General features: G+C 65.7%; 56 protein-coding genes, 6 tRNA genes and 1 pseudogene (2 of these 63 cut by a window edge). 46 read left to right on the top strand and 17 right to left on the bottom strand.

The window, feature by feature from the left end; translation table 11 throughout:
• The 23 genes from AC5P7I_RS18640 to AC5P7I_RS18530 form a co-directional block, all read left to right on the top strand.
• Window positions 1–454 carry the 3' portion of a deoxynucleotide monophosphate kinase family protein gene (locus AC5P7I_RS18640; RefSeq protein WP_004154581.1) on the top strand. 83 nt of this gene lie to the left of the window's left edge, so only the last 454 of its 537 coding nucleotides appear in the window; the start codon falls outside the window, past its left edge; the stop codon is at window positions 452–454.
• A 64-nt stretch (window positions 455–518) separates the two neighbouring features.
• Window positions 519–698 (top strand): hypothetical protein, encoded by a 180-nt coding sequence (locus AC5P7I_RS18635; RefSeq protein ID WP_005412407.1) that lies wholly within the window; start codon window positions 519–521, stop codon window positions 696–698.
• Window positions 699–718: 20 nt separating this feature from the next.
• Window positions 719–871 carry a hypothetical protein gene (locus tag AC5P7I_RS18630; RefSeq protein WP_005412406.1) on the top strand — a complete coding sequence of 51 codons (153 nt, stop codon included), beginning with the start codon at window positions 719–721 and terminating at the stop codon, window positions 869–871.
• Window positions 864–2,420 (top strand): portal protein, encoded by a 1,557-nt coding sequence (locus AC5P7I_RS18625; RefSeq protein WP_005412405.1) that lies wholly within the window; start codon window positions 864–866, stop codon window positions 2,418–2,420. The genes AC5P7I_RS18630 and AC5P7I_RS18625 overlap by 8 nt, the downstream gene beginning before the upstream one ends.
• A gap of 16 nt (window positions 2,421–2,436) precedes the next feature.
• On the top strand, window positions 2,437–2,580 hold the full coding sequence (locus AC5P7I_RS18620) for a hypothetical protein (RefSeq protein ID WP_004154577.1): 144 nt from the start codon (window positions 2,437–2,439) through the stop codon (window positions 2,578–2,580).
• A complete protein-coding gene (locus AC5P7I_RS18615; RefSeq protein WP_005412404.1) occupies window positions 2,580–3,365 on the top strand; it encodes a capsid assembly protein in 786 nt (261 codons plus the stop codon). Before AC5P7I_RS18620 ends, AC5P7I_RS18615 begins: the two co-directional genes overlap by 1 nt.
• A 26-nt stretch (window positions 3,366–3,391) precedes the next feature.
• Window positions 3,392–4,345 (top strand): major capsid protein, encoded by a 954-nt coding sequence (locus AC5P7I_RS18610; RefSeq protein WP_005412403.1) that lies wholly within the window; start codon window positions 3,392–3,394, stop codon window positions 4,343–4,345.
• A 99-nt stretch (window positions 4,346–4,444) separates the two neighbouring features.
• Window positions 4,445–5,035 (top strand): phage tail tubular protein A, encoded by a 591-nt coding sequence (locus AC5P7I_RS18605; RefSeq protein WP_005412402.1) that lies wholly within the window; start codon window positions 4,445–4,447, stop codon window positions 5,033–5,035.
• Window positions 5,023–7,167, top strand: a complete 2,145-nt coding sequence (locus tag AC5P7I_RS18600; RefSeq protein ID WP_143565846.1) for a phage nozzle protein — start codon at window positions 5,023–5,025, stop codon at window positions 7,165–7,167. The genes AC5P7I_RS18605 and AC5P7I_RS18600 overlap by 13 nt, the downstream gene beginning before the upstream one ends.
• Window positions 7,164–7,637 carry a hypothetical protein gene (locus AC5P7I_RS18595; RefSeq protein WP_005412400.1) on the top strand — a complete coding sequence of 158 codons (474 nt, stop codon included), beginning with the start codon at window positions 7,164–7,166 and terminating at the stop codon, window positions 7,635–7,637. Before AC5P7I_RS18600 ends, AC5P7I_RS18595 begins: the two co-directional genes overlap by 4 nt.
• 32 nt (window positions 7,638–7,669) lie before the next feature.
• On the top strand, window positions 7,670–8,068 hold the full coding sequence (locus AC5P7I_RS18590) for a virion core protein, T7 gp14 family (RefSeq protein ID WP_032961812.1): 399 nt from the start codon (window positions 7,670–7,672) through the stop codon (window positions 8,066–8,068).
• A gap of 3 nt (window positions 8,069–8,071) precedes the next feature.
• Window positions 8,072–10,246 (top strand): hypothetical protein, encoded by a 2,175-nt coding sequence (locus tag AC5P7I_RS18585; RefSeq protein ID WP_032961810.1) that lies wholly within the window; start codon window positions 8,072–8,074, stop codon window positions 10,244–10,246.
• 6 nt (window positions 10,247–10,252) lie between these two features.
• The gene (locus tag AC5P7I_RS18580; protein ID WP_262219413.1) at window positions 10,253–13,417 is read left to right on the top strand and encodes a hypothetical protein; all 3,165 of its coding nucleotides are present in this window, start codon (window positions 10,253–10,255) and stop codon (window positions 13,415–13,417) included.
• A gap of 39 nt (window positions 13,418–13,456) precedes the next feature.
• On the top strand, window positions 13,457–15,994 hold the full coding sequence (locus tag AC5P7I_RS18575; protein WP_005412396.1) for a phage tail fiber domain-containing protein: 2,538 nt from the start codon (window positions 13,457–13,459) through the stop codon (window positions 15,992–15,994).
• A 25-nt stretch (window positions 15,995–16,019) separates the two neighbouring features.
• Entirely contained in the window at window positions 16,020–18,824 is a 2,805-nt protein-coding gene (locus AC5P7I_RS18570) for a tail fiber domain-containing protein (RefSeq protein ID WP_049427184.1), read from the top strand.
• A complete protein-coding gene (locus AC5P7I_RS18565) occupies window positions 18,824–19,309 on the top strand; it encodes a hypothetical protein (RefSeq protein WP_126411773.1) in 486 nt (161 codons plus the stop codon). Before AC5P7I_RS18570 ends, AC5P7I_RS18565 begins: the two co-directional genes overlap by 1 nt.
• Window positions 19,310–19,335: 26 nt before the next feature.
• Window positions 19,336–19,605 carry a phage holin family protein gene (locus AC5P7I_RS18560; RefSeq protein WP_005412393.1) on the top strand — a complete coding sequence of 90 codons (270 nt, stop codon included), beginning with the start codon at window positions 19,336–19,338 and terminating at the stop codon, window positions 19,603–19,605.
• Window positions 19,602–19,847: a DNA packaging protein gene (locus tag AC5P7I_RS18555; protein WP_032961803.1), complete on the top strand. Its 246-nt coding sequence runs from the start codon at window positions 19,602–19,604 to the stop codon at window positions 19,845–19,847. The genes AC5P7I_RS18560 and AC5P7I_RS18555 overlap by 4 nt, the downstream gene beginning before the upstream one ends.
• Before the next feature lie 8 nt (window positions 19,848–19,855).
• Window positions 19,856–21,520, top strand: coding sequence for a phage terminase large subunit (gene terL, locus AC5P7I_RS18550; RefSeq protein ID WP_495222173.1), 1,665 nt, complete (start codon window positions 19,856–19,858; stop codon window positions 21,518–21,520).
• 8 nt (window positions 21,521–21,528) lie between these two features.
• A complete protein-coding gene (locus AC5P7I_RS18545; protein ID WP_005412390.1) occupies window positions 21,529–21,720 on the top strand; it encodes an LPXTG cell wall anchor domain-containing protein in 192 nt (63 codons plus the stop codon).
• Window positions 21,717–22,214, top strand: coding sequence for a hypothetical protein (locus AC5P7I_RS18540; RefSeq protein ID WP_065426719.1), 498 nt, complete (start codon window positions 21,717–21,719; stop codon window positions 22,212–22,214). Before AC5P7I_RS18545 ends, AC5P7I_RS18540 begins: the two co-directional genes overlap by 4 nt.
• Before the next feature lie 9 nt (window positions 22,215–22,223).
• Complete coding sequence (locus AC5P7I_RS18535; protein ID WP_005412388.1) at window positions 22,224–22,532, top strand: hypothetical protein; 309 nt, start codon at window positions 22,224–22,226, stop codon at window positions 22,530–22,532.
• Window positions 22,529–22,981 (top strand): hypothetical protein, encoded by a 453-nt coding sequence (locus AC5P7I_RS18530; protein WP_005412387.1) that lies wholly within the window; start codon window positions 22,529–22,531, stop codon window positions 22,979–22,981. The genes AC5P7I_RS18535 and AC5P7I_RS18530 overlap by 4 nt, the downstream gene beginning before the upstream one ends.
• 21 nt (window positions 22,982–23,002) lie before the next feature.
• On the opposite strand, the gene AC5P7I_RS18525 is transcribed toward AC5P7I_RS18530, so the two are convergent.
• The 3 genes from AC5P7I_RS18525 to AC5P7I_RS18515 form a co-directional block, all read right to left on the bottom strand.
• Window positions 23,003–23,404 carry a response regulator gene (locus tag AC5P7I_RS18525; RefSeq protein WP_125899042.1) on the bottom strand — a complete coding sequence of 134 codons (402 nt, stop codon included), beginning with the start codon at window positions 23,402–23,404 and terminating at the stop codon, window positions 23,003–23,005.
• Window positions 23,405–23,492: 88 nt separating this feature from the next.
• Entirely contained in the window at window positions 23,493–23,825 is a 333-nt protein-coding gene (locus AC5P7I_RS18520; protein ID WP_043033726.1) for a hypothetical protein, read from the bottom strand.
• A 215-nt stretch (window positions 23,826–24,040) separates the two neighbouring features.
• A complete protein-coding gene (locus AC5P7I_RS18515; protein WP_032961796.1) occupies window positions 24,041–24,370 on the bottom strand; it encodes a hypothetical protein in 330 nt (109 codons plus the stop codon).
• A gap of 1,075 nt (window positions 24,371–25,445) precedes the next feature.
• Here AC5P7I_RS18515 and AC5P7I_RS18510 point away from each other — a divergent pair.
• The 11 genes from AC5P7I_RS18510 (at window position 25,446) to AC5P7I_RS18460 (ending at window position 31,253) form a co-directional block, all read left to right on the top strand.
• Entirely contained in the window at window positions 25,446–25,607 is a 162-nt protein-coding gene (locus tag AC5P7I_RS18510) for a hypothetical protein (RefSeq protein WP_154267699.1), read from the top strand.
• Window positions 25,608–25,675: 68 nt separating this feature from the next.
• Entirely contained in the window at window positions 25,676–25,846 is a 171-nt protein-coding gene (locus AC5P7I_RS18505; RefSeq protein WP_004154558.1) for a hypothetical protein, read from the top strand.
• 64 nt (window positions 25,847–25,910) lie between these two features.
• On the top strand, window positions 25,911–26,510 hold the full coding sequence (locus tag AC5P7I_RS18500) for a DNA polymerase III subunit beta family protein (protein ID WP_005412385.1): 600 nt from the start codon (window positions 25,911–25,913) through the stop codon (window positions 26,508–26,510).
• Window positions 26,511–26,562: 52 nt separating this feature from the next.
• Window positions 26,563–26,886 (top strand): hypothetical protein, encoded by a 324-nt coding sequence (locus AC5P7I_RS18495; protein ID WP_005412384.1) that lies wholly within the window; start codon window positions 26,563–26,565, stop codon window positions 26,884–26,886.
• Window positions 26,886–27,326: a hypothetical protein gene (locus AC5P7I_RS18490; protein ID WP_005412383.1), complete on the top strand. Its 441-nt coding sequence runs from the start codon at window positions 26,886–26,888 to the stop codon at window positions 27,324–27,326. Before AC5P7I_RS18495 ends, AC5P7I_RS18490 begins: the two co-directional genes overlap by 1 nt.
• Entirely contained in the window at window positions 27,323–27,505 is a 183-nt protein-coding gene (locus AC5P7I_RS18485; RefSeq protein ID WP_032961794.1) for a hypothetical protein, read from the top strand. Before AC5P7I_RS18490 ends, AC5P7I_RS18485 begins: the two co-directional genes overlap by 4 nt.
• Window positions 27,502–27,762, top strand: coding sequence for a hypothetical protein (locus AC5P7I_RS18480; protein ID WP_032961791.1), 261 nt, complete (start codon window positions 27,502–27,504; stop codon window positions 27,760–27,762). Before AC5P7I_RS18485 ends, AC5P7I_RS18480 begins: the two co-directional genes overlap by 4 nt.
• A 63-nt stretch (window positions 27,763–27,825) precedes the next feature.
• Entirely contained in the window at window positions 27,826–28,446 is a 621-nt protein-coding gene (locus AC5P7I_RS18475) for an antirestriction protein ArdA (RefSeq protein WP_032961789.1), read from the top strand.
• Window positions 28,447–28,687: 241 nt separating this feature from the next.
• On the top strand, window positions 28,688–28,828 hold the full coding sequence (locus tag AC5P7I_RS18470; protein ID WP_005412379.1) for a hypothetical protein: 141 nt from the start codon (window positions 28,688–28,690) through the stop codon (window positions 28,826–28,828).
• A 739-nt stretch (window positions 28,829–29,567) separates the two neighbouring features.
• Complete coding sequence (locus tag AC5P7I_RS18465) at window positions 29,568–29,942, top strand: winged helix DNA-binding protein (protein ID WP_005412378.1); 375 nt, start codon at window positions 29,568–29,570, stop codon at window positions 29,940–29,942.
• A gap of 66 nt (window positions 29,943–30,008) precedes the next feature.
• Window positions 30,009–31,253, top strand: coding sequence for a tyrosine-type recombinase/integrase (locus tag AC5P7I_RS18460; protein ID WP_049417433.1), 1,245 nt, complete (start codon window positions 30,009–30,011; stop codon window positions 31,251–31,253).
• Between the two features lie 59 nt (window positions 31,254–31,312).
• Here the strand turns inward: AC5P7I_RS18460 and AC5P7I_RS18455 are convergent.
• From AC5P7I_RS18455 to AC5P7I_RS18425, 7 genes are all read right to left on the bottom strand, one after another.
• Window positions 31,313–31,399, bottom strand: a tRNA-Leu gene (locus AC5P7I_RS18455).
• A 139-nt stretch (window positions 31,400–31,538) separates the two neighbouring features.
• Window positions 31,539–31,907: a hypothetical protein gene (locus tag AC5P7I_RS18450; RefSeq protein WP_111205354.1), complete on the bottom strand. Its 369-nt coding sequence runs from the start codon at window positions 31,905–31,907 to the stop codon at window positions 31,539–31,541.
• A gap of 219 nt (window positions 31,908–32,126) precedes the next feature.
• A tRNA-Lys gene (locus AC5P7I_RS18445) sits at window positions 32,127–32,202 on the bottom strand.
• A gap of 196 nt (window positions 32,203–32,398) precedes the next feature.
• Window positions 32,399–32,474, bottom strand: a tRNA-Lys gene (locus AC5P7I_RS18440).
• A gap of 79 nt (window positions 32,475–32,553) precedes the next feature.
• Window positions 32,554–32,630 (bottom strand) — tRNA-His (locus tag AC5P7I_RS18435).
• Window positions 32,631–32,804: 174 nt separating this feature from the next.
• Window positions 32,805–32,881: transfer RNA gene (locus tag AC5P7I_RS18430), tRNA-Arg, on the bottom strand.
• 39 nt (window positions 32,882–32,920) lie between these two features.
• Window positions 32,921–32,997: transfer RNA gene (locus AC5P7I_RS18425), tRNA-Pro, on the bottom strand.
• Between the two features lie 180 nt (window positions 32,998–33,177).
• Between AC5P7I_RS18425 and AC5P7I_RS18420 the strand changes: the two genes are divergently transcribed.
• Both AC5P7I_RS18420 and AC5P7I_RS18415 read left to right on the top strand, forming a co-directional pair.
• Window positions 33,178–33,936, top strand: coding sequence for a Bax inhibitor-1/YccA family protein (locus AC5P7I_RS18420; protein WP_014646095.1), 759 nt, complete (start codon window positions 33,178–33,180; stop codon window positions 33,934–33,936).
• Between the two features lie 89 nt (window positions 33,937–34,025).
• Window positions 34,026–34,646: a flavin reductase family protein gene (locus AC5P7I_RS18415; RefSeq protein WP_014646094.1), complete on the top strand. Its 621-nt coding sequence runs from the start codon at window positions 34,026–34,028 to the stop codon at window positions 34,644–34,646.
• Between the two features lie 11 nt (window positions 34,647–34,657).
• Here the strand turns inward: AC5P7I_RS18415 and AC5P7I_RS18410 are convergent, their stop codons facing one another.
• The 6 genes from AC5P7I_RS18410 to grxC all read right to left on the bottom strand — a co-directional run bounded on the left by AC5P7I_RS18410 (window position 34,658) and on the right by grxC (window position 39,396).
• Window positions 34,658–35,410, bottom strand: a complete 753-nt coding sequence (locus AC5P7I_RS18410) for a sulfite exporter TauE/SafE family protein (protein WP_134808550.1) — start codon at window positions 35,408–35,410, stop codon at window positions 34,658–34,660.
• A gap of 25 nt (window positions 35,411–35,435) precedes the next feature.
• Window positions 35,436–36,344: a LysR family transcriptional regulator gene (locus AC5P7I_RS18405; RefSeq protein WP_032961780.1), complete on the bottom strand. Its 909-nt coding sequence runs from the start codon at window positions 36,342–36,344 to the stop codon at window positions 35,436–35,438.
• A 53-nt stretch (window positions 36,345–36,397) separates the two neighbouring features.
• Entirely contained in the window at window positions 36,398–37,141 is a 744-nt protein-coding gene (locus tag AC5P7I_RS18400; protein WP_134808549.1) for a cysteine hydrolase family protein, read from the bottom strand.
• A gap of 248 nt (window positions 37,142–37,389) precedes the next feature.
• Window positions 37,390–38,394, bottom strand: a complete 1,005-nt coding sequence (locus tag AC5P7I_RS18395) for an isocitrate dehydrogenase (protein ID WP_014036138.1) — start codon at window positions 38,392–38,394, stop codon at window positions 37,390–37,392.
• A 322-nt stretch (window positions 38,395–38,716) separates the two neighbouring features.
• Complete coding sequence (locus tag AC5P7I_RS18390; protein ID WP_004154542.1) at window positions 38,717–39,109, bottom strand: carboxymuconolactone decarboxylase family protein; 393 nt, start codon at window positions 39,107–39,109, stop codon at window positions 38,717–38,719.
• On the bottom strand, window positions 39,106–39,396 hold the full coding sequence (gene grxC, locus AC5P7I_RS18385; RefSeq protein ID WP_004154541.1) for a glutaredoxin 3: 291 nt from the start codon (window positions 39,394–39,396) through the stop codon (window positions 39,106–39,108). Before grxC ends, AC5P7I_RS18390 begins: the two co-directional genes overlap by 4 nt.
• 142 nt (window positions 39,397–39,538) lie before the next feature.
• Here grxC and AC5P7I_RS18380 point away from each other — a divergent pair, with 142 nt between their 5' ends.
• The 9 genes from AC5P7I_RS18380 (at window position 39,539) to lpxH (ending at window position 53,140) form a co-directional block, all read left to right on the top strand.
• A complete protein-coding gene (locus tag AC5P7I_RS18380) occupies window positions 39,539–41,185 on the top strand; it encodes a M48 family metalloprotease (RefSeq protein WP_014646090.1) in 1,647 nt (548 codons plus the stop codon).
• A gap of 116 nt (window positions 41,186–41,301) precedes the next feature.
• A complete protein-coding gene (gene phoB / locus AC5P7I_RS18375) occupies window positions 41,302–41,991 on the top strand; it encodes a phosphate regulon transcriptional regulator PhoB (protein ID WP_005408258.1) in 690 nt (229 codons plus the stop codon).
• A 106-nt stretch (window positions 41,992–42,097) separates the two neighbouring features.
• Complete coding sequence (gene phoR / locus AC5P7I_RS18370; protein ID WP_005415460.1) at window positions 42,098–43,429, top strand: phosphate regulon sensor histidine kinase PhoR; 1,332 nt, start codon at window positions 42,098–42,100, stop codon at window positions 43,427–43,429.
• A gap of 4 nt (window positions 43,430–43,433) precedes the next feature.
• On the top strand, window positions 43,434–45,521 hold the full coding sequence (ppk1, locus tag AC5P7I_RS18365; RefSeq protein WP_262088316.1) for a polyphosphate kinase 1: 2,088 nt from the start codon (window positions 43,434–43,436) through the stop codon (window positions 45,519–45,521).
• A 175-nt stretch (window positions 45,522–45,696) separates the two neighbouring features.
• Window positions 45,697–47,223, top strand: a complete 1,527-nt coding sequence (gene ppx, locus AC5P7I_RS18360; protein WP_032955928.1) for an exopolyphosphatase — start codon at window positions 45,697–45,699, stop codon at window positions 47,221–47,223.
• 317 nt (window positions 47,224–47,540) lie between these two features.
• A complete protein-coding gene (locus tag AC5P7I_RS18355) occupies window positions 47,541–50,465 on the top strand; it encodes a TonB-dependent receptor domain-containing protein (RefSeq protein WP_032955931.1) in 2,925 nt (974 codons plus the stop codon).
• Window positions 50,466–50,634: 169 nt separating this feature from the next.
• Window positions 50,635–51,780 carry a glycosyltransferase family 4 protein gene (locus AC5P7I_RS18350; protein ID WP_049407510.1) on the top strand — a complete coding sequence of 382 codons (1,146 nt, stop codon included), beginning with the start codon at window positions 50,635–50,637 and terminating at the stop codon, window positions 51,778–51,780.
• Window positions 51,761–52,300: a phosphatase PAP2 family protein gene (locus AC5P7I_RS18345; RefSeq protein WP_032955935.1), complete on the top strand. Its 540-nt coding sequence runs from the start codon at window positions 51,761–51,763 to the stop codon at window positions 52,298–52,300. Before AC5P7I_RS18350 ends, AC5P7I_RS18345 begins: the two co-directional genes overlap by 20 nt.
• Before the next feature lie 93 nt (window positions 52,301–52,393).
• The gene (lpxH, locus tag AC5P7I_RS18340) at window positions 52,394–53,140 is read left to right on the top strand and encodes a UDP-2,3-diacylglucosamine diphosphatase (RefSeq protein WP_032955937.1); all 747 of its coding nucleotides are present in this window, start codon (window positions 52,394–52,396) and stop codon (window positions 53,138–53,140) included.
• Between the two features lie 91 nt (window positions 53,141–53,231).
• Here the strand turns inward: lpxH and AC5P7I_RS18335 are convergent, their stop codons facing one another.
• Entirely contained in the window at window positions 53,232–54,485 is a 1,254-nt protein-coding gene (locus AC5P7I_RS18335; protein WP_262088317.1) for a zinc-dependent metalloprotease, read from the bottom strand.
• 225 nt (window positions 54,486–54,710) lie between these two features.
• On the opposite strand from AC5P7I_RS18335, the pseudogene AC5P7I_RS18330 reads away from it, so the two are divergent.
• Window positions 54,711–54,974, top strand: a pseudogene (locus AC5P7I_RS18330) (T6SS phospholipase effector Tle1-like catalytic domain-containing protein) (it continues 1,193 nt past the right edge of the window).

Below are 54,974 nucleotides of genomic sequence, written 5' to 3'. Positions count from 1 at the left end.
GAAGCTGTCCTTCGCGGCCCCGATCCGCGCCTTCGTGGCGGACATCACCGGCCTGCCGGTGTCCGCGATGGAGGACGGCCCGCTCAAGGAGGAGCCGCTCGACTGGCTCAACGGGCAGACCCCGCGCCGCCTGATGCAGACCGTGGGCACCGAGTGGGGCCGTGAAATGATCGACCGCGACCTGTGGGTCAAGGTGGTCGCGCAGAAGATCCGTCAGGCCCGCCGCGACGGCGCTGCTGGCGTCGTGGTGTCGGACGTTCGCTTCGACAACGAGGCGCAGTTCATCCGTGAGTGGGGCGGCCAGGTGGTCCAGGTGCTCCGCGACAGCGCGGCCCCGGTCTCGGCGCATGCCTCCGAGGCAGGCGTCCACGGCGACCTGATCGACACCGTGATCGACAACAACGGCCCGATCCACCGCCTGCGGATGGTCGCGGAATCGCTGGCCCGACTCTAAGGGTTTAGTGGTCATCATCGGGGGAAACGACAGTTTCCCCACCTATTCATAACCCAGGAGTTCTATGCAAATCCCTCTGCACTCCTACGACCTGATCGACCTCCTGGACGAACTGCACCCCGAAGTGATCTACGACCCCGCCAAGCCGAAGGAGGAGTTCCTGCTCCGGCAGGGCGAGCGCCGCCTGATCCTCCGGCTAAAGGCGCTGCGGAAGGTCGAGCAGATGGAGCACCGCGCCCGCTAATCATGTGCAGCAAGCCCAACATGCCGGACCAGCAGGAGAAAGACCCGATCCTGCTGACCCGCCAGGACACCCAGCCGACCGGCCACGCGGCCGATCAGCGGCGTAAGTCCAAGGTCCGACTGGACCTGAACAACGCAACGCAGTACCAAGGACTGACCATTCCGAATGGCTGACGCCAAGCAGACCTCGGCCGAGAAGCAGACGGCCGCGAAGCGCTACGGCGATCTCAAGTCCAACCGCAAAGAAGCCGAGACGCGCGCCAAGCGCTGCGCCAAGGTTACCCTGCCCCGCCTGTGGGTGGACGAGGGCGCGAAATCGCGTACCCCCGGTTCCGCCTACATCGACACCGGCCCGAAGTGCGTCAACGCCCTGGCCTCGAAGATCGTGCTGGCCTGGCTCCCGCCGAACGCCTCGGTGTTCAAGCTCGCGCCTGACCAGGCAGTCGCCGAGAACATCGCCGAGCAGGCTGGCGTGGAGACCTCCGAACTGGAGGCCGCGCTGGTGGACGTGGAGCGGGTCATCGTCAACGACCTGGAGACCAGCGGCGTCCGCCCGGTCCTCAGCGAGGCGGCCAAGCACGCCATCGTCCTCGGCAATTTCCTGCTCTACGACCCCGACGAGGGCAAGCCTAAGCTGTATCCGCTGACCTCCTACGTGACCGACCGCGACGGCCTGGGCAACGTGCTGGAGATCATCACGCTCGACAAGATCGCCCCGGCCATGCTGCCGGACTCGATCCGCGCGGCGGTGATGCAGAAGCTCGCCCAGGAACGCGACGAAAAGACCAAGAACGACGACGTGAACCTCTACACCTGGGTGCGTCGCTCGGAAGATGGCAAGGAGTGGGAAGTGGTCCAGGAGGTCGAGGGCGTCGAAGTCCCCGAGACCGTGGGCACCTACCCCATCGACGCCTGCCCGTGGATTCCCCTGTGCGCGCCGCCGTCCCTCGTGGACGACTACGGCGAGGGCTTGGTCTACGACTACGTGGGCGCGTTCGAGTCGCTGGAGGCGCTGCGCAAGGCGATCCGTAAGGGTGCCGCCGCGCTGGCGAAGATCATCATGTTCCTCAAGCCGACCTCGACGATCCGCGAGCGCCAGCTCACCGAGGCCGAGTCCGGCGCGGTGCTGCGTGGCGAGGCCAGCGACGTGACCACGCTCCAGCTCCAGAAAGCCTACGACCTGAACTTCGTGCGTCAGGAGGCCGAAGGGCTGGCGAACTCGCTGGAGCTGATCTTCGGCGTGAAGTCCGCCGTGCAGCGCCCCGGCGAGCGCGTGACCGCCTACGAAATCCGGGTGCTCACCCAGGAACTCGACGACGCCCTCAGCGGCTTCATGGCGATGTCGGGCGAGCAGCTCTTGCTGCCGCTGATCCGCCGCCGCCTGCACAAGCTCCAGAAGCAGGGTCGCCTGCCCGAGCTGCCGCAGGAACTCATCAAGCCGCGCATCACCGTTGGCATCGCCGCCCTCGGCCGCGGCCACGACCTGAACAAGCTGATCGAGTTCGGTCAGGCAGTGGATGCGCTTGTCGGCGCAGAGGAGAAGGCGCGCCGCCTCAACAGTGGCGAGGCGATCTCCCGACTGGCCGCCGCTTCCGACATTTCCACCAAGGGCCTGATCCGCTCCGACGACGAGCTTGCTGCCGAGCAGCAGGACGCCTCGGCGCAGGAGGCGATGGTCCGTGCCGCTCCGAATATCGCCTCAGCGATGACCCAAACCCCGTAACCCCGAGAAGGACGCAATGTCGAACGAAACCACCGAGAAGCCCGCCAAGCCGACCAAGGAAGCCCCGAAGGCTCCGAGCGTCGAGCGTAAGGGCAAGGCCGAGATCACCCGCAAGACGAACGGCCTGGTCATCGTCAACTACAAGCCCGAGGACAAGTAATGTCGCAGCCGGGCAAGTCCGAAGTGACCGTCAGCCTTGACGGCATCAACGGCCAGCCGACCCCAGGTCAGCAGCCGCCGCAGAACTCCCAGGACACCCAGCAGCCCGCACCGGGCGCGCAGGGTGGCACCGATGGCGAGCGCCTGTTCGGCGGCAAGTACAAGACCGTGGAGGAGCTGGAAGCCGCCTACGCACAACTGAGCACGCCAGCCGACGACAAGGGTGGCAAGGGCGGCCCCGCGACCATCGACGACGCCACCGCGGATGACGCGCGTGACGCCTTGGCGCGGGCTGGCCTGAACCTGGACGACTTCGCCACCGAGTTCAACTCGAACGGCTCGCTGTCCGAGGAGAGCTACAAGAAGCTCCAGGACGCGGGCTATCCGAAGGAGCTGGTGGACGTGTACGTCGATGGCCTGCGCGCTCGCGTGCAGACCTACGAGAACGCCGTCTACTCGCCCGCAGGTGGCAAGGCCGGTTACGACGGCCTGGTCCAGTGGGCTAAGACCAACCTGAGCGCCGAGCAGAAGCGGGCGTTCAACGAAGCGGTGCAGTCCGGCGACGCCGGCCGCGCAGCGCTGGCAGTCCAGGGCCTCGTCGCCCTCCGTGGCGGCAACGGCCGCCTTCTGAATGGCAAGACCGCATCGAACGCCGATGCAGGCCCCAAGCCGTTCCAGTCGCAGGCGCAGGTCGTCGAAGCGATGCGCGATGTGCGCTACCACCGTGATCCGGCTTACCGCGCGGAAGTCTCCGCCCGCCTGGCCGTGTCGCCGCTGTTCAAGTAATCCACTCAACCTCAAGCAAGGACTAAATGTCGGACGCAATCCCCTCCCGCCTGGGTCAAGCCCAGGCCAACGGCGACGCCTGGGCGCTGTTCAAGCAGAACTACACTGCTGAAACCATCACCAGCTTCGTCGAGAACTACAAGCTGGACGGCCGCGTGTCGGTGCGCAACATCGAGAGCGGCAAGTCCGCCTCGTTCCCGAACGTCGGCACCATCGGCTCCGAGTACCATGTGCCGGGCACCGAGATCAAGGGCCTGGTGGTCGAGCACAACGAGACCATCATCACCCTCGATCCGATGCTGATCTCGCACGCCTTCATCGCCAACATCGACGAGGCGATGAACCACTACGACGTGCGTTCCGAGTACACCCGTCAGCAGGGTGCGGAGCTGGCGCTCAAGCGCATGCAGAACGAGCTGCGCTGCGCGATCCTGGCCGCTCGTACCACCGAAGGCAAGGTCGAAGGCCAGCCGGGTGGTGCCATCATCAAGGCCGCCACGATGGCCTCCGATCCGACCGTGCTGGCCGATGCGTTCCGCAACGCCCGCATGCTGTTCGACGAGAAGCTGCTGCCGGACAACCCGCAGGAGTTCACTGGCGCACTGGCCCCGGCTCAGTGGTATCTGCTGACCGAGAACAAGGACTTGATCGACCGCGACATCAACGCGGAATCGAACGGCTCCTACGGCCAGGCGATCATTTCCTCGGTCGCCCGCATCCCGCTGGTGAAGATCAACGCGATGCCGCGTGTCGATGAGTCGGCCCTGGCCTCGATCCCGGCCAAGTACCGCGGCAACTTCGCGGACACCGTGGGCGTGATCTTCCACCGCTCGGCGGTCGGCACCCTCAAGCTGCTGGACCTGTCCCTGGAGGACGTGTACCAGGGCGAGAAGCAGGGCACCCTGATGCTGGCGAAGTACGCGCTGGGTCACGGCATCCTGGCTCCGCGCGGTGCCATCGAGCTGTCGAAGGCCCCGTAAGCAATACCGCGCCGTTGGGCAAATCCCGCGGCGCTTCAATCTCTCTCCATCTACGGGGGACATCCACATGGGTGTCCCCCGTTTTTTTGCCCCGAATCCATGAACCTCGAACTCACTCCGACCACGGAACTCGAAGCCGTCAATGTGCTGCTCGGTGCTATCGGCGAAGCGCCGATCAGCGACCTCGAAGCGCTCGGCAACCTGTACGCCTCGCAGGCGCGCGACACCCTCCGCGCGGTGAGCCGCGAGGTCCAAACCGCTGGCTGGTGGTTCAACACCAGCGAGTCGTTCACCTTCACGCTCAACGCGGAAGGCAAGGTGCTGCCGCCGCAGTCGATCCTCAAGCTCGTCCCCGCACGCGGAAGCGAGCCGCTGGTGATCCGAGGCACGCGCCTCATCAACCCGCTCACCCTCGCCGACACGTTCTCGTCGGCCCCCACCGCCGACTTCGTGACCTGGTTCCTCGCCTACGAGGAGCTGCCCGAGTCGGCCCGCCGCTACATCGCCGTGCGCGCTGCGCGTCTGTTCCAGACGAGCGTGCTGGGTAGCGACCAGCTCTACGTGTTCACCGAGAAGCACGAGGAGGAGGCATACCTCATCTTCGCGCAGGAGCACGCCGACTTCACCTACGCCCGCGGCCACAACTTCCTCAGTGGCTCGACGGACGTGTCTGATATTTGGGACCGCTGATGCCGCTAATCACGGGGGACTATCCCTCGTTCCTGGGAGGCGAGTCGCAGCAGGACGATACCGTCCGCTCGCCGAACCAGCTCACCAAGGCGATCAACGCCTGGCTGCATGCCGCAATGGGCGCTGGCAAGCGCCCGCCCGCCGAGTTCGTTGCTGGCCTTGGCGTCACCCTCGATCACGACTGTGCCTTCCACTCCATCGTCCGCGATGAGAACGAGCGCTACATCGTCGCCGTGGGTCACCGCAGCATCCGCGTGTTCGACCACGAGACCGGCAAGGAATACACCGTCAACGCCACGGGCGACGCGCTCAACTACCTGGACACCCAGGGACAGCGTGCGTGGTCGTGCTTCGCGCTGGCGACGTTCTCCGACACCACCTTCATCGTCAACCGGCTGGTAGACGTGAAGCAGAGCGATGAGCTGTCGCCCGGTTCGCTGTACGGATCGGCGCAAACGATGTCCGACCTGCCGAAGCCCGGCGACAAAGGCTCGGCCGTTGTGCCGACCGGCGCGATCTACAACATCATCGGCTCGTCCGAATCGCAATTCGACGACTACTACGTCCAGAAGCAGTCCTCCTCGGTCTACCTGGAGGTCGCCCGGCCGGGCATCAAGCACCGCTTCGATGCCAAGACGATGCCGCACATCCTCAAGCGCATCCCCGATCCAGTGCATGCGGACGGCTTTTGGTTCTCCTTCGGTGGACCGGAGTGGACCGCGCGCCTCGCGGGTGACGAGCAAAGCAACCCGTTCCCGTCCATCGACGGCCAGCGCATCCGCGAGGTGTTCAAGCACCGGGACCGCCTAGGCTTCCTGGCCGGGGAGAACGTGCTGATGTCCGAGGTCTCCGATCCGTTCAACCTCTGGCGCACTTCGGTGACCCAGGTGCTCGACGCCGACCCCATCGACGTGAGCGTCAGCGGGTCTAACGGCGTCACCACGCTCTACCACGCAGTCCCGTTCCAGTCGGCCCTGTTCCTTGCCGCTGCGGGCGGCCAGTTCCTCCTGACCGCCGAGCCGTACCTGGCCGCCAAGAACGTCAAGAGCGATCCGGTCAACAGCTACAGCAGCTCGCCGTACATCCGGCCGAAGCTGATGGGCGAGTCGCTGTACTTCACCGAGGACAGCGGCGCATACGCCAGCGTGCGCGAATACTTCATCGACGACCTGTCGGTGACCGGCGACGCCGCCGACGTGACGGCGCATGTGCCCAAGCTGATGCCGGGCCGCATGCGAGCGATGGCGAGCGCAAGTGGTGCCGACTGCGTGTTCTTCGCTCCTGACGAGCCGACCGACGCGCAGCTCTACGTCTACTTCGTCCGCTGGATCGGCGACGAGAAGCAGCAGTCCGCATGGACGCGCTGGTCAATCTCCGGCGTCGGTCGCATCGTCCACATGCACGCCATCAACGACGTGCTGTACGCCGTCGCGGAAGCCCCAGGCGGCGGCTGCGAGCTGCTCAAGTTCCGCATGGTGCTCAACCAGCACGACACGGATGCCACGGGCGACTACAACTTCCTGCTCGACCGCATGCTGGTGGTGCAGCCCACCTATCAGCAGTTCGGCAACGAGACCTGGATCGACCTGCCCTACATCGTGCCCGATGGCATGACGGTCACCGTCCTCAAGACGGACGACTGGCAAGACCCCGGCGCGTACCTGGACATCACCAAGGCGCGCTGGGACAACGCCCGCACCCGCCTTGCGCTCCCCGGTAACCACACCGAGGGCCGCGTGGTCGTCGGCATGGACTACGAGCACCGCCTCACCCTGACCAAGCCCATCGTTCGCGGTGGGCAGAACCAGGCCGTGCTGGTGGGCCGCACGCAGGTGCGTGACATCGAGGTCGCCTACAAGGATGGCGCGTACTTCGAGCTGGAGGTCGAGCAGCACGGCAATGGCCGCGTCGAGACCTACGTGGCGTCGCACTCCGGTGCGTACACCGCGCGCGTCCTCAACGACTCGGTGTTCCGCACCAGCGCCCCGACGTTCCACTCCGGCTCTCGCCGGTTCCCCGTGCTGGGCGACGCCAACAGCGTCCGCATGCACCTCGTCAACCGCCTGCCGTTCCAGTGCTGGTTCCAGTCAGCACAGTGGCGCGGCATGTTCGTCTCCCGCAGCCGAGTATGACCCTGACCTATCGAAGCCCCACCGCCAGCGACATCCTCCACGTCGCCGAGAACATGCGGCAGGAGGACATCCTGGAGGTGGCGGCTTCGCATGGTCACACCCCGCTCCAGGCGCTCGCATTTGCAGTGACCGCGAGCGACCGCAGTTTCGCCGCGATGCACGACGGTTCCCCCGTGTGCATCTTCGGCTTCAGCCAGCACGCCGAGGGTATCGCCTCGGTTTGGCTGCTGGGCACCGACGCCCTGGTGGCTCCCACGTTCTGCCGCACGTTCCTCCGAGAAGCTCGGCGGATCAGCGACGAGTGGTCGGCCACCTTCGGCACCATCTTCAACTTCGTCGATGTCCACGCCGTCACCACGCGGCGATGGCTCGGCTGGCTTGGCTTCCGCGAGAGCGGCGTCGAGTCCGCCTACGGCTTCGCCAAGACACCCTTCGTCCGAGTAACCAAGACCCCATGTGCAACCCCGTAGCAGTCCAGGTCGGTATCGCCGCAGTCAGCGCGATGGCGACCATGTACGGCCAGGATCAGAACAACAAGGCCATCGAGGAAGCCGCGGAGCGTCAGCAGGAGCAGATCAACGACCAGGCCGCCGAGCGCACCCAACAGCGCATGGAGGAGGCCCGCGCACTGCGATCCGCGATGCGCGCCTCCGCAGCAGAAGCGGCAGTGTCCGGCAACTCGGTCGAGCTGCTGGCGAACGACATCATGGCCCAGGCTGGCCGTGACGTGGCCCTCATCGAGAAGAACCGCAGGAACGGAGTCGTCGAAAGCGGCTCCGAAGCACGCGCTCGTATCCGCACCGGCAATGCCGAGGCGCTGGGCGGCGTGATGCAGTCAGGCGCGAATGCCTACAGCAACATCCAAACCTACAAGCGCTATTCCATTCCCGGAGACGAGTAACCCGTGGCTCGCACGAAACCCCAAGAGATCATCCGCCGCGCGCAGGTGCCGCAGCGTCTCGCCGAGCGCCCCGTTCTGGCGGTGCAGGCTGACCAAGCGTCCTCCGCTGGTGCCGGTGTCCTCTCTCGCACCGCCGCTGCGGTGCTGACGCGCGTCTCGGATTCCGTCAACTCGCAGATGATCTCAAACAGCCGCGAGCAGTACAGCGCCGCGGCGACCCAACGTATGCAGGAGGACGCCGAGGGTACGCCCCGGCAGGCCGAGGACTTCGTTGCCCAGCAGTCGGAGTCATGGCGTCGCGGCTACCTCAAGGCAGACGGCATCATCCGCGTCCGCGACTGGCAGATCGAAGCGGCCAAAGAGATCGCCAAGGCCGAACCCGGCACCGACATCGAGCCGCTCATCAAGGAGCGGATGGCTGCGCTGACGCAGAACCCCGAGTTCCAAGACCCGCAGGTCCGCAAGGCCCTGATGCCGGTCGCCATGCGCGCCGCGCAGCAGGTCCGCCAGCAGTGGCAGGCCGACTCGATGCGGGAAATGCTGGTCCGGCAGAAGGAGTCGCTGACCGCGATCATCCGCGACGGCATCAAGGGCGGCACGTTCCTCACTTCCGAGGGCATGAACGGCCTGTACGCGATGCTGGACCAGGAGGAGTACGCCTATCTCAACAAGCGCGACGTGGACGAACTCTACGTCGAGGCCGCCAAGGAGGAGCTGGCCGCAGGCAACCGCGATCCTCAGTCGATCCTGGCGTTCCTGGAGCAGGACCGCGGCGACGGCCAGCCCGGCTTGATGAACACCGAGCACGGCGACGAGCTGCGCGCGGCGGCTGCCGCTGGTGCCCGCGTGATCGCACACCGCGAGGACGAGGCACGCAAGCAGGCGATGGCCGAGGCAGAGTGGACGCTCCAGGGCCTCGCGGATCGCGGCCAGCTCACCCACAAGACCATCGACACCTGGGCCAGTAAATTCGGCCTGAGCGGTGGCGACCTCCAGTCCTTCAAGCGATACTGGAACAACCAGCAGGAGCAGACGCTTCGCCGCTGGGAGCAGGAAGCGAAGGAGCGCGCCCGAGAGGAGCGCATCCGCAAGCTGGTAGCCGGGGGCAATCCCTACGAGATCAGCGACGCCGACCTCAAGAAGCAGGCCGGTAAGGAGTGGGAGGAAACCCCGCAGGCCGCACGCGGCCAGGTGCTCCAGAAGTGGGCACGGCAGGGCATCGTCATCCCCCAGCTCGAACGCATCCTCAAGCGCGCTGACCCGGCGTTCCAGGAGAACTTCCAGAACGCCGCGACGCTGTACGAACAGCTCCGCAAGGTCTCGCCCAAGTACGCCGATACGGTCGCTGGCGGCGAGGCTGCCGCAATGCTGGACCAGTACCTCTACGACACCCGGCGCAGCGGTCAGTCTCACCAGGAGGCCGCTCGCGTCCTGACGCAACCGAAGCGGGAAGTCGAGGAGGCCCGCTCGGTCATCAACGACACCTGGAAGTCCGGCATCAAGGACTACCTGGAGATCGACGGCAAGCCGCGTGACCCGCGTGAGCTGCACCGCATCCGCCAGGAAGCCGAGCGCATCGCCTCGCGTGGCGGAGTGTCCGGCGAAGCTGCCATCCGTGCAGCGGTCGGTCAGATCGACGCCCAGCGCACGACCGTCAACGGCCGCCGCGTGCCAAACATCGGCATGCCGCAGGGTGCCGAGCCAGCGGTAGACGAGCTGATCCAGACGGTCGCGCGCAAGCTCGGCCGCGACCCGGATGAGCTGTCGGCCCTGCCCAATCCCCGCAATCCGGGGCAGTGGCAGATCGTCGGCCCCGACAACTGGCTGATCCCTGACCCGGACACCGGCCGCGCCATCGGTTTCGACCCGCGTGCCATCGCGGCACAGCACCAGCGCTGGAAGGGAGACCTTGCGGAATCCCAGGCGCGTCGTCGGGTCGAGCAGCGCACCACCTGGGCGGACCAGTCCCGGAACATCCGCGACCTGCGCTCGCAGTCGGCGACCACGGAAGTCCCTGCGGCCATCGCCAAGCGCGACGCCAGCGCCGCCGAGGCTCCCGCCTTCGAGCTGCCCAAGTTCGACCTCACCAAGCCGCTGGTTCCCAACGCGGGCACCAAGCAAACCACCACCACCCCGGCAGTCCCCGAGGACTTCCTGGAGTACCTGACGAGGAAGTAAGACCGCATGTTTGAATCCCTACCCGGCGCAGACGAGAACATCGTCAAGCCGGCAACCCAGCAGCCCATCGTGCAAGCCGTGCGCGAGCGCAAGGAGCAGCGAGAGGCCGCGGAGCGCCGGAAGGATCAGACGACCGTATGGGACGGATGGGGCGCTGCCCAGGCAAAGGGCGGCATCGGCTTCATCGACCGCTTCATCACCGAGCTGGGCTACGAGCCGCAGCAGGGCTATCGCATTCCCGCAGACGCGCGCAAGCGCTGGGAGTCGATGGGCCTGCGCCCGGAGCAGTGGGAGCTGTTCGGCCGGGCCACGTCCGACGAGCACCTCTCCTATCTGGAATCCGTGGCCTTTATGAATCAGATGGCGGACGACGACCTGGCGCAGTTCGGCCTGGGCGGACAGATCGCCCTCGGCTTCACCGACCCGGTGGCAACCGGCCTCGATCTCGCCACGGGCGGCCTGGGGTACGCAGCCAAGGCCGGACGCCTCGCCAACGCGGTGCGTTCCGGTCTACAGGCTGCGGGCACCTCCGCGCTGATGTCGGCCGCAACCTCCACCTACGACCCCGAGCAGACGCTCGCGGATGGCGTGCAGAGCGCCGCCCTGTCGTTCGCGTTCGGTGGTGCCCTCGGCGCTCGCCGGGGTGCCCTGTTCGACGGCGAGGTGAAGCCTGACGTGGTGAAGCGGCTGGCCGGTGACGACTCGCTGTCCGCCGCCCGCGTGGCAGGCACCGCCGCCAACGACCTCACGCCAGGCGTCCTCCCGCTGCGCAACGAGAGCGCATTCGAGCAGGAGTTCACCGACAAGGCGCTGGTCAACGCGCACATCACGCCCCACTTCGCCACCGTCCGCCGCGACCTTGCTGCCCGCATGGGTAGCGCCAAGTCGCCGCTGGTGCGCGAGGCGGGCCGCCTGCTGTTCCGCGATGGCGTCGGCTACACCGATCGCTCCGTCGCGGTCCAGGAGTCCACCAGCGAGTTCGCCAAGCGCCACCTGGCCGTCATGGAGACGGAATGGCGGAGCGGAGTGAACGCCGCATGGGACGCCTACAAGCAACGGACAGGCACCCATTGGTGGAACTTCTCCGAGCGCGCAAAGTTCAACGAGGAGGTCGGCCGTGCCGTGCGCGGTGCGCCTGACGTATCACCGGAAGCCGCCAAGGCGGCCGGCAGCGTCGCCAAGGCGATGCGCGATGCGCTCAAGCTGGCGCAGGACAGCAACCTCGACGGCTTCGCCAACGTGGCGCAGAACGGCAGCTACCTGCCGCGCTACTGGAGTGGCAAGGGCTTCAAGCGCCTGTTCGGCGAGATGCAGCTTCACCAGGACGAGGTGATCGAGCAGCTCATCAAGCCCGCCATGCGTCGCGCCTGGGAGGCCACCACCGACGAAGGCGACGAGATCGACGACGAGCTGCTCGGGGCGGTTGCACGCTCCTACCTCAAGCGCGCCCAAGCGAACTTCGAGGGCGACGGGATGGACCTGCTGGTCCGCCCGCTGGACAGCGATTCGGTCGAGGAGATCGGCAACATGCTGACCGAGGCGGGCGTCTCGCCCGTGCGGTCGCAAGAGCTACTGTCCAAGCTGGAGCGCAAGACCTACGAGTCGGGCAAGCTCGACCGCGCGAAGAAGCGCATCGACCTCGACGAGACCTACTCCACCACCATCCGCAACGAGGCTGGCGAGGACGTGCAGGTCTCGATGGCCGACCTGTTCGACAACGACGTGGACTCGGTGATGACCCGCTACATGCGCGAGATCACCGGCTGGTCGGCGCTGTCGTCGAAGGCTGGCATCAAGAACCGCGCACAGCTCGACCGCTTCGTGTCGAAGCTCAAGAGCGACGCCCGCAAGTCCGGCGACGACGTGAAGGACATCGAGCGCCTGATCGACATCGGCCTCAAGTCCACCTTCGGCCGCAGCACCGAACTCGATCCCGCCAGCCGAGGCGCACGCTACGCGCGGTTCCTGCGCAACTGGAACTTCGCCCGCGTGATGAACCAGGTCGGCTTCTCGCTGTTCGCCGAGCTTGGCCCGACCATCGCGCATGCCGGTCTCCGCAACTTCTGGAACTCCGTGGGTGCCGCCCGCGACTTCCTGGTGCGCGGCGCTGACGGCAAGCTGTCCTCGCAGGAGGCGCGCGTCATGGAGCGGCTGTTCGCACCCGGCACCGACTGGCTGCGCAACCCGCCGTTCCTGCGCCTGGACGAGGATGCGCTAGTGCCGCAGACGTTCAACGTCAAGCACGGCGAGAAGATCGACAACGCGATGAACATGGCGACGCACGTCACCTCGGTCGCATCCGGCATGGCCCCGATCAACACGATGCTCCAACGCATCGCCGGTCGCGCCACGCTGCTGCGGCTGCTGGACATGGCGAACGCCAAGAAGCTGTCGGACGCCGAAGTGGCCCGCCTGCGCACCTGGGGCCTCGACGAGAAGGCCCAGGCCGACGTGTTCGGCTACCTCAAAGGCAAGCGGCAGATCGAGCAGATCGACCCGGACAAGCTGCCGTTCCAGACGCGCGAGCGCATGGCGGCCTTCCTGTTCCGCGTGACGCGACACCAGGTTCTCGAAGGTGACGCCTCGGACAGCATCGAGCTGATGCACTCCACCACCGGCCGCATCGTCACGCAGTTCCGCAGCTTCATGGTCAACAGCTACACCCGCCACTTCCTGAACTCCGTCCACCACTACGACGACTGGCGCACCTACGCGATGGTCGTGCTGTCCACTTCGGCAGCAGGCATGGGCTGGGCGGCTCGCACGTACATCAACACTGCGGGCAACCCCGAACAGCGGAAGAAGCAGCTGACGCAGGAGAACTTCTACAAGAACGCTGTCGCGCAATCGAGCTGGTCGAACGTGATCCCCGCGGTCACCGACGCCGTGTGGGCGGACGCCTTGGGTAACGACCCGGTGTTCGCCAACAACCGCTCGACCGGCCTGGAGAACGGCGTGATGGGCATCCCGTCCATCGACCTGTTCAACAAGGTCTACGGCAGCACGCGGATGATCGGTTCGGCCATCCGCGACGATGAGGAGATCACCGAGAAGCAGATGCGCGACTTCTGGAAGATTTGGTGGTTCAACAACATGACGGGCGTCCGCAACATCGCGGATCAAGCCCTACAGCAGTTCCCTGACCGCAAGGACGGGACTGATCGACCGTAACCAGGAGGCCCTTCGGGGCCTCCACCTTTTTGAGGACGCATGATCGAACTATCGCGCGGCCTTTCCTTCGTGCTCTACACCTACGAGGGAGGCCCTACGCGGTTCACCGTGCCGTTCCCGTACATCGCCCGCGAACACATCCGGGCGTTCGTCGGTGAACCGGACGCGGCCCGCGCTGTCTCCGTGTCGTGGGTGGACGCCAGCACCATCGAGATTCCGTCGCAGGATGGCGTGCTCGACGCACCCTACACTGTGACCATCCGGCGATTCACGCCGATTGACGCCCTCCTGGTCAACTACAAGGAAGGCGCAAACCTCCCGGCGCGCGACTTGTCCAAGTCGTTCCGCCAACTGCTGTACGCACACCAGGAACTCGCCGAGTTCGGTGGTGGCAGCGGCCTCCCCGGTGGCGGCCCCGGTAACCCCGGTGGCGACCCGGACCTCAACGCAATCATCGAGCAGCTCCTCCGCTCGCCAGCACTGCAAGACCTGCTGACCCGCATCGACCTTATCGACGTGAACGCCGAGGCGATCCTGGAGGAAATCATGCGCTCGCACGAGTTCTTCGACGTGCAGCGCGACTATGGCGACAAGATCAGCACGGCCACCCACGAGATCGGACTGCTGACCGAAGGCAACAAGGTCATCGCGCAGCAGATCATCGACCTGTTCGCGCGGGTGGACTACGGCGAGCAAAGTAGCCAGGCACGATTCCTGGAGGTCAATCGCGCCATCGCTGACGAGCGCTCCGCGCGCGTCGAGGCGATCACCGAGCTGCAAGGCCAGGTGGTCGAGAACGGCAAGACGATCTCCGCAGCGCTCAACCAGCGCATCGACGAGGTGGAGAGCACCACCGAAGCGGCGCGTGCGGCCACCGAGCAGCGCCTCGGCGCAGAGATCGAGGACAGCGCGGCGCAGGTCCGCACCGCGGTCATGGCCGAGGTTGACGCAACCAAGGCCCGCGTGTCCGACGTTGAGACGGCAGTAGTCCGCCACGGCGAGAACATCGCTGGCCTGGCCGAGACCACCGAAGCCCTGACGGACGCCGAGGGTGCCAACACGGCATTCCGACAGCAGATGGCGGCCAGCTACGGCGCGAACGTGCCGCAGGGGATTGCCAATGAGATCGACGGCCAGGTGTCGGCGGTTTCGGCCGCCTTCGAGCAGCGCATCGACACCGAAGCGTCCGCGCGCGAAGCCCTGGCTTCCCAGGTATCCACGCTGGAGACCAGCACCGCGCCGACGATCTTCTCGGACGCGCAGCCCTCCCCGCCCGCTGGCGGCTTCAAGGTTCCGACCTTTTGGGTCAAGACCGTGCAGACCGGCGCGTACCTGACGCAGATTTGGGATGGCACCGGCTGGCGCAAGGCCGACCTGGATGTCACCTCTCCGACCGGCGCGCTGGTGCAGCAGCTCAACACCACCAAGATCACCGCCGAGCAGGCACAGGCCATCGCGGCCACGCAGGTCCAGGCGTTCAAGGACGGCGACTTCGCCACCATCCGGCAGGAGTTCAACGTGGTCGCCGGGCAGCACTCCGGCATGTACGGTCAGTGGCAGGCCAACTACTCGGTCAAGATCAACGCGGGCACCATCAACGGCGTCCCCGTGGTCGCCGGTATCGCCCTCTCCGCCAACCCGCAGACCGGCAGCGACTTCATCGTCACCGCGGATCGCTTCGCCTTCGTCCACCCGCAGTACACCTCGGGCGGCACCTTGGCGAGCATCAAGTATCCGTTCGTGATCGGCACTGTCGGCGGCCAGTCCACCGTGGGCATCCAGGGTGCGCTGGTGGTGGACGGGACGATCACTGCGGACAAGATCAGGGTGAACTCCCTGGCCGCGCTCACGGCAAACGCAGGCACGATCAACGGCGGCACGTTCAAGACCCACACCCTCGACGGCAACGGCAACATCGTCAACGCTGCCGAGTTCCGCGTGGAAATCTCCAACCTCGGCGACTGGCCCCTGTGGGTCGGCTCCGGCGCGAAGAACGCCAACAACGCGGTGTTCTACGTGGACCGCAACGGCGGCGCGTTCTTCCGAGGCCGCGTCAATGCTCCCAACATCGTTGGGCAGTTCCAGTCGGCGACCGGCGTGTGGTGGACCGGGGCAACGAGCCTCTGCTACCAGGCGGGCAACAACTTCATCCCGCTCGGCGATTGGGTGGCGATCCACGAGTTCTGGCTCGGCGCTCCGGTGCTGGCTGGCGAGGGTCATACGCCCTCCGTGTCGGTGACCGTCACCGCGAACACGCGCGTCTACGGGCTGCACGTCATCTTGGAGGAGCTGCGCGACTCTGTGTGGGTCGTCATCGCCTCGCACGAGCCGCCGATGTACCGCGCGTTGATTCAGCAGATGGGCGGCGACGGCAACACCTTCACCGCGTCCAACTTCTACACCTACGAGCAGTCGGTGACGCTCTCGGCGTCCGGCGCATGGACAGGCGGTGCCCGCGCATTCCGCGTGCGGTGCCGCGCATCCAGCCCGCCTCCGCAGGTCCACGGCTACGACGCCCCGGCCTACCCGAACTACCTCATCACGTCGATTGGCGGCTTCGCCTTCGGCATCCGATAACCCTCAGAGAGAACCCAAGCACCGCATGAGCACTACCCCCGGCTACGTCTCCAACGCCGAGCTGGCCTCGCGCCTCTCGACGCTGGTAGACCGCTGGAACCGGCGCGAGAATCAGATGATCGCGCTGCTGACTCAGGAGGAAGGCACCGTCGTCGTGACGGACGGCCTGGGCAACAACCACACCCTCCTCTCGTTCCCGCAGCTCCAGAAGGACGTGGCCGGGCTGACCGACGAGCTGACCGGCTCGGTCGTGCAGGTGCGCGACCTGGTGTCCGTGGCAACCGGCATGGCGAACGCCGCGCAGGCGTCCGCAGATGACGCCTCTGGCTTCGCCGACGCTGCCGAAGCATCCGCCGTGCGCGCTGCGGAATCCGCCGCGAGCATCGACGACGACGTGCAGGCCACCGCCGACGCGGCGACCTTCGCTGCTGCCAAGGCGGCCGAGGCTTCCGACAGCGCGACCGAGGCGGCAAGCTCCGCAGTGGACGCCGCCGCTTCGGCGACGGCCTCGGCCACCTCGGCGCTGGCTTCGGCTGGCTCCGCAAGCCAGGCGGGCACGTCGGCCACCGCAGCGGGTCAGGCGCGTTCCGACGCGCAAGCAGCGGCGACTGCTGCCGCCACGTCACGGGATCAGGCGCAGACCATCCTGGGCTATGCGACCGACGCGGCCGACCGCGCGGAAGCTGACGCCACCGCTGCCGCAGCATCGGCTGCCGCAGCCGCCGACAGCGCGACCGCCGCAGCGACCTCGGTCACTCAGGCGACCACCCAGGCCAACCGGGCGGAAGCCCAGGCGTCCGCCGCGGCGACCAAGGCTGGCGAGGCTGCTGGCTCGGCGACCACCGCAGCCGGTCATGCCTCCGCTGCGTCCGGCTCGGCGTCTGCCGCCTCGATCTCGGCGCAGACCGCATCGTCGGCCAAGGCCGCTGCCGAGGCTGCCCGCGACAAGGCTGGCCTGTACGCGAACGCGCCGCAGGGCACCGAGGTCTCGCCGGGCGAGTTCTCGGCGAAGCATTGGGCCGCCCAGGCGCAGGCTGCCGTCACTGGCTCGCTGGTCTACATGGGATCGTGGGATGCCGGCACTGGTGCGTTCCCGGCCAACCCGGTGAAGGGTCACTTCTACAAGGTGGTCGGCGAAGGCACTGTGGGCGACATCCACTGGCGAGTCGGCGACCAGGCGCTCTACGGCGCTACCTGGGAGAAGATCGACAACACCGATCAGGTCACCAGCGTCGCCGGTAAGCAGGGCGACGTGACCCTCGTGGCTGGCGACATCGGCGGCCTGGGCGCGCTGGCGACCCGCGACGACGTGGACTTCAACACCCACGTCACCGGGAAGCCGACGACCTACCCGCCGAGCACCCACACGCACACCAAGGCGCAGGTCGGCCTCGACAAGGTGGACAATACCGCCGACCTCGACAAGCCGATCAGCACCGCGACGCAGACGGCGCTCGACGGCAAGGCGGCGGCGACGCACACGCACACCATCGCCAACGTGACCGGCCTCCAGTCCGCGCTCGACGGCAAAGCGGCGGCGTCCCACTCGCACACCATCGCAAACGTAACCGGGCTGCAAGCGGCGCTCGACGGGAAGTCGGCAATCGGCCACACGCATACCGCCGCCGAGATCGCCAACGTCGTCAACGTGACCGACGATCAGTCCATCGGTGGCGTCAAGACGTTCGCCTCCGGGCAGATTCGTGTGCAGGGATTTGGCGGCGAGGCCACGTCCGGCGTCATGTACCTGGGGTCGCTGGATCGCTATGTGTACGTGCCGCCAGCTGCGAACTCGCTGGAGTTCCGATTCGGCGATGGCACGGGTGGCGTCGCGTCCCTCAACGCTGGCGGCACCGTCTGGACCTCGGCGAACTTCAACCCGGCAGGAAAGGCCGACGCCGGTCACACGCACACCATCGCAAACGTCAGCGGCCTCCAGTCCGCACTGGACGGCAAGGCGAGCCTGGGTGGCGCAACCTTCACCGGGCAGGTCACTCTGGCCTATGGCGCGCCGCTGCGGTTGACCGGCATGGGTGCAGCGGGAACCGCGTACATCCACGGAACGAACGGCGCTGGCGATGACGTTTGCTCGATCACCCGCGTGAACACGAACAGCTGGTACAACCTGTACTGGAACGGTGCTGCGAACATTGCGGGCCGCCTGACGGTCGGCGATCAGATTTACCTCAACGCTGGCTGGTTCCGCTCCCAGCAGTCCGGCACCGGCTGGTACTCGGAAGCGCACGGCGGCGGCATCTGGATGCAGGACAGCACCTGGGTTCGCACCTACGGCGGCAAGGGATTCCTTATCGCTGGCCCAGGCGGTAGCGGTGGCGACCTCCGTTTGGAGAGCTACTCGCCAACCATCACCTGTTACGACTCCGACAACGGGACCACGCACTGGCTCCATTGCAACGACAACAACCACGGCTTCCTCGCCAGCAACGCCTTCTCGTGGTGCGCCTACCGCGACGGCAGCAACAATTGGGTCGCCACGGGCAACATCGTCGCCTATGCGTCCGATGCGCGTCTAAAGAAGAACATCGTGGACGCCTCGGCCTCCAAGGTGGCCGACTTCTTCGACCGCTTCCGTGTACGCGAGTTCGATTGGGATGCCAAGGCAATCGCCGAGCTGAATCCCACGTTCCACCCGAGCGCGGATCACGAGGTCGGCGGCATCGCGCAGGAGGCCGAGGAGGTCTACTCGTTGATGGTCGCCACGCACGCAAACGGCATCAAGACGATCCAGTGGGAGAAGGCTATTCCCTTCCTTATCGCTGAGGTGCAGGCGCTGCGTAAGCGCGTCGCGGACCTTGGGGGAGGTGCCTGATGGCCCTCCCCGGCTCCGGCCCTATCTCCTGGGAAATGATCCGCGCCGAGTTTGGCGGCGGCTACCCGATCTACGCGGACCAGTATTACCGAGGACGTGGATTGGTGCCCGACGTTCCGGCCAACTACGGCGTCCCCACGAGCGGCCCGATCTACGCCTCGCAGTTCTACAACGCGGTCAAGGCGACGCCGTTCCAAGCATCGCTGTCGCCGAGCTACCTGATGGGTAACTGGCCTCAGTCCACCAACGGCACGGTCAGCGAGTCGTTCAGCGTTTATTGCTCGGGCGGCACCGGCAACTACTCCGTGGTCTCCCGCTCCGTCACAGGCGGCGCGTCGATCTCCGGCAGCGGCCTCGGTGGCACTGTGACCGCCTCTGGGCGGAACACCTCCCGCATGGGGCAGTTCACAGTCGTCGTCACCGATGGCGTCACGCAGATCACCCTGACCGGCAACTACGAGTACAGCTTCGGTCGTCCGCTCTAACGCATCCACCACCTACAAGAGACCTAATGCACGATGAAGTGAAGCTGGTCGGCGCTCTCGCGGGCGTCGGCCTCATCGTGGGCATCGCAAAGATGCTCACGTCGAACGATCCGATCACCTGGAAGCAGGCGCTCGGCCGCGCAATCCTCTCTGGCGCTACCGGCCTTGCCGCTGGTGCCATCGTCATTTTCATCCCCGGCGTCTCCTTCGTCGCCCAGGTCGCGCTCGCGTGCATCCTGGCGTCGCTCGGCACGTCCGCGCTGGAGACCGTACTGAACCGCGTCGTCAACAAGTGACCGCCCCCAAGGATGCCTTGGAGCGACTGCACGCCGCAGTCGCTGACAAGCTCGCCGACACCATCGACTCGATGGAGTCGGACGCGAAGGGCCTGGCCTCGATCCTCAACGTGGCCCGGCAGTTTCTCAAGGACAACGGCATCGACGTTGCGGCCACGCCGCCCGGCTCACCGCTGGGCAAGCTGGCCGACAAGGTGTCCGAGTTCCCGTTCGATCCCGCTGAGGATGGGCGGCTGAACTGATGGAGGGCATGACGAGCCTCCACGTTCGTCACCCTTTCGAGGACTTCCGCAACTTCGCCTGGTACGTCTGGAAGGAGCTGGGGCTACCAAGCCCCACTCCGATCCAGTACGACATCTGCGAGTTCCTGAAAACCGGCCCGCGCCGTCGCGTCATCATGGCGTACCGCGGCGTCGGCAAGTCCTGGGTGACGGCCGCCTACGTCTGCTGGCTCCTCTGGAAAGACCCCCAGCACAAGATCATGGTGGTCTCGGCATCGAAGGAACGCGCCGATGCGTTCTCGGTGTTCGTCAAGCGCCTGATCGAAACCCTGCCTGAGCTGCAACACCTGCGCCCGCGTCCCGACCAGCGCAACTCGAACCTGGCGTTCGATGTCGGTCCCGCGCAGCCCGATCAGTCGCCCTCGGTGAAGTCGGTCGGCATCAACGGCCAGCTCACCGGCTCCCGCGCCGACACCATCATCGCGGACGACATCGAAGTCCCAAAGAACTCCATGACCGTCGTGCAGCGCGAGAAGCTCGCCGAGCTGGTCAAGGAGTTCGACGCGGTGCTCAAGCCTGGCGGCGAGATCATCTACCTCGGCACTCCGCAGACCGAGGAGTCGCTCTACAACAAGCTGCCCGAGCGCGGCTACGTCATCCGCATCTGGCCTGCGCGCTACCCGAAGGACACCAAGCACCGTCAGGTGTACGGCGACCGCCTCGCGCCGATGATCGCCGATGCGTTCGACGCGAACCCCAAGCTCGCCTGGAAGAACTGCGAGAGCGTCCGCTTCTCCGATGAGGACTTGATGGAGCGCGAGGCGTCCTACGGACGCTCCGGCTTCATGCTCCAGTTCATGCTCGATGCGTCGCTGTCCGACGCCGAGAAGTACCCGCTCAAGCTGTCCGACCTGATCGTGATGGACGTGGACCGCGAGGTCGCTCCGATCCGCGTGGTCTACAGCAGCGGCCCGGAGTACATCGTCAGCGACATCCCGTCCGTGGGCTTCACTGGCGACCGCCTGTACCGGCCCATGTACCTCGCCTCGGAAATGGAGGAGTTCACCGGCAAGGTACTCGCCATCGACACCTCGGGCCGAGGTGGCGACGAAACCGGCTACGCGGTCGTCGGCATGCTTCGCGGCATGCTCTACGCGCGCCGCGCTGGTGCGACCAAGGGCGGCTACGACGACGACACGCTGGAGACCCTGGCGCACATCGCGCGCGCCGAGAAGGTCTCCGCAGTCCTCATTGAGGCGAACTTCGGTGACGGCATGTTCGCCAAGATGCTCTCCGGCGTCCTGGCGCGCGTGTACCCGTGCTCCATCGAGGAGGTGAAGCACTACGGCACCTCGAAGGAGAACCGAATCATCGACGTGCTGGAGCCGGTGCTGAACCAGCACCGCCTGGTGGTCGATGCCTCGATCATCCGCGCCGATCAGAAGTCCGAACAGAAGTACCAGCTGTGCTACCAGCTGACGCGCATCACGCGCGACCGCGGCGCACTGCGCCACGACGACCGCCTCGAAGCGCTGGCGATGGCCGTGAAGTATTGGGCCGACCAGCTCTCCCGAGACGTGTCCAAGGAGGAGCAGCGCTACCTGGAGGAGCTGCTCGACCGCGAGTACGCCTCCTTCATCCAGTCCGTGACCGGCCGCATGCCGTCACCCGACAACTACCTCGACATCCTGTAGGAGACCCAATGTCCAACACGCTCGCTGCGTGGCTGATGGCGCTCGCCGCCGCTGGCCTGCTGTACCTGTTCCTGCGCCGCAAGAACGACGACGACAACGACGGCCCGAGCGCACCCGCGCCGGTAACGCCGTGCGACTGCAACCACGCTCCCTGCTGCCACACCCAGGGCGGCCAGTCGAACCCCTACGCGCCGGTATGACCGACGCAAAGCTGCCGAGCCTCGTGGAGGTCAGGGACAACCTGATCCCCGCGGCGGCCCGGCTGCTCCCCGGCGTGGCCTTCACTCCCGAAGCGAAGGTCATGCTGCTCGCCATTGGTCTCCAGGAATCTCGCTTCGAGCACCGCAGGCAGATCAAAGGCCCCGCACGCGGCTTCTGGCAGTTCGAGGCGGGCGGCGGCACCGCAGGTGTACTCCGTCACCCGGCGACCTCCGCACGCGCCTCACAGCTCGTCTCCGCGCGTCTGGAGCGTCCCTCGACCGCTGCGGTCAACGAGGCGCTCGCCTCCGACGACGTGCTCGCCTGTGCGTTCGCTCGCCTGCTGCTGTTCACCGATCCGCGTCCGCTGCCCGCCCTGGGTAACCCCCAGGCCGCATGGGACTACTACGTCCGCAACTGGCGGCCGGGCAAGCCGCACCGTGACACCTGGGACGCGCTCTACGCGAAGGCCCTGGCAACCATCCGCAACACCTAACCGGAACCCATGAACTTCAAGACCATCTACAACCGCGCCAGCGAGCGCCTGGTGCGCGCCTACGAGCGCGCTAAGGGGTACGTAGCGCTACGCATTGCCCTCGCCTCGCAGTGGCTCCTGGAGCGCCTGCGCGAGACCTCCCGTCGCACCTACACCGGCTGGCTGTTCGTCGTCGTGTTCCTGGCGCTGCCCTACGTCGTCCTCGGCGGCCTGTGGGAGCACCTGCGGAATGCCGCGGAGCGCCTGTGGGATGACGTGAACGACATCGAGTGGGCTGCGTTCACCCCGAGCTACTGGCGGGAGCACATCAAGCAGTGACCACGCTGGCCTTTGACGGCCGGCTCGTTGCTATCGACTCGCAGGTCACCGCTGGTGATCTGCGGTACGAGGAGGAGAAGTTCTACCGCACCACCGACACCACCGGGCGCGACCTGGTGGTGTTCGGCGCGGGCACCACTTCCCACATCCAGCGAGCCGTGCGCGAGCTGTCGGAGGGATTCGACGAACTGACCAAGGGCGAGTACACGATCCTCGTGGTCGGCCTGCGGGACAACCCGGTGGCCTTCTACCACGACGGTCTCCCTCTCGACCTCCGGCGCGACTTCCTCGTCGCCGGTAGTGGTGGTGCGATTGCCCTGGCCGCCATGAAGGCAGGCCACAACGCGACCGAAGCAGTCCTCATGGCCTGCTCGACGGACCTCTACAGCGGTCCTCCGGTGCAGACCTACGACACGGTTACAAAGCGTTTCCTAAAACGCCGGACCTGAACTACTGGCGCATGGACGCGCCTAAACAGGAATGCCGATTTGGCGAGTCCTATCAAGGGCGCTCATGAGTTCTTTGATGCGGTACGGCTTCGGGAGAAAGGTCGCCCACTGGTGAGCGTCAGGGAGCTGCGGGTTCGGCACCCCGGACGCGAACATGTAGGGAATTCGGTGCGACAGCAGGTAATCGGCGACGGACATTGATGCTCCGTCCTGCGTCTGGATGTCTAAGATCGCCGCGTGAAATGCTTTCGCCTCTATGCGGTCGAATGCATCGGCAGCGGAGGCGACCACATCGACCTCGTAACCCTGCATCGCCAGGATTTCCTTCAACATCCCTGAGAGGTCAGGATCATCTTCCATGACCAACAACGAGCCGAGCCGACCCTGGCTGTATGCATCCGTAGCCATCGCGCGTTCTCCCACGCCTACGTTCCCCAAACGGTTCGTACCGTACACGACGGCCAGTTAAAAGACAGGAAACGACTCTACCTGAAAGTGAACAGTTCAGCTATCACGCCAATTCTTCATCCTTGAACCACCACATTACAGCCAAGACGACAAACCAAACGATCAGCGGGACGCCAATCGTGAATTCCACGAGTAGGCCTCTCATGTGCTCGTGCTGCGCGGCCTCAGTCAGTGCAGAATCCAGAATTGGCACCGCATCGGCCACCACGCTGTACGAGGTCGTGTCATCGTTTATGACCTCGCGGGTACGTTCGACCAGCTCCCGTGCTGCTCGAAGCTTCGCGTGCTGATATGCGGCGGGCACTCCAGCACAGACCAGCGAGAGGACAGTGACCAGCGCCGCCAAGCGAATGAGGAGGGTATTGAGCGATGCCATAGATGCTCGTTGTAATGTCTATGCCAACCGCTAAGTTTATTCGACCACGGAGCACTGGGAGGGCTTGACAAGGGTGCTATCATAGTAAGACCTAAGTATTACTCTAGCAGGACTATAGAGTTCTATTCATTGGTATTCACCATCAAGTAGAGCTACAGTTCTCCTATGCACTCCTGGGGTGTTCCTCTGTCCTCCTTGGGTGCCACTGCGGCGGACTAGACCTCCGTCCCATCCTTGATGACCCATAGCACCACGCCCGCACCAATCCAAGCGAGCGCCGGGATGCCCAAAGCGAGCTGGAGAAACAGGTTGCGGGAATTGCGGTTGCTGATGAGGTCATTCGTCGCGGCGTCAAACGTCCGCACCGCCTCATCAACCAACACCTGCGGCGAGGCGTCGTTCTCGATGATCTGCTCGTTCCAGGAACGCAACTCCTCAGCGCTCCTTACGCCGGTCTGAAAGTACGCGGCAGGGAGTCCTGCGAGCACTAAGGCCAGGACGGTGATCGCGGTAGCGGTTCTTATCGTGTATCGGCGGGCGTACATAACGTCTCCTCGAAGTGACAGAGGTGGTCGAAAGGTTTGCGGCAAATTTCCGAAGGAGTATCCAACTACTTGGAACGGCGCGATCACCCCCCGTAGGGGGTCGCCCCCTGTAGCGTAAGGCACGATGCGCCCCCTTCGCGTCACCTGCGGCGTCACCACCTCGGCTAACCTACTGATTCCAAAGGTGAACCACCGGATTAGGTATCCAGTGCCTAGGCAATCCCATGCGATACCTGGGCAACCTGCGGACATCCGCGCTCAAACGTTCGCGCCCCTGTCTGTCCCTATCTGTCTTTTTGCCCTGACCGCCACGCGCCCACCTCGGCACCACCTCGGCACACCTGCCGACCACCTCGGCACACCCTGCCCGGCCTATGCCCACCTGCCGCCCACCACGGCCAGCCAATGCGCCACCACGGCCCACGCAAGGCCCGCCACGGGCACCCCTACCGCCCCGCCTATAGAAGCTCCCCACGCGCGCGCTAGGCGCTCCCTGCGACCATCCAAAATCGTTGCCATCGGGGTATTGACAGCCATGCGGGGATTGATCTAATCTATACCCGTCGCCAGCAACACGGCGGCAGCGGAAAAGGCGGCGACAGACGTGCGACCGATGGATCGACAGCACCTAGAGCTTATCCCGCCAGCACTGAGGACTAGCCCCAAAGGCCCCTAAGCGCACCGCAGGTAACGTCCGGCTCAACCATCCCCCTACCGGGAGTGATTGACAAACCGGGAGCAAAAGGGCATAATGCCCACCATCGAACAACGGCCGCAGGGTGCGGTCGGGACAGTAGGAAAGGGGCAGGCAGGAGCGCCGCCCACGGCAGAACGCGGGGAGCTGGGAACACTAGCCGCGCCGGGAAGTGTAAGGGCCGATGAAGGCCGCCACGGATACCGGGTCACCGCCAGAAAGAGCGGGGCCATCTGTACGGGATTCCTAGGCGAGCTGGAGGCGCTCCCGGAAGCTGGCGACGGTCAGATTCCATGCCTTACGAGCATGAGTCTGACCGCCAAAGCGCCCCTACCGTTGTGATGGGGCGTTTTGGTGGTCCGATTCACTGGAGAGCAACCCATGACGATGATCCCGTTTGATATGACCGCCCGCGACTACTACGTGGCCGGTTGCATCCGCCGCGGCATCCGCGAGCACCGCGCCCGACTCAACGAGCGGGAGCGCCAGGCACACAAGAACCGCACCCAAGTTGCGCCTTGTCCATCCCCCGTTGTCATCTGATCCCCTTTCGTCAACCCGGTTTTCCACACCCCGCCGACGTGTGACGGCGGGTCTTTTTTGGAGCTACCATGAGCACCAATGGACCACTGGAGGACTTGCAAGTGCGCAAGCTCACCGCTGAGATTCGCAAGATCAACCGCGAGAGCGACAAGCTGATGATGGAGACCCGGTGGTATCCGCTGGTGGTCGCCACGGCCTTTGTGGCTGGCATCGTCACGCTGACCAAGCTGTTCCTCTAACAGCGCCCTACCCCAATCCCCCGAAGCCGCCGCAAGGCGGCTTTTTTGTTGCCCGGAGAAAGCTATGAACAAAATTCCTTCCGCCCTGATCGCCGCCGCTCTGCATGTGGCCCCCAAGAATGACGTTCGCTTCTACTTGAATGGCGTGCTGATTGAGTCGCACGCCGATGGTGCGATCATCGTTGCTACAGACGGCCACCGCATGCTTGTGGTGCGTACCAGCCTGCCGTGGGACATTGGCAAGATCATCGTGCCGCGCAATGCGTGCGAGCTGGTCGCCAAGATGAAGGGCGATGTCTATTTCAGCGCCGTGGGCGATGCCAGCCGGTTCAAGGCGGAGCGCGGAGGCCAGGCCATTGAGTTTGCTGCCGTTGATGGAACCTACCCGGACTGGCGTGCTGCGGTGTCCAAGCCGAACGAACTCAAGCTGTCCGGATTCGCGCCTGCCGTCCTCGAAGGCGTAGTGAAGGCGGCCGGTGTAATTTGCAAGGCATTCGGCGGCAAGGCCACTTCACTGATTCCGGTGACTGGCGGCGACGTGGCGGCCATGTTCGGTATTGGCGGCATCACCGATCCGAGCATCAGGTGCGCGTCTTTGATCGTCATGCCAATGCGCGACTCGTCATACCCGGAAGCCCTGTGCAGCGACGCGCTCCGCGCTTAACCCGAACCCATCAGCCGCCGCAAGGCGGCTTTTTTGTTGCCCGGAGAAAGCCATGAACCTCGACAACTACGCCCCCGAGAGCGCGAAGCGCATAGCCGTGGCGCTGGTGGATGCCGCCCTCGCCGCTGGTTACTCGCTCGGCGTCTACGACGGCGAAGAAACCACGGTGCGGCACAGCCGCGACCGGCAAGAAGTGTTGGAGGCCCTCGCCTCTACCGACCACGATCACCTGCGGTTCTACCGCCCGGACGCAACAAAGGCGGGGTTTGTGCTCCTGATTTGGGAGAACGGGGACGACGCCGCGAGCGACTGGAGCGACAACGACGAGACCAACGCGCTGGTGATGCCGGTGCTGCGCGGGCTGGGGGTGCTGTGATGGAACTGCGCACCTACGGAACCCGCAACGTGTTCCTGGCACAGCCGGGGCGCTATCACGAACAACTGGCGGCGACCGCGATGACGCCGCAGCAAGCCGAGGAGTTCGCCACCGTGGTCAACCGCGCAATCAGGGATACCGACTTCGACCCCATCGACCTCGCGCAGCTGGCGAGCGGGTGGACGTGGCCCGAGCCGATGAGCACCGCGCCGCTGGGCATTGAGGACTCCGAATTTCTTGTCGAGGTGGCGCGCATGCTGCACCGCCTCTGGCAGGAGGTCGGCGAGCAGTGGAGCGGCGTTTGGGCCTACGACATCGCCGACCCGCTGGGCGGGTGGCTGTCGAGGAACGGCATCAACCACGAGACCGCCGATGGCGTGGCCCGCGCCGAGCAGCAGGCCCGCGCATGGATCGCCGAGGGCATGGGAGCCGCGCGATGAGCTACCGCGAGGAGGACATCTTGTTCGAGACCGAAAAGGCATGGGTGCTGCGCAAGGGGCCGAACCATTTTGAGGTCTACAAAATCGGCCTCACCCACTCGACACGCCACGGCATTTTTCACAACATCCCCGGCGCACTGGATCGCGCCATCGAACACGCAAAGGGCCTGTCGCAATGAGCAATGACAACGAGCTGGCTGTACCTGCCGGTGACAAGCTGGTCACCCTGGGCGACCGATCGGTCTCCTACGGTCCCCGCCAAGAGTTCGACGGGAGCGTCGAGCCTTGCGCACCGATGGCCGCGCAGTTTTGGGGCGTCTACCGCTGGGCCGGTAAGGACCGCTGGTGGTGGATTGCCGACGTGGCCGACGAGGACACCGCCCGCGCAGTGGCCGCCGCCTACCTGCTGAACGTCAAGCCCGATTGGGCGCACTGACCGATAACCACCCCTGATCCCGAGGCCCGCCTAGTGCGGGCCTTCGCATTTCTGGAGCACACCATGCAAATCTACGTTGCCTGCCTTGCCTCATATAACGCTGGCGTCCTGCACGGCGAGTGGATCGACTTGGAGGGACGCGACGCCGACGACGTGCGCGATGAGATTGCCCGCATCCTGCGCGAGTCGCCGCACCCGAACGTGACCGTTGATTGCCCGGATTGCGGCGGTACTGGAACCACATACGTCCCCCGAGTATTCGGCGGGGCGGAATGCACGGCGTGTGGCGGAAGCGGCAAGGTCGCCAGCGCCGAGGAGTGGGCCGTCCACGACTACGACGACGTGTTCGGGGATACCTGGGGCGAGCACCCCGACCTGGACAAGCTGTGCGCATTGCAAGAGCGGCTGGACGAGTTGCACAACGACACCGAACGCGCTGCCTACACGGCCTTCTGCGACCACGAGGGCCTCGACGATGTGACCGTGGAGCAGTTCCACGAAGCCTACGTGGGCCAGTTCGATAGCTGGGCCGACTTTGCCGAGAACTATGTGGACGAATCGGGGCTTCTCCACGGCGTGCCCGACGCCCTCTCCCGCTACTTCGACTACGAGAGCTATGGCCGCGACATTCGGCTCAACGGTGACGCGTTTGAGGTGAGCGGCTTCTACTTCTGGAGCCGCTAACGCCGCTTCCGCAAGACCCTGCGCCAATACAGGTATGTGCGATGCGCCGGCACCGAGCTAGTCCACACCCATACGACTAGGTGAAGGGCCGTAATGGCGACTTCTACGCGGGGGTCAATCATCGAACGGTCCTTGGGGTCGGGAGTGGCGATCACGCCCTTCAGCCCTAATCATAAGGCCAATCTCGATATTTGGCACTCATTGTTCCATTTGTAGCACTTGCATAACAGGAGACTTACATATGCGTAACGCAGATTTCACCGCAAACTCGACCCTGGTGATCGTCAACGTGGCCCTCCGCGTCCACCAGTTCGGCCCGTTCTTGGTATTCGAGCGGGAGGTTTTGGTCCTGCATGAACGGACCTACGAGGTGCCCGAATGATTCGGACCATCAATTTCGACCATAACGAGAAGCGCGGCGCTCTCCGCGCGATGCTCGGCCTACTCAACGAGCGCGTCCAGTTCTCGGTCGTCCCCGAGGACTGTGGCTGGCGGGTGTCGTATCCGGTCCCACCCGCGGCCCCAACGGAGACCCCGCGGCCATGACTTCACTGCACCAGTCGGGATCAATCTCTCCCGTGGTACTTGATTCCTACGGACGCGCCATCATTGTGGCCTGTAGTCTGCCCGACGGCAGCGTCATGCTGTCGGGCTGCGCATCCGCAGACGACCAGGGGGGCGTTCTCAGTCTATGAGTACGGTGAGACGGACAATAGCCAGCGCGGTAGTCCGCGTAGGGCAAGGACTGTTTTTTGCATCCGTGGTCGGGGCCATTGTGACCCTGGCGGCGATGCTGGCACTACCGTTCTTAAAACACTGAAACGTAAGACCTTTTTGTGGAGCGCAGCCGGGGGTGGCGGCGCATTACAACGCCGTGAGCAGGGGACAGGACGGCCCCTTCGCAGGGCAGAAGTACCTGGACCTGTTCGTGAAAGCCTTTGGATATGAGATCGGAATCGACCCCTCCCCCACGCCTTGGCAGCGTGGTTTCTGGATGGACAAAATTGGCAAGAATGCCATCAACATTGGCTTGGGCCTTGTAATCCTTACATTGCGGCTCCAAGATAGACCCTGATGGTTTCCCAAGGGGGAACCATCCCCTTACGGAAAATGAGCGCACCATGAATCTCTCGCAGAAAGAACTGACGGCCATTCTCACAACCGCACTGTCAGCCTTCCGGGAAGAGATCGACGAGGACATCACCGCCACCCGCATCCTCACCCTACTCGCCGTTGTGGACGAGCCGGGCATTCAGCAGGTGGACCTTGAGCGCGTCCTCGGCGGACTCTCTCCCTCCGCAGTGAGCCGCAATGTGCTCGACCTGTCGTCTATCAAGCGTAACCGCGAGCCGGGGCCTGACTTCCTAGAGCAGCGCCCTGATCCCGCCTACCGCAAGCGCAACCTGATCTTCCCGACGACCAAGGCGCTGCACTGGCTGGCTTCGCTCGCAGAACGTGTCAACCGCAAGGTGACGGCGCGCGTCGCAGCCGCCTAACCCCCAACACCCCGTTGTGCCCCGAGGCCCGCCTAGTGCGGGCCTTTTTCATTTCTGGAGATACACATGGCCCTTCGCCTCAAAGGGACCGCGCCCAAGCCGGGTGCGCCCGATAAGCGCTACTACATGCTCGACGTGCAGGAGGGATACCGGCGCGTGCGCTTGTCCACCGGCACCCGCGACCGCGTGGCAGCCGAGCGCAAGGAGCAGGCGGTCCTCGACGCCCTGCGCGACGACCCCGAGATTGCAGAGGACGCGCTGCGGGAGCTGATTCGGGGCAAGTCCCGGTCGGTGCAGATGGCCGTGGCGAAGGCCAAGGTCCGCCAGCGCACCCTCAAGGACGCGATGGACGACGCGCTGGACGACCGCAACTTTTGGGGCAAGCTCCGGTCCATCGACACCGTGCGTACCAACTGCAAGGTGGTCCAGAGCTACCTGGGCGAGGAAACGCCCATCAACGACATCACGCAGGCCGCGGTCAACGACATGGCGCAGCGCATGCTCGCCGACAAGGCGGCTCCCGCCACCGTGAACCGCAAGATGCAGTGCCTCCTTGCCCTACTGAAACGCGAGAGGAAGGCCGGCCGGTTCTTGGGAGAGCTGCCCGAGTACAGCTTGGCCGACGAGAGGGACAACGCACGCACGTTCGTCCTGAACGTTGAGGACGAGGAATTGATCCTGGCGCGGCTGCTGGAGTGGGACACGCTCCCGAACGGCCCTGCCGGAGGGCACCCACGGGTGCGCGACGGGGCGGACTACCGCGACCTGTTCGTGTGCCTCGCCGACCTGGGCTGCCGCATGAGCCAGGCCATCGGCATCCGGTGGTCCGAAGTAGTCGATCAGGGCGGAAGGCTCCACGTCCGCTTCTGGCGGCACGCTACGCTCAAGAAGGGGCGTCCCCGCACCCTACCCTGCACCGCCCGTGTCGCCGAGGTTCTACAGCGGCGCAAGGACGCCCTGGCGGCCACATCGGACGGCCCCTTCACGATGCTCAATCGCACGCGCGCCGACCGGCTGTGGCAATGGGCCATCAAGGGGACACATCTCGCTTCCGAGAAGGAGTGCGTACCGCATGCGCTCCGCCATACGTGCGCCACTCGGCTGCTGCTGGCGACCGGCAACATCAAGCTCGTGCAGGAGTGGCTCGGACACCGCGACATCCAGACCACCTCAGCGGTCTACGCGAAGGTACTGGCCGAGCAATCGCTCCAAGGCATGTCTGCACTGGAGCAGTTCCGCCTCCCAGCCGCCTCGAACGGAACAGGTGACGTTCCGAGACAGGGATCAATTGCCAAAGCGGGAATCCAATAGGACAACTGACCGTCGCCAGCTTATTTTTCAATCACTTAGGCAATCTGTGCTCGGCCAGATGGTGCGAAAGGCGGGACTCGAACCCGCACGAGGTCACCCTCACTGGAACCTAAATCCAGGGCGTCTACCAATTCCGCCACTTTCGCGTGGCCGGCACAGGTGTTCATTGTCGCAGGCGGCGACTGGAATCGGAAGGCCTGCACAAAGCTGAATCCACTACGCTCCGCGCCATCGCTGCATCGCGGCCAGCCTGGCGGGTGCGCGACCCGCCGGGCTGGCCGCAGCCTACTGCTGCGGTACCGTGCGGGCCGGCGCCGCGCCTGAGCCCGGGTCGACGGCCGCATCCACCTTCCGGACCTCCACGCCCCCATCGTCGGTGCGACGCAGGGCCACCGACGCCGGCGCAGCCCTGCGCACATCCACCGAACCGTCCGCATTGCGCTGTACGTCCACCGCGCCGGGCAGGACCTCCCCCTCCGCGGGCCGGGCCGGCCGCAACTGCATGGCGTCGTCGATCTGGCGCGCCGGAATGCGCTCTGCGCCCGGATCACGCTCGACAGCCTGCGCGGGATCATTGCCCGGCGTGCAGGCCGCCAGTGCCATCAACGCGAAGGGAATCCACACCGTGCCGTGCAATCGAGTGATCTCAGCCATCAACATCTTCCTTCCTGCATGCGCCATCGGCGCGGAAGATCTATTGGGTGCGATGCAGGGCGCCATGCGGTGAGAAGCAGTGCACAGCATTGAAAGCACTGATGACGCGTATGCCCCTGATTTCAGCACTGCTTCAGTGGATCCACGCCATGCGTGGATGAAGCGCAACCGGCGTGCGGGCAAGAAAAAAGCCACCTGGATGACCAAGTGGCTTTCGTCTGGTGGGCTGTCAAGGATTCGAACCTTGGACCTATTGATTAAGAGTCAACTGCTCTACCAACTGAGCTAACAGCCCGAAATCGGGGCGCGAATTATGACCCGATCCGCTCGGTGGGTGCAAGCACTTTCTTCAACATCGTTGAAACCAGCACTGCGATCCCGATGCGTTGCAGATCCACGCCAGGTGGGGCCCTGCAACGTGTGGCCCATTGAAACGAAAGGGTCACACCTATAAGAAAAAAGCCACCTGGCGTACCAGGTGGCTTCCGTCTTGGTGGGCCGTCAAGGATTCGAACCTTGGACCTATTGATTAAGAGTCAACTGCTCTACCAACTGAGCTAACGGCCCGTGAAACTCAGACGCACATTGTAACGTGCTTTCTGTTTATTGCAATACCGTTTCGGCTGCGCCGATGCGGTTGAATCAGTGGGGTGGCTGAGGGGATTCGAACCCCCGACCACCGGAATCACAATCCGGTACTCTAACCAACTGAGCTACAGCCACCACTGAAACTTTCGCTCCACCGCCGATACCGCCAGCACTGGAACCTTGAAACCTTGCCTGGAGACTGTCACCGAAGTTCCGGTCCGCCGAAGCGAGTCCGATATTCTGGTGGAGTCTTTACGCTTTTGCAAGCACTTCTTCACATCCGCCGATGCGATCCCGCTGTCCCGCCAATGGCGCGCCCGACAGGAATCGAACCTGTAACCGCCGGCTTAGAAGGCCGGTGCTCTATCCAGTTGAGCTACGGGCGCCCGAACCGGAACGGTGTCCAATCCGACGTGACGTGGGATTGGTCGGGGTAGAGGGATTCGAACCCCCGACATCCTGCTCCCAAAGCAGGCGCGCTACCAGACTGCGCTATACCCCGGTCTTGCAATCCCCTCGGGTCAGGCCCGGGGAGTTGGTCATTGTCGCCAAGCGCGTTGGGAACTGTCAACGAAGGATGCGCAGTTCCACGGCCTGCCACAACGCCGAAAGCAGTCATCGGCTATGCTCACGCCCATCGGCCGGATGGCCGTCCTGACCCTCATTCGCACGGAGAACACGCATGCGCAGCGGCAACCCGGCTCTTTCCGAGTCGACCTTCCTCGACCTCGCCAGCGGTTCGGTGGTGACCAGCCCCGACCAGGCAATGACCCTCAACGGCACCGTCAACAAGACCGGTTTCCTGCTGCTGTTGACCGTGCTGACGGCCGCTTTCGCCTGGAACCAGACCATCGACGACTACGGCCAGGTCATGGCCGGAGCCAGGTTGTATGCCATGGGCGGCGCCATCGGCGGCCTGGTGCTGGCGCTGATCACCATCTTCAAGAAGGAATGGTCGCCGGTCACCGCGCCGATGTATGCGCTGGTGGAAGGCGTGTTCCTCGGCGCCATCTCGGCCCTGTTCAACGCCAAGTTCCCGGGCATCGTGTTCCAGGCCGTGCTGCTGACCTTCGGCACCCTGTTTGCGCTGCTGTTCGCGTACCGCAGCGGCGTGATCAAGGCCACCGAGAACTTCAAGTTGGGCGTGGTCGCCGCCACCGGCGGCATCGCCCTGCTCTACCTGGCCTCGTTCGTGCTGGGCTTCTTCAACATCAACGTGCCGGTGATCCACGACTCCAGCTGGCTGGGCATCGCCTTCAGCCTGTTCGTGGTGGTCGTGGCGGCGCTGAACCTGGTGCTGGACTTCGACTTCATCGAAACCGGCGTGGCCCAGCGCGCGCCGAAGTACATGGAGTGGTATGGCGCATTCGGCCTGATGGTGACCCTGGTCTGGCTGTATGTGGAGTTCCTGCGCCTGCTGTCGAAGATCCAGCAGCGCTGAGTCCAGCCACGCCGAGAGAGACAAGCCGCGATCCGCAAGGGTCGCGGCTTTTTTGTAGAGTCGAGCAAGCCCACACGTCCCCTGCCCCCATGCCCGACACCTTCCACAGCTACCGCCCGGCAGAGGGCCACCGTCTGCCGCATGACCCGTTCAACGCCATCATCGGCCCGCGCCCGATCGGCTGGATTTCCAGCCGCGACGCACAGGGCACGTTGAACCTGGCGCCCTACAGCTTCTTCAACGCCTTCAACTACACCCCGCCGATCATCGGCTTCTCCAGCCAGGGCCGCAAAGACTCGCTGCGCAACATTGAAGCCACCGGTGAATTCGTGTGGAACCTGGCCACCTTCGACCTGGCCGAGGCGATGAACGAAAGCTGCCGTGCGGTCGCGCCGGATGTCGACGAGTTCGTCCTTGCCGGCCTGACGCCACTGGCCTCAACGCAGGTCACACCGCCCCGCGTGGCACAGAGCCCGGTAAGCATGGAATGCCGCTGCACGCAGATCGTCCGCCTGCGCGATGCCGCCGGCCAGGACACCAACGGCTGGCTGGTGCTGGGCGAAGTGGTGACGGTGCATATCGATGAACGGCTGCTGGTCGATGGCATCTACGACACCGCTGCGGCGGCCCCGATCCTGCGCGGCGGCGGGCCTGCCGACTACTTCCGCATCGGCGCCGGACAGCGCTTCCGCATGTTCCGCCCGACCTGACGTTCAACCGGTTACGGCCGCGCCAGCAGCACCGGCATCGACGACGCCAGCAATGCGATGCCCGACGCGGTCAACAGGCTCAGTACGATCTGCCGGAAGCGCGCCTCGCTGATGCCGATGTAGACGCGCGCACCCAGCAGGGTCGGCACCAGCATCGCCGGCGCCACGATGGCGAAGTACGGCAGCATCTGCCGGCTCACCAGGCCGCTGCCGACATAGGTGGCCATGGTCACTGCCAGCATCGCCAGGTTGAAGTTCTGGATGACCGCGCGCTGCTCGTCCCTGCCGAAGCCACGCAGCGTGCTCCACAGCGTCGGCACCGGTCCGGCGAAACCGCCGATGCCGCTGAGCACCCCACCTGCCATGCCGGCGATCGCGTCACCGATACGACCACCCACGCGGATCGGCGGCAATGATCGCGCCATCAGCATCACCGGGCACCACAGCGCAAGGAAGCCGCCCAGCAGCGCCTTGAACCAGTCCATGTCCAGGTGTGGCAGTACCATCACGCCGAGCGGAATGCCCGCCAGGCCGCCCAGCACGAACGGCAGCAGCAGGCGCAGGTTGAAGCCACGCCGCACGGTGAACACGGCCACCAGCTGACCGACCAGCGCGCCGAACACCGACAGCGCAGCGGCCAGTCGCGGCTCCAGCCCCCATGCCCAGAACAACATCGCTACCATCCCGAAGGCGAAACCGGACAGGCCCTGTACGAATCCGGCGACGATCGCGCCAAGCGCGACCAGCAGATACACCGACTCCATCATCACCCCGGCTGCAACCGCGCGACTACCCTGCCGCGCTCACCTGTGCAGCGTAGTGCGCCGCGAGATGCTCGACCAGCGCACGCACCTTGGGCGCCAGTGCACGTGCATGCGGGTACAGCGCGAAGTAGCGTCGCTGGCCCGCATGCCAGGCCGGCAGCACGCGGATCAAACGACCGGCGCGCAGATCCTCCTGCACGGTGAAGGCGGTGAACAGGCTGATGCCCATGCCGGCCAGCGCGGCGGCGTACAGTGCGGGCGTGGCATCCACGCGCAGGCGCTGCCCGGCTTCGATGCTCGCGGTTGCGCCGCGCGGCCCCTGCAACTGCCAGGGCGGCATTGCTGGCGTGGGACTGAAACCCAGCAGCGTGTGATGAGCCAGGTCCGCTGCCTGCCGCGGCAGTCCGTGGTGTGCCAGGTAGGCCGGTGCGGCGACCAGGATGCGCGGGCAGCTGGCCAGCTCGCGCGCGACCAGCTGGCTGTCCGGCAGTGAAGCCGCGATGCGCAGGGCCAGGTCGAAACCACCACCGACCACATCGACCAGCTGGTCATCGGCCGACAGGTCCAGCGTGACCTGGGGGTAACGCTGCAGGAATGACGGCAGCCAGTGCGGCAGCTCCTGGCTGGCCACCACCTGCGGCACGCTGATCCTCACGCTTCCACTGGGCTGCGCCTGCCCGGCACGGGCACGGTCGTCGGCTTCCTGCAGGCGGTCCAGCAGCGTTGCCGCCTCACGGTAGTAGTCGCGCCCGGCCTCGGTCAACGACAGCCGGCGGCTGTTGCGATCGAGCAGGCGCACCTGCAGGTGTTCTTCCAGCTGCCGCAGTTGCCGCGACATCGCCGAGTGGGTGGTACCGAGGCGCTCGGCTGCCGCGGTGAAGCTGCCCGCATCGACGATGGCGCGCAGTGCACGCAGGGCAGCGAAGTGATCCATCGGCGGGCAGCTCCACGTGGCGGAGCCCGCGGCATGCGGGCCCCGCCAGCTTATCAAGCGCCGTCGCCGGCCTTGCGCACCGGCAGTGCCAGGATCGCGTCAGTCGTCATGACATCGCCGAAGGCGTCCTCGATCTGGGCCAGAGCGGCTTCATGCAGCGTGCGATGGCCGATGCGCCGGCCGCCAGCCAGGTCCAGGTCACGGCTGGCGCTGGCATCGGACGAGACGATCACCCGGTAACCACGGGGCGCGGCCGCCGCGTCGCGCGCGGCACCAGCCACGCAGGCATGGGTCTGCAGGCCGGTGACGATCAGGGTGTCGATGCCGGCGTTCTTCAGCAGCGGGTCGAGCACGGTGGAGGACGCGCCGGCGAACACGCTGACATTGTCCTTCTGCACCACGGTCTCGCCCTGGCGCGGCTGCAGGTCGCGATGGAAGGCAGCATTGACGCTGCCCTGTGCGAACAGCGGCGCACCCGCCGGCAGCACGTGCTGCACATGGATCACGCGGATGCCATGAGCATCGGCGAATTCGACCACCCGCTTCGCCTGCCGCAGCGCGGCCACGCCATCGGGAATGACCATGCGGCCACCGGCAAGGCCCGGTGCGGCCGTGGCATCGAAGTACTCATTCTGGAAGTCGATGACCAGCACGGCGGTCTTTGCCGCATCCAGCGAGGTCGCGACCGGCGCGCCAGCCATGTGGCGGATGGTGGGATGGGCCGGCTCGGCGGCGGCGACCGGGGCGGTGGTGGCCATGCCGATCAGGCTGGCCAGGCCGAAGGCGGTGAGGTTCATGTTCGAGCTCCAGTGCGTTGGGAAGTGGGCACAGGATGCGGAGCGCATGACGCACGAACCAGCCGCGTAGCGGCACATGATCTGTGCAATGTACGCACAGACAATTTCCATGTAGAGCCACCCCATGGGTGGCTGCGGACCAAGGCCCCGTCATTCCACGCACGGCGTGGATCTACCGGGCCGGCCCACAACGCAACGGGGCGCCCGAAGGCGCCCCGCTGTGGATCCAACCGAGGTCGGCCGGCCGCTTACAGGCGGCTGGCGATGGCCTGGGCAAAGCTCATGGTGGTGCCGGTGCCGCCCAGGTCGCCGGTCAGCGAATCCTTGGCTTCCATGGTCGCCACGATGGCCTTGCGCAGGCGCTCGGCGTTTTCCGGCTGGCCGACATGGTCCAGCATCTGCGCGGCTGCCAGCAGCAGCGCGCACGGATTGGCCTTGCCCTGGCCGGCGATGTCCGGCGCGGTGCCGTGCACGGCTTCGAAGATCGCCGCGTCCTTGCCGATGTTGGCACCCGGGGCCAGGCCCAGGCCGCCGACGAGACCGGCGCACAGGTCGGAGATGATGTCGCCGAACAGGTTGGTGGTGACGATCACATCGAACTGTTCCGGACGCATCACCAGCTGCATGCAGCAGTTGTCGACGATCATTTCCTGGAACTCGATCTCCGGGTACTGTGCGGCGACTTCACGGGCGACGTTCAGGAACAGGCCCGAGGTCGACTTGATGATGTTGGCCTTGTGCACGGCAGTGACCTTCTTGCGGCCAGTGCTCTTGGCCAGCTCGAAGGCGTAGCGCACGATGCGCTCGGAGCCCTTGCGGGTGATGCGGGTGCCGGAGAAGGCGGTTTCGCCGTCGGCCGACACTTCCTGGCCTTCGGCCAGGTAGGCACCTTCGGTGTTCTCACGGACGGTGATCAGGTCGACGTTGTCGAAACGCGACTTGGTGTTCGGGAAGGTGTGGGCCGGACGCACGTTGGCGTACAGGTCGAAGTGGCGGCGCAGGCTGACGTTGATCGAGGTGAAGCCACCACCGACCGGGGTGGTCAGCGGGCTCTTCAGCGCGACCTTGTTGCGCGCGATCGATTCCAGGGTCACTGCCGGCATCAGGTCGCCATGCTTTTCCAGGGCCACCAGGCCGGCGTCGGCGTCTTCGTACTCCAGGCCAGTCTTGAGCTGGTCGAGCACGAACAGGGTGGCGTCCATGATTTCCGGGCCAATGCCGTCGCCGCGGATGACCGTAATTTTCTGCGTCATTGATCGATGTTCCGAACAGGGGGAAAAACGCCGTCCGGACGTGCCCGGAAACGCCGGCGCAAAGGAAGTTTCACCGGCAATTATGCCTGAGCCGGGGCCGAGGTCCCAAATAGACCATGGTCCCAGTGCCCGGCCCAGGCAGAATTGCCCGCGCATTCCGCCTTATCCCCGCGCCTGTCGGCGCGCCCCCTTGAACAACAAGGGGGCTCCTGGGCTGTTGGATCGTGGGAAGGCCCCTCGCGGGTGCGGTAGTGCCGGCCGCTGGCCGGCAACCCCGGCCATGCCGGATTCAGGGAATACCGGCCAGCGGCCGGCACGCCCCTCAGTGCTCGTGCGCTGCCGGGGCGGCGGCGCCACCTTCAAGCTGGTCGAGGAAGTCGACCGCGCGGCGCAGGTGCGGGATCACGATCGATCCGCCCACCACCAGGCCGACCGAGAAGGTCTCGAAGAACTCCTCGCGGGTGACGCCGGCGTCCTTGCACTGGGCCACGTGATAGCTGATGCAGTCGTCGCAGCGCAGCACCATCGAGGCCACCAGGCCCAGCAGCTCCTTGGTCTTCACGTCCAGCGCGCCGGCCTGGTAGGTCTGCGTGTCCAGCGCGAAGAAGCGGCGCACCACCTGGTTCGGCTCACCCAGGATCCGCTCGTTCATGCGCTTGCGGAACTCGGTGAACTCGGCGATGCGGTCCTTGCTGCCGTCGTCGGCCGCGCTCATGCCTGGCCCTGCCCGGCCAGCAGCGGCTCGAGCTTGCCTTCACGGTGCAGGGCCATCATGTCGTCGTAGCCGCCGACATGGACGTCGCCGACGAAGATCTGCGGCACGCTGGTGCGGCGGGTCAGCGCCATCATCTTCTCGCGCTCGGCCGGGTCCAGGTCGATGCGGACCTCGGTCCACTGCTGGCCCTTGCTCTTCAGGAAGTTCTTGGCGGCCACGCAGTACGGGCAGACGGCGGTGGAATAGATGGTGATGGCGGGGGCACCGCCGGCGGTCTGGGCTGTCACGGGAAACTCCACGATGGATCGACGGTCTACATATGGTACCGGTGCGCTGGAATTTCCACGCCACGGCCGCAACACTGTGGATTAACGAATGGTTGCCCCCCGCCCTGCCACGCTTGGCGCGCCCCGCCCGAGGAACTCCTGCTTGCGAGCCCTGCTGCTGACTACCGCCGTCACCCTGGCCCTGGCCATGCCGCTGGCCCAGGCCCAGGAGAAGCTGCCCGACATCGGCTCCTCGGCCGGCGAGCTGCTGACCCCGGCCCGCCAGGCCGAGTACGGCGCGATGATGCTGCGCGAGCTGCGCAACTACGGCTACCTGCTGGAAGATCCGCTGGTCAACGACTGGCTGCAGACCATGGGCACCCGTCTCGGCTCCAACAGTGACCAGCCACGGCAGCCGTACACCTTCTTCGTGATGAACGACCGCCAGATCAACGCGTTCGCCACGCTGGGCGGCTACATCGGGGTCAATGCCGGCCTGGTGCTGACCGCCGAGCGCGAGGACGAGGTCGCTGCGGTGCTGTCCCACGAAATCGCCCACGTCACCCAGCAGCATGTGCTGCGCGGCGTCGAGCGCGCCCAGCGTGACCAGATCCCGATCCTGCTGGGCATGCTGGCGGCGGTGGTGGCCGCCCAGGCCAGCAACAGCACGTCGTCCGGCAACGCGACGATGGCCGCGATCAGCTCGGGCATGGGCCTGATGCAGCAACGGCAGATCAACTACACCCGCTCCAACGAGTCCGAGGCCGACCGCCTGGGCATCCGCACCCTGTCGCGCAGCGGCTACGACGTGGATGCCATGGCCGGCTTCTTCGAACGGATGTCGGCGGCCATGCGTGGCAACGAAGGGGGCTACAGCGTGCCCGAGTTCCTGCGCACCCACCCGGTCAACATCACCCGCATCAGCGAAGCCAAGGCCCGCGCCGAGCAGATGAAGAAGGATACGGTGCTGCTGACCACCAGCACCCCCACCGGCGAGCGCAAGGAGCGGGTGGACCCGGCCGATCCCAGCCTGGGCGAGCCGCTGCTGCGCGGCAACAACCCGCTGCTGCCCAGCAGTGTGCTGCGCCTCCCGATCGGCCAGCTCAACCGTGGCGCCAGCGGCGACTTCGACTGGGCACGTGAGCGCCTGCGCGTGCTCAGCGCGGATTCCACCCCCGAGCTGGAACGCGAGTATGCCGACCTGGCCAAGCGGCAGAAGGACGGTCTCAACGATGCGCAGCGCTATGGCCAGGCGCTGGCGGTCATGCGCGGTGGCCGTGCCGGCGCCGGCCAGGCCCGGCAGACCCTGGCCGGCCTGCTCCAGACCCATCCCGGCAACCTGTGGCTGGCGCTGGGCCTGGGCGAAGCGGAATCGCGGGCAGGCCAGGCGGCCCAAGCCAACAGCCGCTTCGAGCAGCTGCTGCGCGAACACCCCAACAGCCGCCCGGTGGCACTGACCTATGCCGAGATCCTGAACGAACAGGGCAACCGCGAGGCCGGCCAGCGCGCGCAGGCGATGCTGCGCCCCCTGTTGTCGCAAAGCGGTAACGATCCGGTCTTCCAGCAGCGCTTTGCCCGCGCCAGCGAGCTGGCCGGCGACAGCGTGCGTGCCAGCGAGGCCTATGCCGAGGCCGCCTTCCTCAGCGGTCGGCCGGAACAGGCGCTGCTGCAGCTGCAGGCGCTCAAGCGCAACCCGGCGCTGGATTACATTGGCCGCGCGCGGGTCGATGCCCGCATCGAAGCGATCACCCCGACCGTGCTGGAGCTGCGCCGCCAGGGCGTGCAGGACCCGGACCTGGACCGGCGCTGAGCGCTGCATGACCGGCCGATGGCAATCCAGGCCGGTTCCGGCCGGGCAGTCACAAACATGTCATCAAACCGTAGTCTACTGGCACCACTCCAGTAACCGAGCCCTACGGTGTCCTCGTGCAGAAACGCATCCTGATCGTCGATGACGAGCCCGCGATCCGTGAAATGGTCGCCTTCGCCCTTCGCAAGGGCGATTACGAACCGGTCCACGCCGGCGATGCCCGGGAGGCCCAGACCGCGATCGCCGACCGCGTTCCGGACCTGATCCTGCTGGACTGGATGCTGCCCGGCACCAGCGGCCTGGACCTGGCCCGTCGCTGGCGCAAGGAAACGCTGACCCGCGAAGTGCCGATCATCATGCTGACCGCCCGCGGCGAAGAGAACGACCGCGTCGGTGGCCTGGAAGCCGGCGTCGACGACTACGTGGTCAAGCCGTTCTCGGCGCGCGAACTGCTGGCGCGCATCCGTGCGGTGATGCGCCGTGCCCGCGAGGACGACGAGGACGGCAGCGTGGCAGTCGGCCCGATCCGCATCGACGGCGCCGCCCATCGCGTGTTCGCCAACGACCAGCCGGTGCCGATCGGCCCGACCGAATACCGCCTGCTGCACTTCTTCATGACCCATCCGGAGCGCGTCTACACCCGCGCGCAGCTGCTGGACCATGTATGGGGTGGCAGCGTGTACGTGGAGGAGCGCACCATCGACGTGCATATCCGCCGCCTGCGCAAGACGCTGGAACCGTTCAACGCCGAGAACATGGTGCAGACCGTGCGCGGCGCCGGCTACCGGTTCTCCACTGCCACCTGAGTCTCGTCGTGCCGGCACCGCGCACCTGCGGGTGCCGGTGCCGGCAACTCTGCTATAACCCTTGGTTCACTCCAGTGAACCGCCGCACCTCAACGACGAGACCGCAATGCCCCGCCACATCCGCTCTGCCTGGTTGAAGACCCTGGCCACCGTTGCCGCGGTACTGCTGTTCGCCGGACTGGTGGGGTGGTTCACGGGCCATCTGTGGTTGTGCATCGCACTGGGCGCGCTGGCTACCCTGGCCTGGCATTACTGGCGACTGCGCAGCGTGCTGCGGCGGCTGACCGCGCGCCAGCGCTGGGACACCGCCGAAGAAGGCACCGGCGTCTGGAACGAACTGGACCGCCTGCTGTATCGCAACCAGGTGGAAATGCGCGTGCGCAAGCGCCGCCTGCTGGACATGCTGCGCAGCTACCGCGCCGCCGCCGCCGCATTGCCCGACGCGGTGGTGGTGCTGGACCGCAACAGCCAGCGCGTGCAGTGGTTCAACGAAGCGGCCACCGCCCTGCTCGGCCTGCACCATCCCGGCGACCTTGGCGAGGCCCTGGTCGAACGCCTGCAGCCGATGCCGCTGGCCCACTGGCTGGCCGGTGGCCGCAATGCCGAACCGATCCTGGACGTGCCCTCGCCGGTCGATCCGGCGATCCGCCTGAACCTGCGCCTGATTCCCTATTCGTCGGATTACTGGCTGCTGATCGCCCGCGACGTCAGCAAGCTGCTGCGCCTGGAACAGGTGCGCCGCGACTTCGTGGCCAATGTTTCACACGAGCTGCGCACGCCGCTCACCGTGGTCCACGGCTACCTGGACATGATGGATCCGGAGGACTTCCCCGGCACCGGCCCGATGCTGGAAGAAATGCGCAAGCAGAGCCAGCGCATGGCCCAGCTGGTGGAAGACCTGCTGACCCTGTCGCGGCTGGAATCGCAGGAGCACAGCGAGGAAGAGACCGTGGCCATGCAGCCGATGCTGGCGACCCTGCGCCGCGAGGCCGAGGCGCACAGCCAGGGCCGCCACCAGATCAGCATCGATGATCTGGCCGGTGTCGACCTGCAGGGTTCGACCAAGGAACTGCACAGTGCCTTCTCCAACCTGGTCACCAACGCGGTGCGCTATACCCCGGCCGGGGGCCGCATTGCGGTGGAGTTCCGCCGCGAAGGCGACGGCGCCGTGCTGGCGGTGCGCGATTCCGGCTACGGCATTCCCGCCACCCACCTGCCGCGCCTGACCGAACGTTTCTACCGTGTGTCCAGCAGCCGCTCGCGCGAGAGCGGCGGCACCGGGCTGGGCCTGTCCATCGTCAAGCACATCCTCGGCCTGCACCACGCACGGCTGGAGATTGAAAGCGAAGTCGGCAAGGGCTCGGTGTTCTCCTGCCATTTCGATGCCGACCACGTGCGCCCGCGCGAGTCCGCCCCCCTGACCTCCATCGAAGAATGACGCCATGAGCAGCCTCGGATCCCTCCCCCTCCCCGTGAGCCCGGACAACGATCCGTTGCGCGACCCGTCGCTGTACATCAACCGCGAGCTGTCGCAGCTGGATTTCAACTTCCGCGTGCTGGCGCAGGCCATGGACCCGCAGGTGCCGCTGCTGGAGCGCCTGCGCTTCATGTGCATCTCCTGCACCAACCTCGACGAGTTCTTCGAGATCCGTGCCGCCGCCGTGCGCCACGCGCAGGAATTCGGCCTGCCGCCGGCGCCGGACGGCATGAGCCCGCAGGCCATCCTCAACGCCATCCATGACCGCGCTGCGGAGCTGGTGGACCAGCAGTACCGCTGCTGGAACGAGACGCTGCGCCCGGCGCTGATGGAGGCCGGCATCGGCGTGCTCGGTCGCCATTCCTGGTCCGACCGCCAGAGGCGCTGGCTGCGCGCCTACTTCCGCAACGAGATCATGCCGGTGCTGTCGCCGCTGGGCCTGGACCCGGTGCACCCGTTCCCGAAGATCCTCAACAAGTCGCTGAACATCGTGGTGGTGCTGAAGGGCACCGATGCGTTCGGCCGCGCCGGCCACCTGGCGATCGTGCGTGCGCCGCGCTCGCTGCCGCGCATCATCCAGCTGCCGGAGAAGCTCGGCGGATCGCAGAACTTCGTGTTCCTGTCCTCGGTGCTGTCGACCTTCGTCGATGAGCTGTTCCCGGGCATGGAAGTCCAGGGTGCCTACCAGTTCCGTGTCACCCGCAACTCCGAGCTGGTGGTGGACGAGGAGGAAGTGGAGAACCTGGCGCTGGCGCTGCGCGACGAACTGGTCGACCGCGGCTACCGGCCGGCGGTGCGCCTGGAGATCGCCCACGACATGCCGCGCGAGATCGTGCGCACGCTGCTGCAGAATTTCGGCCTGACCGAGAACGCGGTGTACCGCATCGACGGCCCGGTCAACCTCAACCGCATCATCCAGCTGTACGACCTGATCGCGCAGCCGGACCTGAAGTACCCGCCGATGACCCCGCGCACGCTGCGCGACAGCGACGGCATCTTCGAGACCACGGCGCGCCAGGACCTGCTGCTGCACCACCCGTTCGATGCCTTCACCGCGGTGCTGGACCTGATCCGGCAGGCGGCGATCGATCCCAACGTGCTGGCGATCAAGCAGACGCTGTACCGCACCGGCAAGGATTCGCTGATCGTCGACGCACTGATCCAGGCCGCGCGCAACGGCAAGGACGTGACTGTAGTGGTCGAACTGCGTGCGCGCTTCGACGAAGAGGCCAACCTGGGCCTGGCCGATCGCCTGCAGGAGGCCGGGGTGCAGGTGGTGTACGGCGTGGTCGGCTACAAGACCCACGCCAAGATGCTGCTGATCGTGCGCCGCGAAGGCCGCAAGCTGCGCCGCTACGTGCACCTGGGCACCGGCAACTACCACAGCGGCACTGCCCGCGCGTACACCGACATCAGCCTGATCACCGCCGATCCGGACATCGGCAATGACGTGCACCTGTTGTTCCAGCAGCTGTCCGGGCTGGCCTCGAAGATGAAGCTCAAGCGCCTGCTGCAGTCGCCCTTCACCCTGCACACCGGCATCCTCGGCCGTATCGAGCGCGAGACGCGCATCGCCGCCGCCGGCCGCCCAGCGCGGATCATCGCCAAGATGAACGCGTTGAACGAACCGCAGGTGGTGCGCGCACTGTACGCCGCGTCGCAGGCCGGCGTGCAGATCGACCTGATCATCCGTGGCGCCTGCACCCTGCGTCCGGGCGTTCCGGGTGTCTCGGACAACATCCGCGTGCGCTCGATCGTCGGCCGCTTCCTGGAGCACAGCCGCGTCTACTGGTTCGGCAACGACGGCGCGCCGGAGATGTACTGCGCCAGCGCCGACTGGCTGGAACGCAACCTGCTGCGCCGGGTCGAGACCTGCTTCCCGATCCTCGATCCGGAACTGGCCAAGCGGGTGTACCGCGAGGTCCTGCAGAACTACCTGGACGACAACCTCAACGCCTGGGAACTGGACGCCGACGGCCTCTACCACAAGCGTGCGCCGGCGCACGACGAAGCCCCGCATTCTGCGCAGATGGCATTGATGCAGGGGCTGTAGTCCTGCCCCGGTGGACCCCGACCGCTGGTCGGGATTCGATCAGCGGTCGCCCGGGGTCAGATCCCTTTCCTGCGGGAAAGGGATCTGACCCCTTGCAATCCTGCTGCACGCCTCCTTCCAAAATGTGAAGGCCGCGCGGTGACGAGCACACCGCCGCTTCGGCTAACATTCGCCCATGCCGCATACCTCCACGACTCCGCCCGCATTGCAGGATGGCGACCTGCTGGCCGCCATCGACCTTGGCTCCAACAGTTTCCACATGGTCATCGCGCGCTACACGCTCGGCCAGCTGCGGGTGATCGACCGCCTGCGCGAGACGGTGCGCATGGCCGACGGGCTGGATGGCAAAGGCGGACTGTCTTCCGCCGCACGGCAGCGCGCGCTGGAATGCCTGGCCCGTTTCGGCCAGCGCATCCGCAATGTGCCGCCGCATCGGGTGCGCGCGCTGGCCACCAACACGGTGCGCCAGCTGCGTTCTCCCCAGTCGTTCCTGGTCCCGGCCGAAACCGCACTGGGGCATGCCATCGAAGTGGTCAGCGGCCGCGAAGAAGCCCGCCTGATCTACCTGGGCGTGGCCCACGCGCAACCCCCCAAGCCCGGCCAGCGCCGGCTGGTGATCGACATCGGTGGCGGCTCCACTGAATTCATCATCGGCATGGGCATGCAGACCCTGGAGCGTGAAAGCCTGCAGGCCGGTTGCATCGCCAGCACCCGGCGCTTCTTCCCCGGCGGCAAGCTCAGCAAGAAGCGCTGGAAGGACGCGCTGGCCGAGATCGGCCGCGAGTTCCAGCCCTTCGCCAGCAAGTACCGCGCGCTGGGCTGGCAGGAAGCGCTGGGCTCTTCGGGCACGCACAAGGCGATCAGCGAGATCTGCGCGACGATGAAGCTGAGCAAGGGCGCGATCACCGCCGAGGCCCTGCCGCAACTGCGCGATGAGCTGCTGAAGGCCAAGAAGATCGACGACATCCAGTTGCCGGGCCTGTCCAGCGACCGCCGCCCGATCATCGCCGGCGGCATCCTGGTGCTGGAAGCGGCGTTCCAGGCACTTGGCCTGCAGAAGCTGCTGGTCAGCAAGGCCGCGATGCGCGAGGGCATCCTCTACGACATCGTCGGCCGTGCCGGCGAGAACGACCTGCGCGATGAATCGGTGGCCGCGCTCAGCCAGCGCTACGGTATCGATACGGTACAGGCCGACCGCGTGCAGGACACTGCTCTGTCACTGCTGGAGCAGGTGCAGGAACGCTGGAAGCTCGATGCCGATGATGCGCGCATGCTCGGCTGGGCCGCACGCCTGCACGAACTGGGCCTGATGATTGCCCACAGCGGCTACCACGTGCATGGCAGCTACGTGCTGGAGCACTCGGACATCGCCGGCTTCTCCCGCCAAGAACAGCAGATGCTGGCCGCGCTGGTGCGCAGCCATCGCCGCAGCGTGACCAAGACCGCCTTCGACGCCCTGCCCGAGCGACTGCTGCTGACCGCGCGCCGGTTGGCGGCCCTGCTGCGGCTGGCGGTGCTGCTCAACCGCGCGCATGAGGACGACCCGCTGCCGGCGCTGGAACTGACCGCCGACGACAACCGGCTGTCGCTGATCGTGCCGCAGGCGTTCATCGATGCCCGTCCGCTGCTGCGCGCCGACCTGATCGGCGAGACCGACGGGATCGCCGGGCTGGGCATCCAGTTCCGTCCGTTCGTAGCCTGAATACGCCGTCGCCTGTTGTCCACAGGACAGCAGGAGTGACGCACTTCGCACCCCCACTTTGCGCAGTCTGGCGGTTTTTTGTGCTGCTTCGCATCACGACGGCACCGTATCGCGTATCGCACCTCTCACGTAAGCGCCTGCTTTTGTTCACGTTTTGTGAAGGATGGGAGTGTCCCGTGACATAAATCGATACGAACTCTTTACAGAGCATTAACTAACGAGACTACTATCGGGTCACCGGCTCGGTCATCAACCCAGCTGGCTCCTTCGACGCCCACTTTGGCGTCTTGTGCACGACCTGAGAGAGAGAGCTCGCCATGACTTCACGCACCACCGCACTGGGGCAGGCCATCCGCTATGCCCTGGCTACCACCGCAACGTTGGCCGCCCTGCCCGCGTTTGCCCAGGACGGCAGCAACGCAACGCCCACCAACCTCGACCGCATCGAGATCACCGGCTCGCGCATCCGCCAGGTGGACGTGGAAACCGCCCAGCCGGTGTTCGCGATCAGCCGCAACGACATCGAAAAGCAGGGCTTCAGCTCGGTTGCCGACATCCTGCAGAACGTCACCGCGATGGGCAGCCCGACCATCAGCCGCGCCAATGCGCTGACCGCGGGTGAAAACGCGGGTGGCACCTACATCGACATGCGCAACCTGGGCACCCAGCGCACGCTGGTGCTGGTCAACGGCAAGCGCATGGGCATCAGCACGTCCGGCTACCAGGACATCTCCACGCTGCCGGTGTCCGCCGTGGAGCGCATCGAGGTGCTGAAGGACGGCGCCTCTGCGATCTATGGCTCCGACGCCATGGCCGGCGTGGTGAACATCATCACCCGCTCCAATGTCACCGGTGTGACCGCCAACGTCTATCACGGCCAGTACAGCCAGGGCGACGGCGCACGTGACCGCTTCGACGTGGTCGCCGGCTGGAGCAACGATCGCGTGTCGTTGACCTTGTCCGCCGAGCATGCCGAAGAGAAGGGCGTGTGGGCGCGCGATCGCGGCTTCAGCAAGTACGGCATGACCGATCGCCATCCGTACGACAGCAGCAACTGGACCACGATCAGCCAGTACGGCCAGTTCACCGGTCTGCGCGGCCCGGGCTGTACCGCCACTGCGGGCTGCGGCTATTCCCTCAACCGCGGCGCGGATCCCACCAACCCGGCCAATTACCACCTCACCGATAGCACGCCGTTCACCGGTGACGTGAGCAACGCCAACGACCAGATGCACGTGATGTATCCGGTCAAGCGCGACTCGGTCTATTTCGACGGCCGCTTCAAGATCACCGACAACGTCAACTTCCGCACCGAGCTGGGCTACAACCAGCGTGAGTCCACCCGCCAGATCGCGGGCTATCCGCTGCAGTCGAGCACCGCCGGTGTCGGCTCGATGTCGATCAACAGCTACTTCAATCCGTTCGGCCGCCAGCACGGGTATGCCACCCCGACCGCCGTGGCATGGAACCGCCGCACCTGGGAAGTGCCGCGCGTGACCACCAGCGAGCTGAAGACCTACCGCGCGGTGGCGTCGTTCGACGGTTCGTTCGAGATCGGCAGCCGCTACTTCGACTGGGAAGTGGGTTACCAGTACAACCGCAATGAACTGGAATCGGTGGCGACCGGCAACCTGCACAAGGGTCGCGTCGCCGGCGGCGTCGGCCCGTCGTTCTACAACGCCGCCACCGGCAAGGTGCAGTGCGGCACCGCCGCTGCACCGATCTCCTATGACGTGTGCAAGCCGTGGAACCCGCTGGTGCCGTACGGCACGACGGCTGCCGATGGCCTGTACGGCAACGAAGAACTGCAGGCGTGGCTGTTCCCGGAAGAGATCACCAAGGGCCGTACCACCTCCAAGAACTTCTTTGCCAACATCGCTGGCAGCATCGTGACCCTGCCGGCTGGCGACCTGGGCTTCGCGTTCGGCGTGGAAAGCCGCAAGGAAGAAGGCAAGTACACCCCGGATGCCCTGGCCCAGACGGGCGCGACCACCAACCTGGCCGCGGGCCCGACCGGCGGTGACTACACCGTCAACGAGGCCTACCTGGAAGTGAACGTTCCGGTGCTGGCCGACCTGCCGGGCGCGAAGGAACTGACCTTTAATGGCGCAACCCGCTTCTCGGACTACAACACCTTCGGCAACACGCTCAACAGCAAGTTCGGCTTCAAGTGGAAGCCGATCGACTCGCTGATGGTGCGTGGCACCTGGGCCGAGGGCTTCCGTGCACCGACCATCAGCGACCTGTTCGGTGGTGGTTCGGAGACCTTCGCGCAGTTCAGCGATCCGTGCGACACCCGCTTCGGTTCCTCGGCCTCCAGCGCGGAAGTCCGTGCACGTTGCGCACGCGACATCGCCAATGCGAATACCTTCCGCCAGCTGCGCCAGGGTGGCACCCCGGTGAACACGTCGACGGACGCGACCCCGGTGCCGTTCACCTCCGGGTCGAACCCGCTGCTGACGCCGGAAACCTCGACCAGCAAGACGCTGGGCCTGGTCTGGAGCCCGAGCTTCATCCAGGGCTTCAACGCCTCGCTGGACTGGTGGAAGATCCGCATCGACAACACGATCATCGCCGACACGCCGACCCAGATCCTGCAGGACTGCTACGAATCGGGTATCGACGCGCGCTGTTCGCGCTTCCAGCGTGACCCGGTGACCGGCATCGTGACCAACCTGAAGTTCGGCAACCGCAACGCGGGCTTCATGGAAACCGAAGGCTACGATCTGGACGTGAGCTACCGTCTGGACACCCGGTTCGGCAAGTTCAACGTGAACTCGGCCACCACCTACGTGTCCAGTGCGACCTACCGCACCTCCAACGACAGCTCGATCGTCCCGATCGTCACCAACGGCATCGGCAGCGCTTTCCGCGTCCGTTCCAACCTGGTGCTGGGCTACGAGCGGGGCAACTTCGGCGCGAGCTGGACCGCGCGTTACTATTCGGGCGTGAAGGAAACCTGCTCGAACATCGCGCTGTACCCGGACGAGTGCTCGGATCCGGGTGTGTACGCACCGTGGTACAAGGGCGCACGCAACTACAACGAGCGCGGCGCGGTCACCTTCCACGACGTGCAGGTGCGTTACTCGCTGCCGTGGGACGCCACCGTGTCGGTCGGTGCCAACAACGTGTTCGAGAAGACCGGCCCGGTCATGTACAGCAAGCCGAACTCGGCCTTCTCGTACTACGGTGGTTACGATATCGGCCGCTTCATCTACATGAAGTACCAGCAGCGCTTCTGATCCATCGCGCTGTGACGGAAGCATGACGACCACGGCCCTTCGGGGCCGTGGTTTTTTATTGGCCGCCGCGCCCAGGCGCTGGCCGGCGCCACCGTCATCTGATGGTCGCAAAGCGGTCATGTCGGCTACATCGCCAGGCCCGAGCATGCCGGAAACCCGGAGGCCCGCCATGCGCTATGCCATCGTCACCGAGACCTATCCACCGGAAGTGAACGGCGTCGCCCTCACCGTGCAGGGGCTGGAACAAGGTCTGCGCGCAGCCGGGCACGAGATCGACCTGGTCCGCCCCCGCCAGTCCAGCGAAGCGCTGGATTCGGCACCCGGCACCTTGCTGGTTCCCGGCGCCGCCCTGCCCCGCTACCCCGGCCTGCGTTTCGGACTGCCGGCGCCGATCCGGCTGGGCCGCCATTGGCAGAAACAACGCCCGGATGCGGTCTACATCGCCACCGAAGGTCCGCTCGGCTGGTCGGCACTGCGCACTGCGCGCCGCCTCGGCATTCCGGTCGCCAGCGGCTTCCACACCCGCTTCGACGAGTACCTGCCCGACTACGGCGTGGCGTGGCTGCAGGCCGCAGCCATGCGCTGGATGCGCCGTTTCCACAACCAGGCCGATGCCACCCTGGTGCCGACCCGCGAGCTGCAGCAGTTCCTCGGCGAACAGGGCTTCGAGCGCGTGCGCCTGCTGGCCCGCGCGGTGGACAGCCAGCAGTTCGATCCTGGACGGCGCGATCCCGCGCTGCGCGAGGAATGGGGCGTGGATGGCAACGGCCTGGTGGCGATCTATGTCGGCCGCATCGCTGCTGAAAAGAACCTCGGCCTGGCAGTGAAGGCATTCCGCCGGCTGCAGCAGATCCGGCCCAAGGCACGCTTCGTGTGGGTCGGAGATGGCCCGGCCCGCGAGAAGCTGGCACATGAAAACCCCGACTTCATCTTCTGTGGCATCCAGCGCGGCGATGCGCTGGCCCGGCACTTCGCCAGCGGCGATCTGTTCCTGTTCCCCAGCCGCAGCGAGACGTTCGGCAACGTGACCCTGGAAAGCATGGCCAGCGGTGTGGCCACCGTGGCCTTCGACTACGGCGCCGCGCGCGAGTACCTGCGCAATGGCGAGAACGGCGCAGCCGTGGACAGCGACGATCAGTTCATCGAGGCCGCCGTGCGACTGGCCGCCGATGACGCGCAGCGCCGCGAACTGGGCGGCAATGCCGCACGGGCGATGAAGCGCCTGCATCCACAACAGGTGGTGGCCGAGTTCGATGCGCTGCTGGCCGAACTGGCACAGTCGCGGAGGAACGGCCATGCGCACTACGCCGCTTGAGCTGCTGGCCGGGCGCGAAGCACGCTGGTGCCGACGCGCAAACCACTACTGCCGGCGGCGCCGCGTGCGTCGCCTGTTCGCGGTCATCAGCCGGCTCGGCGATGGCGTGTTCTGGTACGTGCTGATGGCCGCGCTGGTGGTGCTGGACGGCTTCGACGGCCTGCGCGCCTCGGTGCACATGGCCGCCACGGGCCTGGCCGCGCTGCTGCTGTACAAGGTCCTCAAGCGCTGGACCCGGCGCCCGCGGCCCTACGCGGCCGACCTGCGCATCCGCGCCTGGGTGGCGCCGCTGGACGAGTTCAGTTTCCCCTCCGGACACACCCTGCATGCGGTGTCGTTCACCATCGTGGCACTGGCCTACTACCCGTGGCTGGCGCCGCTGCTGGTGCCGTTCACCTGTGGCGTTGCACTGTCGCGGGTGGTCCTGGGCCTGCACTATCCTTCCGATGTGCTGGCAGCCACCGCCATCGCCATCGTGCTGGCTTCGGCCAGCCTGACCTGGCTGCCGCTGCCGGTATAGCCCCGGGGTCAGATCCTTTTCCTTCGGAAAAGAGATCTGACCCCCACAATACCGGCGGCGCCACCATCATCATTGATGGCCTAGAATGCGGGCATGACCACGCTGTTCATTTCCGACCTGCACCTGGACCCCAGCCGTCCGGAGATCACCGACCTGTTCCTGCGCTTCCTGCGCGAGCAGGCGCCCGGCGCCGATGCGCTGTACATCCTCGGCGACCTGTTCGAGGCCTGGATCGGCGACGACACGCCCTCGCCCGCCGCCGACACGGTGGCCGATGCGTTGAAGGTGCTGTCCGACAGCGGCGTGCCGGTGTACTTCATCCGCGGCAACCGCGACTTCCTGCTCGGTGAGGACTACGCGCGCCGTGCCGGCCTGCGCATCCTGCCCGACCCGTGCATGATCGAACTGTACGGCCGCGCGGTGCTGCTGCAGCACGGTGACCTGCTGTGCACCGATGACATTCCCTACCAGCAGTTCCGTGCACAGACGCGCGACCCGGTATTCCAGGCGCAGTTCCTGTCGCAGCCGCTGGCCGCACGCATCGCGTTCGCGCAGAAGGCGCGCGAAGCCAGCCAGGCGCGCCAGTCCGAGATGAAGCAGGACGATCGTGCGCAGTTCGAGTCGGTGACCGACGTGGCCCCTGCCGAAGTCGATGCCACCTTCGTGCGCCATGGCGTGGACACCATGATCCATGGCCATACCCATCGGCCGGCGATCCACACGCTGCAGGCCGGTGGTCGCGAGCGCACCCGCATCGTGCTGGGTGACTGGTACGAACAGGGTTCGGTGCTGCGCGTGGATGCCAGCGGCTGGACGCTGGATACGCTCGCGCGCGAATAACGGATCGCAAGGTGCCAACCAAGGTTGGCATCTACCAGAGCAGGTGCATGCGCCCGGGTAGACGCCGGCCTTGGTCGGCGCCTGGACAGTGTCAGCGGAAGGCCGCGATGGTGGCCTTGGTGTTGACCAGCACGCGCTGGTTGTCGGCGGTGCTGGCGTTGCCCATCGGGATGCCGTTGTAGCTGATGTTGGGGTTGGACCAGTAGTTCAGGCGCGGGCAGCTGCGGGTGCAGTTGTAGGCCATGATCGTGCGCCAGCCGGTGCCGGTGGCCGGCTCGTAGCGGTAGCCGTGGCCATAGGCATAGGGCGAGGTGCTCGAGTCGGTGGCGATGTCATGCCGCGCACTCTGCAGATGGCCGATCTCGTGCGCGAACGAGTAATAGCCGGTCGCGCAATCCCAGTACACGGCCGCGAACGCGGTCGACGCCGTCGAGCCGATGCCCGAGGCCAGGCCGCAGTAGGCGGTGTTGTTGATCAGCAGCACGCCCACATCAGCCGTGTAGGTATTCCGGCTGGTGTGGATGCTGTCCATGTAGCCATCGCTGGTGCCACGGAAACGCGCCAGGTCGGTATCGAAGCTGCCCGATTCGGTGTAGCTGGTGGTCTCGTAGCGGGCCAGTTCCATGGTGATGCCGACGTTGCTGTTGACATAGCCCTGGTTCGATTCGGCCACGGCCAGCTGCACCAGTGACTGCATGTTGCCGCCATAGGCGGCGACGGCGGCATTGGTCGCCACCACCAGCACGCGGATGGTGGCCGGCGTGCCGGACGACGCCTGCGCGATGCCGAGGCGATCGTTGTTGCCCATCGGGACCTTCGGCAGCTGGTTGTAATCGGCCGGATGGTCGGCCGGCATCCGCGACTCGTCCACTTCCACAAGCACGTGGCGGTTGCCCAGCGGGCGCAGGCGGTACAGCTTTCCATCCTTGCGGATCGAGCCGGTGATGGTATCGCCCGAGCGCACCAGGATCAGCGAATTGCCGGGGTCGTCCTGGCCGTTGGAGGTGGCCGCGGTCAGCTTGTCCGAGGGCGAACGGAACTGGCCATACCAGATGCTGCCGCCATCGGGCAGCGCTTCAACCTTGCTGCGCACGGCCTGCACGCGCTGGCCGAGCAGTTCGAATTCCAGCTGCGGCTGTGCAGTCGCGGCTGCATCAACGCGCACTTCCTGTACCGTCGCGGTGGACGGGGTGGCCAGCAGCTTGCCCAGCGCGGGCTCACTGTTTGCCGATGCGCGGCTGATGACCGTCACCGGCTCGAACAACGGTGCCGCATGCGCGGCCGCCGCCACCGACAAACCCAACACCAGGCCACCTGCCGCTTTGCCAATCGATCTGGACAACATTGCGTCGCTCCTTGAATGATGTGAACAGCGTTGATGCAGCACGACCCGGTTTGCCGGGTTTGGCCATATGGCCTGCGCGGCTCGTGTGAATTCAATAGGCGAGTGGAGTGAAAGTCAGGATTTGTGATCGACCGCATCTGCGTTCAGTCAGGTCAAAAGCGTCACTACACTTCGCCAACACACCACTTTCGCGCTACCGTGACGCAGCCACGACGGGGAATGCACATGGCACCATCGCAGGGCACGGACGAAGATGTCGGCTTGCTGCGGATCGGCCTGTTCTTCGATGGCACCCGCAACAACGCGCACAACCTCGCGCGTGGTCGACCACAGCAGCCGCGACCGCGCCCGGCGCAGCTGCGTGCGGATGATGATTCGACCTACCAGAGCCGGCTGACCAGCAGCTACGACAACGGCCTGACCAACATCGCACGCCTGCAGCAGCTGTACCCGGACAGCCGCCGCGATGCGATGGCCACGCCTTCGTGT

The sequence above is a fragment of the Stenotrophomonas sp. YJH_SMC_138 genome, assembly GCF_059369855.1.
Note: the sequence above shows the minus strand (reverse complement) of the source record. Positions and strands in the feature narration are given on the sequence as shown.

Coding starts and splice junctions, on each gene's coding strand:
- lpxH (WP_032955937.1), top strand. CDS start 52,394: ATGACCACGCTGTTCATTTCCGACCTGCACCTGGACCCCAGCCGTCCG.
- terL (WP_495222173.1), top strand. CDS start 19,856: ATGACGAGCCTCCACGTTCGTCACCCTTTCGAGGACTTCCGCAACTTC.
- AC5P7I_RS18405 (WP_032961780.1), bottom strand. CDS start 36,344: ATGGATCACTTCGCTGCCCTGCGTGCACTGCGCGCCATCGTCGATGCG.
- AC5P7I_RS18515 (WP_032961796.1), bottom strand. CDS start 24,370: ATGTACGCCCGCCGATACACGATAAGAACCGCTACCGCGATCACCGTC.
- AC5P7I_RS18545 (WP_005412390.1), top strand. CDS start 21,529: ATGTCCAACACGCTCGCTGCGTGGCTGATGGCGCTCGCCGCCGCTGGC.
- phoR (WP_005415460.1), top strand. CDS start 42,098: ATGCCCCGCCACATCCGCTCTGCCTGGTTGAAGACCCTGGCCACCGTT.
- AC5P7I_RS18490 (WP_005412383.1), top strand. CDS start 26,886: ATGGAACTGCGCACCTACGGAACCCGCAACGTGTTCCTGGCACAGCCG.
- AC5P7I_RS18415 (WP_014646094.1), top strand. CDS start 34,026: ATGCCCGACACCTTCCACAGCTACCGCCCGGCAGAGGGCCACCGTCTG.
- AC5P7I_RS18630 (WP_005412406.1), top strand. CDS start 719: ATGCCGGACCAGCAGGAGAAAGACCCGATCCTGCTGACCCGCCAGGAC.
- ppx (WP_032955928.1), top strand. CDS start 45,697: ATGCCGCATACCTCCACGACTCCGCCCGCATTGCAGGATGGCGACCTG.
- AC5P7I_RS18615 (WP_005412404.1), top strand. CDS start 2,580: ATGTCGCAGCCGGGCAAGTCCGAAGTGACCGTCAGCCTTGACGGCATC.
- AC5P7I_RS18500 (WP_005412385.1), top strand. CDS start 25,911: ATGAACAAAATTCCTTCCGCCCTGATCGCCGCCGCTCTGCATGTGGCC.
- AC5P7I_RS18475 (WP_032961789.1), top strand. CDS start 27,826: ATGCAAATCTACGTTGCCTGCCTTGCCTCATATAACGCTGGCGTCCTG.
- AC5P7I_RS18590 (WP_032961812.1), top strand. CDS start 7,670: ATGGCGACCATGTACGGCCAGGATCAGAACAACAAGGCCATCGAGGAA.
- AC5P7I_RS18570 (WP_049427184.1), top strand. CDS start 16,020: ATGAGCACTACCCCCGGCTACGTCTCCAACGCCGAGCTGGCCTCGCGC.
- AC5P7I_RS18635 (WP_005412407.1), top strand. CDS start 519: ATGCAAATCCCTCTGCACTCCTACGACCTGATCGACCTCCTGGACGAA.
- AC5P7I_RS18335 (WP_262088317.1), bottom strand. CDS start 54,485: ATGTTGTCCAGATCGATTGGCAAAGCGGCAGGTGGCCTGGTGTTGGGT.
- AC5P7I_RS18480 (WP_032961791.1), top strand. CDS start 27,502: ATGAGCAATGACAACGAGCTGGCTGTACCTGCCGGTGACAAGCTGGTC.
- AC5P7I_RS18345 (WP_032955935.1), top strand. CDS start 51,761: ATGCGCACTACGCCGCTTGAGCTGCTGGCCGGGCGCGAAGCACGCTGG.
- AC5P7I_RS18470 (WP_005412379.1), top strand. CDS start 28,688: ATGCGTAACGCAGATTTCACCGCAAACTCGACCCTGGTGATCGTCAAC.
- AC5P7I_RS18565 (WP_126411773.1), top strand. CDS start 18,824: ATGGCCCTCCCCGGCTCCGGCCCTATCTCCTGGGAAATGATCCGCGCC.
- AC5P7I_RS18450 (WP_111205354.1), bottom strand. CDS start 31,907: ATGGCTGAGATCACTCGATTGCACGGCACGGTGTGGATTCCCTTCGCG.
- AC5P7I_RS18400 (WP_134808549.1), bottom strand. CDS start 37,141: ATGAACCTCACCGCCTTCGGCCTGGCCAGCCTGATCGGCATGGCCACC.
- AC5P7I_RS18535 (WP_005412388.1), top strand. CDS start 22,224: ATGAACTTCAAGACCATCTACAACCGCGCCAGCGAGCGCCTGGTGCGC.
- AC5P7I_RS18350 (WP_049407510.1), top strand. CDS start 50,635: ATGCGCTATGCCATCGTCACCGAGACCTATCCACCGGAAGTGAACGGC.
- AC5P7I_RS18355 (WP_032955931.1), top strand. CDS start 47,541: ATGACTTCACGCACCACCGCACTGGGGCAGGCCATCCGCTATGCCCTG.
- AC5P7I_RS18575 (WP_005412396.1), top strand. CDS start 13,457: ATGATCGAACTATCGCGCGGCCTTTCCTTCGTGCTCTACACCTACGAG.
- AC5P7I_RS18540 (WP_065426719.1), top strand. CDS start 21,717: ATGACCGACGCAAAGCTGCCGAGCCTCGTGGAGGTCAGGGACAACCTG.
- AC5P7I_RS18465 (WP_005412378.1), top strand. CDS start 29,568: ATGAATCTCTCGCAGAAAGAACTGACGGCCATTCTCACAACCGCACTG.
- AC5P7I_RS18610 (WP_005412403.1), top strand. CDS start 3,392: ATGTCGGACGCAATCCCCTCCCGCCTGGGTCAAGCCCAGGCCAACGGC.
- AC5P7I_RS18495 (WP_005412384.1), top strand. CDS start 26,563: ATGAACCTCGACAACTACGCCCCCGAGAGCGCGAAGCGCATAGCCGTG.
- AC5P7I_RS18460 (WP_049417433.1), top strand. CDS start 30,009: ATGGCCCTTCGCCTCAAAGGGACCGCGCCCAAGCCGGGTGCGCCCGAT.
- AC5P7I_RS18505 (WP_004154558.1), top strand. CDS start 25,676: ATGAGCACCAATGGACCACTGGAGGACTTGCAAGTGCGCAAGCTCACC.
- AC5P7I_RS18485 (WP_032961794.1), top strand. CDS start 27,323: ATGAGCTACCGCGAGGAGGACATCTTGTTCGAGACCGAAAAGGCATGG.
- AC5P7I_RS18580 (WP_262219413.1), top strand. CDS start 10,253: ATGTTTGAATCCCTACCCGGCGCAGACGAGAACATCGTCAAGCCGGCA.
- ppk1 (WP_262088316.1), top strand. CDS start 43,434: ATGAGCAGCCTCGGATCCCTCCCCCTCCCCGTGAGCCCGGACAACGAT.
- AC5P7I_RS18395 (WP_014036138.1), bottom strand. CDS start 38,394: ATGACGCAGAAAATTACGGTCATCCGCGGCGACGGCATTGGCCCGGAA.
- AC5P7I_RS18595 (WP_005412400.1), top strand. CDS start 7,164: ATGACCCTGACCTATCGAAGCCCCACCGCCAGCGACATCCTCCACGTC.
- AC5P7I_RS18560 (WP_005412393.1), top strand. CDS start 19,336: ATGCACGATGAAGTGAAGCTGGTCGGCGCTCTCGCGGGCGTCGGCCTC.
- AC5P7I_RS18410 (WP_134808550.1), bottom strand. CDS start 35,410: ATGGAGTCGGTGTATCTGCTGGTCGCGCTTGGCGCGATCGTCGCCGGA.
- AC5P7I_RS18620 (WP_004154577.1), top strand. CDS start 2,437: ATGTCGAACGAAACCACCGAGAAGCCCGCCAAGCCGACCAAGGAAGCC.
- AC5P7I_RS18520 (WP_043033726.1), bottom strand. CDS start 23,825: ATGGCATCGCTCAATACCCTCCTCATTCGCTTGGCGGCGCTGGTCACT.
- AC5P7I_RS18605 (WP_005412402.1), top strand. CDS start 4,445: ATGAACCTCGAACTCACTCCGACCACGGAACTCGAAGCCGTCAATGTG.
- AC5P7I_RS18625 (WP_005412405.1), top strand. CDS start 864: ATGGCTGACGCCAAGCAGACCTCGGCCGAGAAGCAGACGGCCGCGAAG.
- AC5P7I_RS18390 (WP_004154542.1), bottom strand. CDS start 39,109: ATGAGCGCGGCCGACGACGGCAGCAAGGACCGCATCGCCGAGTTCACC.
- AC5P7I_RS18420 (WP_014646095.1), top strand. CDS start 33,178: ATGCGCAGCGGCAACCCGGCTCTTTCCGAGTCGACCTTCCTCGACCTC.
- AC5P7I_RS18510 (WP_154267699.1), top strand. CDS start 25,446: ATGACGATGATCCCGTTTGATATGACCGCCCGCGACTACTACGTGGCC.